The 57,671-nt window shown below is 38.1% G+C and carries 40 protein-coding genes, 28 tRNA genes, 6 rRNA genes and 1 pseudogene (1 of these 75 running past the window's edge); 2 read left to right on the top strand and 73 right to left on the bottom strand.

What is annotated here, in order from left to right; genetic code table 11:
• The 15 genes and pseudogenes from rplB to purB form a co-directional block, all read right to left on the bottom strand.
• Positions 1-814: the 5' portion of a 50S ribosomal protein L2 gene (gene rplB, locus DQM45_RS00365; RefSeq protein WP_003085919.1), read on the bottom strand. Its footprint begins 20 nt before the window's first position; the window shows 814 of its 834 coding nt (coding positions 1-814); its start codon is at positions 812-814; its stop codon lies off the left edge, out of view.
• A gap of 17 nt (positions 815-831) precedes the next feature.
• Entirely contained in the window at positions 832-1,128 is a 297-nt protein-coding gene (locus DQM45_RS00360; protein ID WP_003083435.1) for a 50S ribosomal protein L23, read from the bottom strand.
• On the bottom strand, positions 1,128-1,751 hold the full coding sequence (rplD, locus tag DQM45_RS00355) for a 50S ribosomal protein L4 (protein WP_003085489.1): 624 nt from the start codon (positions 1,749-1,751) through the stop codon (positions 1,128-1,130). Before rplD ends, DQM45_RS00360 begins: the two co-directional genes overlap by 1 nt.
• 23 nt (positions 1,752-1,774) lie before the next feature.
• A complete protein-coding gene (rplC, locus tag DQM45_RS00350; protein ID WP_003084890.1) occupies positions 1,775-2,401 on the bottom strand; it encodes a 50S ribosomal protein L3 in 627 nt (208 codons plus the stop codon).
• Between the two features lie 104 nt (positions 2,402-2,505).
• Positions 2,506-2,814, bottom strand: a complete 309-nt coding sequence (rpsJ, locus tag DQM45_RS00345; RefSeq protein WP_003046044.1) for a 30S ribosomal protein S10 — start codon at positions 2,812-2,814, stop codon at positions 2,506-2,508.
• A 194-nt stretch (positions 2,815-3,008) separates the two neighbouring features.
• A complete protein-coding gene (locus DQM45_RS00340) occupies positions 3,009-4,301 on the bottom strand; it encodes an MATE family efflux transporter (protein WP_039984723.1) in 1,293 nt (430 codons plus the stop codon).
• Between the two features lie 27 nt (positions 4,302-4,328).
• A complete protein-coding gene (gene thrC, locus DQM45_RS00335; RefSeq protein WP_003083944.1) occupies positions 4,329-5,813 on the bottom strand; it encodes a threonine synthase in 1,485 nt (494 codons plus the stop codon).
• Between the two features lie 354 nt (positions 5,814-6,167).
• The gene (gene adhE, locus DQM45_RS00330) at positions 6,168-8,816 is read right to left on the bottom strand and encodes a bifunctional acetaldehyde-CoA/alcohol dehydrogenase (protein ID WP_003084402.1); all 2,649 of its coding nucleotides are present in this window, start codon (positions 8,814-8,816) and stop codon (positions 6,168-6,170) included.
• 156 nt (positions 8,817-8,972) lie between these two features.
• Entirely contained in the window at positions 8,973-10,751 is a 1,779-nt protein-coding gene (locus tag DQM45_RS00325; protein WP_003083437.1) for an acyltransferase family protein, read from the bottom strand.
• Positions 10,748-11,149: an MORN repeat-containing protein gene (locus tag DQM45_RS00320; protein WP_003083154.1), complete on the bottom strand. Its 402-nt coding sequence runs from the start codon at positions 11,147-11,149 to the stop codon at positions 10,748-10,750. The genes DQM45_RS00325 and DQM45_RS00320 overlap by 4 nt, the downstream gene beginning before the upstream one ends.
• A gap of 8 nt (positions 11,150-11,157) precedes the next feature.
• A pseudogene (locus DQM45_RS00315) lies at positions 11,158-11,600 on the bottom strand (low molecular weight protein-tyrosine-phosphatase).
• A gap of 275 nt (positions 11,601-11,875) precedes the next feature.
• Positions 11,876-12,874: a Holliday junction branch migration DNA helicase RuvB gene (gene ruvB / locus DQM45_RS00310; RefSeq protein ID WP_003085189.1), complete on the bottom strand. Its 999-nt coding sequence runs from the start codon at positions 12,872-12,874 to the stop codon at positions 11,876-11,878.
• Positions 12,875-12,905: 31 nt separating this feature from the next.
• Positions 12,906-13,004, bottom strand: a complete 99-nt coding sequence (locus DQM45_RS10205) for a quorum-sensing system DWW-type pheromone (RefSeq protein ID WP_198920371.1) — start codon at positions 13,002-13,004, stop codon at positions 12,906-12,908.
• Between the two features lie 72 nt (positions 13,005-13,076).
• Entirely contained in the window at positions 13,077-13,982 is a 906-nt protein-coding gene (locus DQM45_RS00305) for a helix-turn-helix transcriptional regulator (RefSeq protein ID WP_003083020.1), read from the bottom strand.
• A 103-nt stretch (positions 13,983-14,085) separates the two neighbouring features.
• The gene (gene purB / locus DQM45_RS00300; protein WP_003084697.1) at positions 14,086-15,378 is read right to left on the bottom strand and encodes an adenylosuccinate lyase; all 1,293 of its coding nucleotides are present in this window, start codon (positions 15,376-15,378) and stop codon (positions 14,086-14,088) included.
• A gap of 1,404 nt (positions 15,379-16,782) precedes the next feature.
• Here purB and DQM45_RS00295 point away from each other — a divergent pair.
• Positions 16,783-17,400: a hypothetical protein gene (locus DQM45_RS00295; RefSeq protein WP_003085316.1), complete on the top strand. Its 618-nt coding sequence runs from the start codon at positions 16,783-16,785 to the stop codon at positions 17,398-17,400.
• Between the two features lie 120 nt (positions 17,401-17,520).
• Positions 17,521-18,606, top strand: a complete 1,086-nt coding sequence (locus tag DQM45_RS00290; RefSeq protein WP_003083717.1) for a CHAP domain-containing protein — start codon at positions 17,521-17,523, stop codon at positions 18,604-18,606.
• A 675-nt stretch (positions 18,607-19,281) separates the two neighbouring features.
• On the opposite strand, the gene DQM45_RS00285 is transcribed toward DQM45_RS00290, so the two are convergent.
• The 58 genes from DQM45_RS00285 to dnaA all read right to left on the bottom strand — a co-directional run bounded on the left by DQM45_RS00285 (position 19,282) and on the right by dnaA (position 57,671).
• Positions 19,282-19,527, bottom strand: coding sequence for a phosphopantetheine-binding protein (locus tag DQM45_RS00285; protein WP_003085388.1), 246 nt, complete (start codon positions 19,525-19,527; stop codon positions 19,282-19,284).
• Positions 19,520-20,527, bottom strand: coding sequence for a phosphate acyltransferase PlsX (gene plsX / locus DQM45_RS00280; RefSeq protein ID WP_003085006.1), 1,008 nt, complete (start codon positions 20,525-20,527; stop codon positions 19,520-19,522). The genes DQM45_RS00285 and plsX overlap by 8 nt, the downstream gene beginning before the upstream one ends.
• Positions 20,528-20,685: 158 nt before the next feature.
• Positions 20,686-21,459 (bottom strand): DNA repair protein RecO, encoded by a 774-nt coding sequence (gene recO / locus DQM45_RS00275; RefSeq protein ID WP_003084584.1) that lies wholly within the window; start codon positions 21,457-21,459, stop codon positions 20,686-20,688.
• Entirely contained in the window at positions 21,449-22,627 is a 1,179-nt protein-coding gene (locus tag DQM45_RS00270) for a pyridoxal phosphate-dependent aminotransferase (RefSeq protein WP_003084309.1), read from the bottom strand. Before DQM45_RS00270 ends, recO begins: the two co-directional genes overlap by 11 nt.
• Positions 22,628-22,741: 114 nt before the next feature.
• A complete protein-coding gene (locus DQM45_RS00265; protein ID WP_003085926.1) occupies positions 22,742-23,701 on the bottom strand; it encodes a ribose-phosphate diphosphokinase in 960 nt (319 codons plus the stop codon).
• Positions 23,702-23,812: 111 nt separating this feature from the next.
• The gene (pcsB, locus tag DQM45_RS00260; RefSeq protein WP_003083936.1) at positions 23,813-25,054 is read right to left on the bottom strand and encodes a peptidoglycan hydrolase PcsB; all 1,242 of its coding nucleotides are present in this window, start codon (positions 25,052-25,054) and stop codon (positions 23,813-23,815) included.
• A 93-nt stretch (positions 25,055-25,147) separates the two neighbouring features.
• Complete coding sequence (gene mreD, locus DQM45_RS00255) at positions 25,148-25,654, bottom strand: rod shape-determining protein MreD (protein ID WP_003083366.1); 507 nt, start codon at positions 25,652-25,654, stop codon at positions 25,148-25,150.
• A gap of 1 nt (position 25,655) precedes the next feature.
• Positions 25,656-26,474: a rod shape-determining protein MreC gene (mreC, locus tag DQM45_RS00250; RefSeq protein ID WP_003084951.1), complete on the bottom strand. Its 819-nt coding sequence runs from the start codon at positions 26,472-26,474 to the stop codon at positions 25,656-25,658.
• 62 nt (positions 26,475-26,536) lie between these two features.
• A tRNA-Ser gene (locus tag DQM45_RS00245) sits at positions 26,537-26,624 on the bottom strand.
• Positions 26,625-26,634: 10 nt separating this feature from the next.
• Positions 26,635-26,708, bottom strand: a tRNA-Ile gene (locus DQM45_RS00240).
• 39 nt (positions 26,709-26,747) lie between these two features.
• Positions 26,748-26,818: transfer RNA gene (locus DQM45_RS00235), tRNA-Gly, on the bottom strand.
• 12 nt (positions 26,819-26,830) lie between these two features.
• Positions 26,831-26,903: transfer RNA gene (locus tag DQM45_RS00230), tRNA-Phe, on the bottom strand.
• Between the two features lie 23 nt (positions 26,904-26,926).
• A tRNA-Met gene (locus DQM45_RS00225) sits at positions 26,927-27,000 on the bottom strand.
• An 11-nt stretch (positions 27,001-27,011) separates the two neighbouring features.
• Positions 27,012-27,101: transfer RNA gene (locus tag DQM45_RS00220), tRNA-Ser, on the bottom strand.
• 7 nt (positions 27,102-27,108) lie between these two features.
• Positions 27,109-27,182 (bottom strand) — tRNA-Ile (locus tag DQM45_RS00215).
• A 26-nt stretch (positions 27,183-27,208) separates the two neighbouring features.
• Positions 27,209-27,282, bottom strand: a tRNA-Met gene (locus tag DQM45_RS00210).
• Positions 27,283-27,288: 6 nt separating this feature from the next.
• Positions 27,289-27,362: transfer RNA gene (locus DQM45_RS00205), tRNA-Pro, on the bottom strand.
• Between the two features lie 6 nt (positions 27,363-27,368).
• Positions 27,369-27,442 (bottom strand) — tRNA-Arg (locus tag DQM45_RS00200).
• 15 nt (positions 27,443-27,457) lie between these two features.
• Positions 27,458-27,542, bottom strand: a tRNA-Leu gene (locus tag DQM45_RS00195).
• Positions 27,543-27,550: 8 nt separating this feature from the next.
• Positions 27,551-27,622 (bottom strand) — tRNA-Gly (locus DQM45_RS00190).
• Positions 27,623-27,634: 12 nt separating this feature from the next.
• Positions 27,635-27,707: transfer RNA gene (locus tag DQM45_RS00185), tRNA-Thr, on the bottom strand.
• A gap of 9 nt (positions 27,708-27,716) precedes the next feature.
• A tRNA-Leu gene (locus DQM45_RS00180) sits at positions 27,717-27,798 on the bottom strand.
• Between the two features lie 4 nt (positions 27,799-27,802).
• Positions 27,803-27,875 (bottom strand) — tRNA-Lys (locus DQM45_RS00175).
• Between the two features lie 87 nt (positions 27,876-27,962).
• Positions 27,963-28,035, bottom strand: a tRNA-Asp gene (locus tag DQM45_RS00170).
• A gap of 20 nt (positions 28,036-28,055) precedes the next feature.
• Positions 28,056-28,128, bottom strand: a tRNA-Val gene (locus DQM45_RS00165).
• 14 nt (positions 28,129-28,142) lie between these two features.
• Positions 28,143-28,258: ribosomal RNA gene (gene rrf / locus DQM45_RS00160) — 5S ribosomal RNA — on the bottom strand.
• A gap of 104 nt (positions 28,259-28,362) precedes the next feature.
• Positions 28,363-31,267: ribosomal RNA gene (locus DQM45_RS00155) — 23S ribosomal RNA — on the bottom strand.
• Between the two features lie 299 nt (positions 31,268-31,566).
• A tRNA-Ala gene (locus tag DQM45_RS00150) sits at positions 31,567-31,639 on the bottom strand.
• 170 nt (positions 31,640-31,809) lie between these two features.
• Positions 31,810-33,358 (bottom strand): 16S ribosomal RNA (locus tag DQM45_RS00145).
• 148 nt (positions 33,359-33,506) lie between these two features.
• Positions 33,507-33,580: transfer RNA gene (locus DQM45_RS00140), tRNA-Pro, on the bottom strand.
• 6 nt (positions 33,581-33,586) lie between these two features.
• Positions 33,587-33,660, bottom strand: a tRNA-Arg gene (locus DQM45_RS00135).
• Between the two features lie 15 nt (positions 33,661-33,675).
• Positions 33,676-33,760, bottom strand: a tRNA-Leu gene (locus tag DQM45_RS00130).
• Positions 33,761-33,768: 8 nt separating this feature from the next.
• A tRNA-Gly gene (locus DQM45_RS00125) sits at positions 33,769-33,840 on the bottom strand.
• Positions 33,841-33,852: 12 nt separating this feature from the next.
• A tRNA-Thr gene (locus tag DQM45_RS00120) sits at positions 33,853-33,925 on the bottom strand.
• A 9-nt stretch (positions 33,926-33,934) separates the two neighbouring features.
• Positions 33,935-34,016: transfer RNA gene (locus DQM45_RS00115), tRNA-Leu, on the bottom strand.
• A gap of 4 nt (positions 34,017-34,020) precedes the next feature.
• Positions 34,021-34,093: transfer RNA gene (locus DQM45_RS00110), tRNA-Lys, on the bottom strand.
• 87 nt (positions 34,094-34,180) lie between these two features.
• Positions 34,181-34,253 (bottom strand) — tRNA-Asp (locus tag DQM45_RS00105).
• A gap of 20 nt (positions 34,254-34,273) precedes the next feature.
• Positions 34,274-34,346: transfer RNA gene (locus DQM45_RS00100), tRNA-Val, on the bottom strand.
• Between the two features lie 14 nt (positions 34,347-34,360).
• Positions 34,361-34,476: ribosomal RNA gene (rrf, locus tag DQM45_RS00095) — 5S ribosomal RNA — on the bottom strand.
• Between the two features lie 104 nt (positions 34,477-34,580).
• A 23S ribosomal RNA gene (locus DQM45_RS00090) occupies positions 34,581-37,485 on the bottom strand.
• A gap of 299 nt (positions 37,486-37,784) precedes the next feature.
• Positions 37,785-37,857 (bottom strand) — tRNA-Ala (locus DQM45_RS00085).
• Between the two features lie 170 nt (positions 37,858-38,027).
• Positions 38,028-39,576, bottom strand: a 16S ribosomal RNA gene (locus DQM45_RS00080).
• The 16S, 23S and 5S rRNA genes sit together here with 28 tRNA genes alongside, the layout of an rRNA operon.
• Before the next feature lie 434 nt (positions 39,577-40,010).
• Entirely contained in the window at positions 40,011-41,405 is a 1,395-nt protein-coding gene (locus tag DQM45_RS00075) for an APC family permease (RefSeq protein ID WP_003084755.1), read from the bottom strand.
• A gap of 103 nt (positions 41,406-41,508) precedes the next feature.
• Positions 41,509-43,485 (bottom strand): ATP-dependent zinc metalloprotease FtsH, encoded by a 1,977-nt coding sequence (ftsH, locus tag DQM45_RS00070; RefSeq protein ID WP_003082706.1) that lies wholly within the window; start codon positions 43,483-43,485, stop codon positions 41,509-41,511.
• A 21-nt stretch (positions 43,486-43,506) separates the two neighbouring features.
• A complete protein-coding gene (gene hpt / locus DQM45_RS00065; protein ID WP_003083591.1) occupies positions 43,507-44,049 on the bottom strand; it encodes a hypoxanthine phosphoribosyltransferase in 543 nt (180 codons plus the stop codon).
• A gap of 4 nt (positions 44,050-44,053) precedes the next feature.
• Entirely contained in the window at positions 44,054-45,337 is a 1,284-nt protein-coding gene (tilS, locus tag DQM45_RS00060) for a tRNA lysidine(34) synthetase TilS (RefSeq protein WP_003085881.1), read from the bottom strand.
• Positions 45,334-46,620: a serine hydrolase gene (locus DQM45_RS00055; RefSeq protein ID WP_003085433.1), complete on the bottom strand. Its 1,287-nt coding sequence runs from the start codon at positions 46,618-46,620 to the stop codon at positions 45,334-45,336. Before DQM45_RS00055 ends, tilS begins: the two co-directional genes overlap by 4 nt.
• Positions 46,621-46,637: 17 nt before the next feature.
• Positions 46,638-46,751 (bottom strand): SP_0009 family protein, encoded by a 114-nt coding sequence (locus DQM45_RS10215; protein WP_003083768.1) that lies wholly within the window; start codon positions 46,749-46,751, stop codon positions 46,638-46,640.
• Positions 46,752-46,757: 6 nt separating this feature from the next.
• Positions 46,758-47,129 carry an FtsB family cell division protein gene (locus tag DQM45_RS00050; protein ID WP_003082679.1) on the bottom strand — a complete coding sequence of 124 codons (372 nt, stop codon included), beginning with the start codon at positions 47,127-47,129 and terminating at the stop codon, positions 46,758-46,760.
• Positions 47,116-47,388 (bottom strand): RNA-binding S4 domain-containing protein, encoded by a 273-nt coding sequence (locus DQM45_RS00045; protein ID WP_003084284.1) that lies wholly within the window; start codon positions 47,386-47,388, stop codon positions 47,116-47,118. Before DQM45_RS00045 ends, DQM45_RS00050 begins: the two co-directional genes overlap by 14 nt.
• A 28-nt stretch (positions 47,389-47,416) precedes the next feature.
• Complete coding sequence (locus DQM45_RS00040) at positions 47,417-48,928, bottom strand: oligosaccharide flippase family protein (protein ID WP_003085162.1); 1,512 nt, start codon at positions 48,926-48,928, stop codon at positions 47,417-47,419.
• Positions 48,891-52,391, bottom strand: coding sequence for a transcription-repair coupling factor (mfd, locus tag DQM45_RS00035; protein ID WP_003083207.1), 3,501 nt, complete (start codon positions 52,389-52,391; stop codon positions 48,891-48,893). Before mfd ends, DQM45_RS00040 begins: the two co-directional genes overlap by 38 nt.
• Before the next feature lie 2 nt (positions 52,392-52,393).
• Entirely contained in the window at positions 52,394-52,963 is a 570-nt protein-coding gene (gene pth, locus DQM45_RS00030) for an aminoacyl-tRNA hydrolase (RefSeq protein WP_003084704.1), read from the bottom strand.
• Positions 52,964-53,035: 72 nt separating this feature from the next.
• Positions 53,036-54,151 (bottom strand): redox-regulated ATPase YchF, encoded by a 1,116-nt coding sequence (gene ychF, locus DQM45_RS00025; protein ID WP_003085502.1) that lies wholly within the window; start codon positions 54,149-54,151, stop codon positions 53,036-53,038.
• A 79-nt stretch (positions 54,152-54,230) separates the two neighbouring features.
• Positions 54,231-54,647, bottom strand: a complete 417-nt coding sequence (locus tag DQM45_RS00020; protein ID WP_003082570.1) for a helix-turn-helix domain-containing protein — start codon at positions 54,645-54,647, stop codon at positions 54,231-54,233.
• A 110-nt stretch (positions 54,648-54,757) separates the two neighbouring features.
• A complete protein-coding gene (locus tag DQM45_RS00015) occupies positions 54,758-54,958 on the bottom strand; it encodes a DUF951 domain-containing protein (RefSeq protein WP_003085187.1) in 201 nt (66 codons plus the stop codon).
• Positions 54,959-55,027: 69 nt separating this feature from the next.
• The gene (gene dnaN, locus DQM45_RS00010; protein ID WP_003082634.1) at positions 55,028-56,161 is read right to left on the bottom strand and encodes a DNA polymerase III subunit beta; all 1,134 of its coding nucleotides are present in this window, start codon (positions 56,159-56,161) and stop codon (positions 55,028-55,030) included.
• 154 nt (positions 56,162-56,315) lie between these two features.
• Positions 56,316-57,671 carry a chromosomal replication initiator protein DnaA gene (dnaA, locus tag DQM45_RS00005; protein ID WP_003084518.1) on the bottom strand — a complete coding sequence of 452 codons (1,356 nt, stop codon included), beginning with the start codon at positions 57,669-57,671 and terminating at the stop codon, positions 56,316-56,318.

Here is a 57,671-nt window from a genome sequence, read left to right as displayed (position 1 = left end):
GTACGATAAGCTTGCTAGATTTTGCTTTCTTATTACGAGTTTTAAGACCAAGTGCTGGTTTGCCCCATGGTGTCATTGGTGATTTACGTCCAACTGGCGCTTTACCTTCACCACCACCGTGTGGGTGATCGTTAGGGTTCATTACAGAACCACGAACTGTTGGGCGGATTCCTTTCCAACGGTTACGTCCTGCTTTACCAATGTTAACAAGTGATTGTTGCTCATTACCAACTGAACCAATTGTTGCACGACATGTTCCAAGAATCATACGTACTTCGCCTGATTGAAGACGAACAAGCACATATTTACCTTCTTGACCCAATACTTGAGCAGAAGCTCCAGCTGCACGAACAAGTTCTCCACCTTTACCAGGTTTCATTTCGATGTTATGGATAACTGTACCAACTGGGATATTAACAAGTGGCAAAGCATTACCAACTTTAATATCAGCATCTGGACCTGAAACGATACGTTGACCTACTTCAAGACCTTTTGGTGCAATGATGTAAGCTTTAACACCATCAGTGTAGTTAACCAATGCAATATTCGCAGTGCGGTTTGGATCATACTCGATAGTTTTAACAATTGCTTCAACGCCATCTTTGTTACGTTTGAAGTCAATCACACGATAATGACGTTTGTGACCGCCACCTTGGTGACGAACAGTGATACGACCATTGTTGTTACGACCAGCTTTGTTTTTAAGAGAAACAAGCAATGATTTCTCAGGCGTGCTTGTTGTAATTTCAGCAAAATCCAAAGAAGTCATGTTACGACGGCCATTTGTCGTTGGTTTATAAACTTTAATACCCACGTTATTTCCTCCTTAGATTATTCAGCTTCTGCTGCGAACAACTCGATTGCTTTAGAATCAGCTGTAAGAGTGACGATAGCTTTTTTTGTTTTTGAAGTGAAGCCTGTGTAACGACCAACGCGTTTTGCTTTTGGTTTAACGTTGACAGTATTCACGTTAGCTACTTTAACTCCTTCAAATGCAGCTTCAATAGCTTGTTTGATAAGGAGTTTGTGCGCACGAGTATCAACTTCAAAAGTGTATTTACCTTCTTCAAGAGCATACATTGATTTTTCAGTGATAACTGGTTTTTTAATTACGTCATACAAATTCATTATGCAAGAACCTCCTCAATTGTAGAGATTGCTTCTTTAGTAACAAGAAGTTTATCGCTATTTACAATATCAAGAACACTTGCAGTTGTTGCAGTTGCAACTTTAACGTTTGGAAGGTTACGAGCAGATAATGCTGCAAATTCATTTCCTTCTTCAACGATAACAAGTACTTTTGTATCGATACTTAGCGCTGAAAGAACTTTTGCAAATTCAGCAGTTTTTGGTGCTGCAAATGAAAGGCCTTCTACAGCTACAAATTTATCTTCAGCAACTTTTGCTGAGTAAACTGATTTCAAAGCAAGGCGACGAACTTTTTGGGGAAGTTTGTATCCGTATGAGCGTGGAGTTGGTCCGAAGACAATTCCACCACCACGCCATTGTGGTGAACGGATAGAACCTTGACGAGCACGTCCAGTTCCTTTTTGACGCCATGGTTTACGACCACCACCAGATACTGCTGAACGGTTTTTAACCGCATGAGTACCTTGGCGAAGGCTAGCCCGTTGGCTGATTACAACATCAAAGACAACTGATTCGTTTGGTTCGATACCGAAGATAGCATCGTTTAATTCAACTGAACTAACTTCTTTACCAGTTTGGTCAAATAGTTTTACGTTTGCCATTTTAACTGTTTTCTCCTTTCTGATTATTTAGCAGCTTTAACTGCTGATTTGATAGTGATAAGAGATTTCTTAGCACCTGGTACATTACCCTTGATGAGGATAACGTTTTTCTCTGGAATTACTTGTACAATTTCAAGATTTTGAATTGTAACACGGTTTCCACCCATACGTCCTGCTAAGTGTTTATTTTTGAAAACACGGTTAGGCGCAACAGGTCCCATTGAACCTGGACGACGATGGTAACGAGAACCATGAGCCATAGGTCCGCGTGATTGACCGTGACGTTTGATAACACCTTGGAAACCTTTACCTTTTGAAGTACCCGTTACATCAACGACATCTCCAGCTTCAAATGTATCAACAGTGATTTCTGCACCAACTTCTAAGCCTTCAATGTTTTTGAATTCACGAATGAAGCGCTTAGGAGCTGTGTTAGCTTTTGCTACATGGCCTTTGGCAGGTTTGTTGCTCAATACTTCGCGTTTGTCATCAAAACCAACTTGTACTGCTTCATAACCATCTGTTTCAACGGTTTTAACTTGAAGCACAACGTTTGGAGTTGCTTCGATGACAGTAACAGGGATAAATTCACCTGATTCAGTGAAGATTTGAGTCATTCCCACTTTTTTCCCTAAGATTCCTTTTGTCATGAGAAAATATTTCCTTTTCTTATTTTATTTCAAAAAGTTTTTAATGAGCGTTTTTTGTGCTCAAAAAAGTTTTTTACGAGCGTTTTTTGTGCTCAGAAATCAATTTATAATTTGATTTCTACGTTAACACCACTTGGTAAGTCCAGCTTCATAAGAGCGTCCACAGTTTTTTGAGTTGGATTCACAATGTCGATAAGACGTTTGTGAGTACGCATTTCAAATTGTTCGCGAGAGTCCTTATATTTGTGAGTCGCACGAATAATTGTGTAAAGACTGCGTTCTGTTGGAAGTGGAACAGGTCCAGCTACTGTTGCACCTGTACGTGTTGCAGTTTCAACGATTTTTTCTGCCGCTGTATCAAGAGTACGGTGTTCGTACGCTTTCAAACGGATACGGATTTTTTTATTTGCCATCTTTTCTCCTCTCGTCTATTTACGATAATAGGCTAGCTCCCCGAGAAAACCAACACGTGTTGCGTGGCAATGCAACCGAGCGTGTCGCAACCTCTCGTATCATAGCTAAAGCTGTAATTTTTACAGCACCATAGTATAATAACAGATTTACCTTTGCTTTGCAAGTACTTATATAGAAAGAATAAGAAAAAGTTTCAATTTACATTGAAACTTTTTCTTTTATCATATACTCTTTTTAGAATTAACCATCTTGTCAAATTATCCAAGGCTGTTGCTAACCATACTCCTTCTAAACCAAACTTAAACTGAATTCCAAGTAAGTAGCCAACTATAATTCTAATAAGCCACATCCCAATACTTGTCGCATAAAAAGGTAACTTAGCATTTCCCAGTCCTTGCCATAAAGCTGTGTAAACCAACGTCCCTGAAGTAGCCGGTGCACTCAGTAGCGAAAAAAGAAGTACAACTTCAGCAGCCTTATAAGCCTGATGATTAACTGTAAATAAGGGGACTAATAAAGGAGTAGATAGAAAAATAAGAAAACTAAAGAGAACCATTACCAAAGTAGATAACATAAATGCATCTCTAATAAATAAGTGAATCTGATCTTCTTTTTGACTTCCTACAAGATTAGCCACCAGAATCACCGAAGCTGTCGCTACTGCCATCCCCGGCATATAGTTAAACTGACTAATGGTTTCACCTATTGCATTTCCAGCTAAGACTTCCGTTCCAAAATGAACAATAATCGTTAAAATCAGCAAATCTCCAAGACGCATCATCAAACGCTCACCAGCCGCTGGTAGTGCTAGTGAGAACATCTCCCAATCAATTTTTAGGGTCATTGACTTTATTATCTTTTTAATAGGAAGAAAACTTGCTAAAACAATAATACCAATCAGTCTAGAAAAAACCGTAGACCAAGCTACACCCATAATACCAAAGTGAAAAAGATAAATTGATAAAGAAGATAATATAGCATTTAAAATATTAGTCAAAAAACTAACGTGCATAGGTAGTTTACTCATCCCATGCACTCTTACAATGGTACCTAGACTAGTCAATAAGCCTAAACTAAGAATCATTCCCCCAACAACAGAAAGATATTTGTAACCAATTTTGACAAGGTCACCATTAGCACCAAGCAACCTAAGAGTAAAAGATCCCAGAAAAAGATTAAATAGACCTAACAAAAGGGACAGTAACAGGGTTACCATGATAGCCTTGGCCATATATTCTATTTCTTTAGTCTCGTCATTTTGACCAATACTGCGTGCCAAAAGACTAGATATAGCTGAGCTAAGAGCAATGAAAAGTGCCTGGTAAACCGTAATCACATTATTAGCCATAGCCACGCCAGAGACTGCTATTAACGAGATTTGTGCGACCAAAAAGTTATCAACAAAGCCCATCAACATTTGCAAAAGATTTTCCACCATCGCTGGCAAGGCTATCCTTAGAATCTTCTTTCTATTTAACACATTCATATAAACCAACAAGAAGCCATCTGCTTCTTAGACTCCTAAATAATTCTCAACCGCACTTTGCATATCCTTGGTTTCAACCAGTGTCTTATGTAAAATAGGTGCTTGATTAAGAGCTTTCACCGCATCTGGAATAGCAACTTTAGATATCACTTCTAATTGTTTTACAGCTTCAAAATCGTCCGATAAAGTTTGACCATTAATAGATTCGACTACCACTCTTGGAAACTTGTACGGACTGGCTGTAGACGCCAGAACTGTCGGATTAATATCTCCAGTCTCTTGATAGTAGCGTCGATAAACTGATGAAGCAACCGCTGTGTGAGGATCAATAACGTAGCCATTAGCTTCAAAAATAGTCTTAATCTCAGTTTCGGTTTCAGCTTCTGTTGCAAATCCTGCTTCAAAAATAGTTAAGATTTCCTGCTCAACAGCTTCTAAGCGATATTGACCATTAGTTACTAAGTCGTCCATCAAAGCCTTCGTTTTCTCAGCATCATTACCTAGCAGATGAAAAATCAAACGTTCCAAATTAGATGATACCAAAATATCCATTGACGGACTACTTGTTACCTTAAACTCCCGTTTCTTATCATAAACTTGGCTCTCAAAAAAATCTGTCAAGACATTATTTTCATTTGAGGCACAAATCAATTTAGCTATCGGTACCCCTATTTCTTTAGCATAATAAGCTGCTAAGATATTACCAAAGTTACCAGTTGGAACCACAATATTAATCAAATCACCATCTACAATGCTGTGCTTTTTTACCAGTTGCGCATAAGCATACACATAGTAAACCACTTGAGGAATTAAGCGCCCGATATTCATGGAGTTCGCTGAAGAGAGTTGCATCCCTTTTGCCAATAATTTCTTAGCCAAAAGAGAATCATTAAACATACGCTTAACATCTGTCTGGGCATCATCAAAATTACCATCAATAGCCACCACATGGACATTACCCCCTTTTTGGGTTGTCATCTGTAATTCTTGAATCTTGCTGACACCATTTTTAGGATAGAAAACAATAATCTCCGTTCCAGGGACATCCGCAAAACCAGCCATCGCTGCCTTACCTGTATCTCCAGAAGTTGCAGTTAAAATCACAACTTTATTTGAGACCCCCTGCTTTTTGGCCGCTATTGTTAATAAGTGTGGCAAAATTGACAAGGCCATATCTTTAAAAGCAATGGTTGAACCATGAAACAATTCCAAATTGTGATAGTCTTTAAGAGTCACAAGAGGGGCTATTTCAGTAGTGTCAAACTTTTGATTATAAGCTGCAACGATGCAATGATCTAGCTCTTCTTCTGTAAAATCATCAAAAAAGGCTGACATAACTAACTTTGCTACTTCTTGATAAGTTGCATCCTTTAGTTTGTCAAAATTCAAGTCAAGCTTCGGCATTTCTAATGGTGTAAACAAGCCTCCATCACTGGCAAGCCCGTTAAGAATAGCCTGACTAGCGCTTACACGATTATTAGCGTCACGTGTTGATTGATAAATTAATCCCATAAGTTTTCCTCATCTTTGCATGTCTTTTTGCTATTGTACCATAAATTAAAGGAATTGGGAGGGAAGCCTAATAAAAAGGAGGTTCTGTCTAGCCAACAGAGACCTCCTTTTTCAGACTAATTTACCCAGCGAGAGTCTGTACCCGCTATACCGATCCAGACAAGTGCTAAAAGGTTATAAAACCGTTCAGCCATAATCCTTACCTCCTACAATTAACTTGAAATGTCAGCTATATTATAACGCTAAGTACCTAGAACGTAAATAGAATAATAATACTTTTACAAATAAAACATGGGAAAATACCCAGAAAATAAGGAAACTGGGTATTTTGTATTACAGAAAACAAATTAAAATTTATTTGAGACGACCTGGTCTTTCACCATAACCATAATAAGCATCAGCCATAATTTCTTTCATATCAGCCACTAATGGTAAGCGTGGATTTGCTGGTGAACATTGATCTTCATAAGCAAGAAGCGCAATTTCATTTAAACTGTCCATCCACTCTTTTTCGTCAATACCTTGATCTTTAAAGTTCATCTTGATACCAACACGTTCACCCAAGTCATAAATAGCCTGAGCATAAGAAGCTACTGCTTCTTCCGGAGTTGAACATGGTAAACCTAACATACGAGCAATATCTTGATATTTTTCATCTGCTTTCCAGTAGTTATATTTTGGCCAAGTTGACGTTTTAGCTGGACGAGTACCATTGTAACGAACAACGTATGGAAGAAGGATGGCATTGGTACGACCGTGAATAGTGTGATGTACTCCTCCAATTTTATGCGCCATTGAGTGGCTCATCCCTAGGAATGCATTTGCAAAAGCCATACCAGCCATCGTTGAAGCATTATGCATTTTTTCACGAGACTCAAAGTCAGCCTCTTTAACAGAGCGTTCTAGATTTTCAAAGACAATTTTAATTGCTTGAAGTGCAAGACCATCTGTAAAGTCATTAGCTAATTGTGATACATAAGCTTCTGTTGCATGCGTCAAGACATCCATACCAGTATCTGCAGCAATAAATCCAGGAACTGTTAGTACTAATGCTGGGTCAACAATAGCAATAGTTGGTGTTAATGAGTAATCAGCAATAGGGTATTTACGGTTATTTTGCTTATCAGAGATAACGGCAAATGGTGTTACTTCTGAACCAGTACCTGAAGTTGTTGGAATAGCAATGAATTTTGTTTTCTTACCAAGTTCAGGGAATTTAAAGGCGCGTTTACGGATATCCATGAATTTTTGAACCAGATCACGGAAATCAACTTCTGGCTGCTCGTAGAATAACCACATTACCTTAGCGGCATCCATTGGTGAGCCACCACCAAGTGCAATAATCGTATCAGGTTTAAAGGTACGCATTAATTCAGTACCTTTTTGAACAGTTGAGATATCTGGATCAGGTTCAACATCTGCAAAAATTTGGTAAACAACCTTATTCCGACGAAGATCAAGTTGTTCAATAATTTTATTTAAGAAACCAAGCTCAACCATTGCATGGTCCGTTACAATCATAACACGTTCAACATCGCGTGCTTTTTGTAAATATTGAATAGAATCACGTTCGAAGTATGTTTTTGAAGGAACTTTAAACCATTGCATATTATTTCTACGTCTTCCTACTTTTTTGATATTTAAGAGGTTGATAGCACTAACATTATCACCTACTGAGTTACGTCCATATGAGCCACATCCTAAGGTTAATGATGGGATAAATGCATTATAAACGTCACCAATACCACCAAATGTTGAAGGTGAATTCCAAATGATACGCATTGCTTTCATTTCTGTTCCAAAACGCTTAGCAAGTTCTTCATCTTTAGTATGAATTGCAGCTGAGTGACCAAGCCCGTTGAATTCAACCATTTGACGAGCTTTTTTGAGACCATCTTCAGTTGAATCAGACTTAAGCACAGCAATAACTGGAGAAAGCTTTTCACGAGTTAAAGGCTCTTTAACACCAACTTCTGCACATTCAGCTGCTAAAATATTTGTTCCCTCTGGAACTTTAAAACCTGCTTGTTCAGCAATCCAAGCTGCTGGTTTCCCTACGATATCAGCATTCAATTTGGCACCAGCACAATCTTTGCTATTTGATTTAACGCCAAAACAGAATTCTTCAAGAAGGGCTTTCTCTTTTTTATTAACAAAATAAGTTTTGTATGATTTAAATTCTTCAACAAAGTTATCGTAAATTTCTTTATCGATGATAACAGCTTGTTCAGAAGCACAAACCATACCATTATCAAATGATTTAGACATAACAATATCATGTGCAGCCTGACGAATATTTGCTGATTTTTCCACATAAGCAGGAACGTTACCGGCTCCTACACCAAGTGCAGGTTTTCCGCATGAGTACGCTGCACGAACCATGGCATTACCACCAGTTGCAAGTATTGTTGCAATACCATCGTGATTCATCAAAGCTCCAGTAGCTTCCATAGATGGTTTTGTAATCCACTGGATACAGTTTTCAGGAGCACCCGCTGCAATAGCTGCATCACGGACGATTTGTGCTGCGTGAGCTGAAGACTCTTGAGCTGATGGGTGGAATCCAAAGACAATTGGATTACGAGTTTTCAAAGCAATCAGTGATTTAAAGATTGCTGTCGAAGTCGGATTTGTTGTTGGAGTAACCCCACAGATAACCCCTACCGGTTCAGCAATTAAGGTTAAACCAGTAGTATCATCTTCTTCAATAATTCCAACTGTTTTGGTATGACGCATATTATTAACAACATGCTCACAAGCAAACAAGTTTTTAGTTGCTTTATCTTCAAAAACACCTCGGCCAGTTTCTTCAAAAGCGTGCATTGCAAGAATTCCGTGAGCGTCAAGGGCTGCAACAGAAGCTTTAGCTACGATATAGTCCACCTGCTCTTGATTGAGTTTTCTAAATTCATTTAAAGCGACAAGCCCTTTTTGAACCAACTCATCAACATGCTTTTGTGCCTCTTCAAGCTTTTGTTCAGGTGTTAATTTTGTTTCAACCATCATATTCTCCTCTTAATGATACAACTTGTTAAAAGTTTCACAATTTATTTACAAGAATTATTATACCACAAAAAATAAGTTTGTAAATAGTTTCACAATAAATTTGTGAATTTTTTTTCAAACTTTTCCTGTAAAAAAATAAGACCTTAATAGGCCTTATTTTGCATGCAATTTAGCTGCTTTTTCTACTGTGTTTTTTATTGTAGTAACGTATAATTCAGCACCTTTTGTGTCGGTATTACTATAATGAACACCATCTGTTCCCACCCAAATATCTGGATTAGCAACAGCTTCTTTATACCAATCAGCAACGGTAACATAAGAATACTTCTTAGCTAAAGTAAGCTCGTAATTACGAACTTCAGCAACTTGCGTTAAATTATTAGCATTATATGGTGAGACAATTACTAAACGACTTCCTTTAGGGAGATCCTTAATAAAAGCTTGTAAATCAGATTTGTAATTATCTAAAGAGTTTACTCCAACAGCTAAAACAGTTGTTTTGGACAAAGAGCGACTCTTAATACGATTATCAAGAATTTCATACGCCTGCGAGAAATTACGACTAACGGCAGCATCTAACTGCGCTGCTGGCATAATTTTAGTGAAAGCCGATTGCGACCTTAGAGCAACAGAGTCCCCAATGATACTAATATCACTTAAAGCATTTGCATCCCCTGCTGCCAAAGTATGCGTTCGGTTCATACTACTTTGACTCTGCTGTAGACCACCAACTAATAAATCCGTTTCAAATTTACCGACTGTAGGTGCCATCATACTTCGACCTAAAGTAACTAATAACAAAGCTAACGCTCCTAGCGCAAACCATTTTACATAAGGCTTCAAATCTAGTTTTAAGCCAAAAAGATTTGGCGTTTTTCCAGCAATTAATGGTTCTACTACATAATATGATAAAGAGGCAAATAAGAAAGAAAAGAAAGTGGTCAAGCTAACAGCTAGCCAATTAGACATCAATTGCGTAAAAATGATATAGAAAGGCCAATGAAAAAGGTAGACGCCATAGCTAACATCAGCAATATAGGTAACGACTTTAGGTTCCTCAACATCAGGAGTTTGATCATTTAAGACCCTTGCAGCATAAATCATAACTGCCGTAAAAAGACTAGCCAGTATGAAACCAAAAAGATAAGTGATAATGTGGTTAAAGTTCAAAGATAAGGTTAAAAGAAAGAGCAGAACAAAAGCACCTGCCATAACACCAATCACATATTTCCTAGGCCATAGCCGAACATTTTTTTGGAAACGAATTGTTGTATCCTTAATTCCTGAAATCGTCGCAAACATGGAACCAATAAAGAATGGGAAAATATGAGCTATACTTGAAAAATAAATTAAAGAAAAGTTATTGACGAAGAATGCTCTGGCAAACATCGTTACAAAACTAATTAAAAAGAAGGCAGCGGAAACTGCAAAAAGCAAACCACGAAACTGCTTATCCTGATTTTTTTGCTTTCCTAAGTACCACACCAACAAGCCCCACAAAAGATAGAAATGAACTTCAATTGCTAGGCTCCAAGTATGAACAAAAAGATGAGGTATAAATTGACTCTCGTAACTACTTCCCGTCCAAATTTCATAAAGATTAGTTGTGAATCCAAGCGTAGCGGCTATTTGATGACCAATACTTGCCACAAAATCTGATTTAACTAAAAAAGTAAATGGCATTACCAAAAGAACCATAAGTACTAAAGGAGGCACGATTCGATAAAAACGCCGGCGGTAAAAACCTATTAAATCAATTTTATTATTCTTAGAATATTCATCAATTAAAAGTGCCGTAATCAGAAAACCAGAAAAGGTAAAGAAGATATCAACACCGATAAAGCCCCCAGGAAAACTATTCTTAAAGAAGTGGTAGAGTAAAACAAGAAGTAGTCCTGTTACCCTAATAAAAGAAAACCATTTTATTCTCATTTTTGATAAATCCCCTGTTTAAAGGTCCCTTTATAAACCTTACTATTTTTTGCTTTTAAAATACCTTTACCATCAGCTTGACCATTTTTAAAATGACCACTATATGACCAGCCGCTACTTGCTTTGTAAGTGCCCAGTCCACCAAACTGACCATCACGAAATTCCCCACTATAAATATCTCCGTTACCATAAGTCAATTGTCCTTTACCATTCATCCGATGGTTAAGGACATATCCTGTATACTTAATTCTTCCATGATCATAAGTCAGGGCCACTTTAGCGCGATGGTGTAAGGCGAAGACTGACAGTCCACAAACCACTAAAATAATAACCGTAATAATCTCTAATTTTGCTCTCGTAATAGTTAACTCTTGAACGAACGTCTTTATTTTTTCCATGACTAATCTCAACTCATATCTTTGTTATATTTTATTGTGTCAAGCCATTCTTGACACCCCTTTAGCACTAAACGATAAGTTTCTTCAAAATCGCCCGTATACCAGGGATCTGGCACTCCTTCGTGATTAAAAAGAAAAATTTTATCATCCCATTGCCCTTCAGACAGTTTTCGCAAATCGGCAACATTATTCTGGTCCATTCCTATAATGTAATCAAAGGTTGCCAGATCTTCTTTTGTTACCTGCTGAGACTTTTTTTAGAATTATAAGGGATAGCATAGCTTTTCAGAATGTTCTGCGTTCCAGGATGAATAGGATTTCCATGCTCCCAATTAGAAGTACCTCGACTTTCAATAATCAACCCATCTTCCTCAACCAGAGATTTCATTACAAATTCTGCCATTGTGCTTCTGCAAATATTTCCTAAGCAAACAAAACATACCTTTTCCATGTGAAAACACCTCCATTTTATTATAACAAAATATCATCAAAGCACAGAAAAAACCAATTATTATTTTCAATTTTTTCAAAAAAATCTCCTTTCTTACTATTCTATTATTATCATACTTTTTAAAACTTTTATAAGATTACTGATGATTTAATCCTGTAAAACTCACTAAATTATAACCTATCACTCCAACCTTTAAGTTTTCTTATTCTAAAAATAAGTTTAATTTGACGCTCACTATAGCACAAAAAAACCTTAACCCAGGGTTAAGGAATCTCCTATTTTTCGTTGTAAGGATAATGGAGATGTTGATAGGCTTTTTGTGTTGCTACTCGCCCCGTACGTGTCCGCACAATGAAACCTTTTTGAATGAGATAGGGCTCGTACATATCCTCTACTGTATCCCGTTCTTCAGCAATATTAACAGACAAAGTTCCCAATCCAACTGGCCCACCATTATACATCTCAATCATGGTACGTAGAATTTTTTGATCAACATAATCTAATCCTTCGTGATCAACATCCAACATTTCTAGAGCTTTATCAGTAATATCTTTAGTAATGATTCCATTTCCCATAATTTGTGCATAATCTCGAACACGTTTCAAAAGTCTATTAGCAATACGGGGGGTACCTCGACTACGTCGAGCAAGCTCATGAGCAGCTTCTTGAACAATTTCCATATCAAAAATATCCGAGGTCCGTTCTATAATTTCAGTCAAATCATCAACTTGATAATATTCCATATGGCCAGTAATACCAAAGCGTGCTCTTAATGGATTTGACAACATTCCGGCACGTGTAGTTGCCCCAATCAAAGTAAACGGCGGTAATTCTAGATGGACACTTCGACTGGTATCTCCAGCACCAATCATAATATCAATATAAAAATCTTCCATGGCACTATAAAGTACCTCTTCAACAGCCATCGGAATTCGATGTATCTCATCAATAAACAGAACATCCCCCGGTTCTAAATCATTCAAAATAGCTACCAAATCACCAGATTTTTCAATAGCTGGCCCCGAAGTTTGCTTAAGGTTAACACCGAGCTCATTTGCAATAACAAATGCCATAGTCGTTTTTCCTAAGCCTGGAGGACCAAAAAGTAGAACATGATCTAAAGACTCATCCCGCATCTTTGCAGCTTCAATAAAAATATTAAGCTGATCCTTTACCTTATCTTGTCCAATATATTCTCTTAAAAATTGTGGGCGCAAAGTACGTTCAACAAGCTCCTCATCACCCATCACATCATTATCCAAAATTCTAGTCATACTAGTATTATATCACAAAGACTTGCACCATTCATCCGATATGCCACCAATCTTTATCCGTCATAGTTAATGCTGCACTAGCCAAAAAGAGACCTACTAACAGTAATGTATATTTGTGTTTTTTAAGCATAAAATTCCTCCTTCTTAGTTTTTTGCTATTATACTTCGATTAAGCAGAAAAAAACATGACATCCATGTCATGTTACGATTGATTATCTAATTCCCAACTTGTTTTTAAACGATTAACAAGGTAATTATCGGTTAGTGTTCGTGCAAATATTAGAGATTGACGGTAATAATAATAAGCCTTTTGAGAGTCTTTCATATAAAATAAAGTGTATTTCCATTCGTACATGTAATAAATAGGCATACGCTGAAAGTCTTGGGTAATTGTCATAATCCGCCGACAGACATTCAGAAGTATTCTTGTTTTCTGATATTCTTTAATACTAATTCCCACAGCGATGGAGGTGAGAAGAACATTATTGAGTAAAAAGAGATCTTTTAATTCTAACTTATCTTCCAAAAGAACTAATTTATTGGTGAAACAATCAAAATTTCCCTTATCGAACAATTCTTCCTTAAAGTTTGAAACCATACCACAAGTCAGGTAAAGATCTATCAAAAAAATATCATTTAAAGCATAACTCTTTTTCTTACGAATTTGGCTAATATACTCACGGAGTAATTCTTTACCATAATTAGTGTCACCACTTTGGTAGACATCAAACCGAGACTGTAATAAATCAATGATTAGCTGCTCTTCTTCAGGCAATGTCGCATAATAATCTTCAAATATTTCATCAAATTGAGCTTCGCGATCCACCAAATTTTGACCATTCATGTAGGTTGGCCGCCTAAGAATCAGATATTTAAGCTCCTTATAACGTTTTGGTAAAACCAAGCACTCTGGATTGATAAGTTCAACGACAGGTAATTCTAATTTTTTTGCAATAAATAAGACTTTGGCTAAACTAGGAATAGATTGACCTTTTTCGATACGAGCCAGCTGTCGAATCGATAATTCTGACTCATCTCCACAAATAGTTTCACGAGTCAGACTCTTATCCAACCTCAATTTTTGAATCTTTTTCCCAAGTTTTTTCATCCTTTTTCTTGCTCCTTAACGCTCTTTTAATCAATTATAACACTTTTGACATTTTTTGTTAATCTTAAAAAGAAATAAAAAAACAAGGTCCAAACCTTATTTTTTATAATCCCAGTCTATTGAAGATATCATCAACTCGTTTAGTATAGTAAACAGGATTGAAAAGCTCATCAATTTCTTCTTGCGTTAAACGAGAAGTTACTTCTTCATCTGCTTCTAAGAGAGGTTTAAAGTCCACTTGGTTGTCCCACGAATAGGCTGTTTTAGGCTGTACCAAATCATAAGCCCCTTCGCGAGTCATACCTTTTTCAATCAGTTTCAACATCACTCTTTGACTAAAGATAAGACCAAAGGTGGAACCCATATTACGGATCATATTTTCAGGAAAAACTGTTAAATTTTTAACAATATTGCCGAAGCGATTAAGCATGTAGTTGATTAAAATTGTTGTGTCAGGTGTAATAATCCGTTCTGCAGATGAGTGTGAAATGTCGCGTTCATGCCATAAAGCAACATTTTCATAAGCTGTTACCATATGACCGCGGATAACACGGGCTAAACCAGTCATATTTTCAGAACCGATAGGGTTACGTTTATGTGGCATAGCTGAGCTTCCTTTTTGCCCTTTAGCAAAGTATTCTTCCACTTCACGTTGTTCAGATTTTTGCAAACCTCGGATTTCAGTTGCCATGCGTTCAATAGAGGTTGCGATGCTTGCTAGAACCGCAAAGTATTCGGCATGTAAATCACGAGGTAGGACCTGTGTAGAAATTTTTTGGGGGCGGATGCCAAGTTTACCGCAAACATATTCTTCCACAAATGGTGGGATATTGGCAAAATTGCCTACCGCGCCAGAGATTTTACCAGCCTCAACCCCAGCAGCAGCACGTTCGAAACGCTCTTGATTACGTTTCATCTCGCTGTACCAAGTTGCCAACTTAAGACCAAAAGTCGTCGGTTCCGCATGAACACCGTGAGTACGACCCATCATGATCGTCATCTTGTGCTCACGCGCCTTATCAGCCACGATTTGCGTAAAGTTCTCAAGGTCGCGACGAATAATATCATTAGCCTGTTTGTAGAGGTAACCATAAGCCGTATCAACAACGTCTGTTGAAGTCAAGCCATAGTGAACCCACTTACGCTCATCACCAAGCGTTTCTGAAACCGCACGGGTAAAAGCTACCACATCATGACGTGTTTCTTTCTCAATTTCAAGGATACGATTCACATCAAAATCAGCATTAGCACGAATCTTAGCCACATCCTCTTTAGGAATTTCGCCAAGCTCAGCCCAGGCCTCGTCTGCTAAAATCTCTACCTCTAACCAAGCTCTATATTTATTTTCTTCACTCCAAATAGTCGCCATCTCAGGGCGTGAATAACGTTCTAACATAAATTATGATACAGAGGGCGTCAAAAACGAAAGAAAAATAGGAAACTAACGCAGTGTGCTTGCACACAAGATAGTTTATCTTTTTTCTGAAGCTTTTAGAACGAGTTCAAATACTCGGAACCCCCTCACTCCTTTCATTTTCTCTGATCGAAGGAAAAACAAGCTCGTATTCAATTAAGTAAATACGCTTTTCCTGGCTTTCATCCAATTTTTACTTTCATTAAAAAACTTCCTTATTAGCAACTTTCAAAGGAAGCATATTAATTCCAAAAATTTCTTAGTTTCTTCTAGAGTAGCCCTAAAAGTTGCCACACGACCCATTTGTCAACATGTTTATCTCTAGTTTACCATAAAAATAGAGATAAGTGCTAGGCTTATTTTGAATCTAGATTAAGACTATACCTCGAACTTTCTTAATGAAGAAATAAAATATCTTCTACTTATTATTTCATTATAATATTATTTAATACCCTAACTACTATAGATTACTAATTGAATGGTTGCACCAACCTTTTTTCATATTTTTATTCTCCTTGGTCACCTGAGTTTTTTTGTATACGGATAAAAGGGTAAGACCGAAAAAATTATTAAAAAGTTAAAAGTGGGAATGATTGCATCTTGATAAGAATGGCAAGTTATGAAAACCTTTTGTAATATAATTACATATAGACATAACTGAAAAATCTTCATTATACTTCCTTTTGTCAGGTTGAAAAAAGAAAAGCATTAAAAGAACCTGAATAGGCTAATCAATTGATAAAGATTCTGATAATTAAAACCATAGATAGTGATCCCACACATAATAAAAGTCATGAAACAAGCATATACTGTAATTTCTTTTACCGTGGAAACCTACTATTTTTCCCTCACTTTCTTTCCTATAACCGTATTATAATAAGCTCTAAATACTTACTCAACTTCCTAAGTATTTGAATGCCGTCCCTTTTCTAAATTTCTCCTTGATTACGAATAATTAAAAGAAGAATAAATCATTCAGACATTTTTGCTATTTCAGCTTGTACAAATTTTTGGTATGATGACTTTAAAGTACCTATAGAAAAGAGGAATGAACACCTAATGAGTTCACAATCTCCTAAATCATTATTTTATCTCTGTCTCTTCTTCACTTTTCTGTTTTGGATGCTAAGCTATTACCAATTAGAGAATTGGCTTGTTTTTGCAGCCCTAACCTTCTTGGCCTCCTTAACAATCTTATTAAGTAAAAAAAGAAAATAATACTATTTATAAAAACAGCTGTTTTCAAGGCAGTTGTTTTTGCTTTTTACGGATAGAAAAGTAAGGAAATCAAAAATGGTGAAGTTATTATATAGAAAGGAGAATTAAAATATAAAAAAGGTTTAGCTAACTTCATCCGATCCTTAAAAAAACAAAGAAAGGAAAAAAATGTCTAAAATTATTAAAACTACTGCATTTACATTACTTGCCTCTGTGATGCTCAATGCATCACTTCCTAGTGTATTAGCAGATCAGGTCCCCGATTCTAAGATTGAGTTAGATACTACAAGACCGAAAAAAATCATACCTATTTCAGATCTCAGTGGAAACCTAACACTTCCTAGGCCTGATAAGAAAATGCTTGAAAAAGCCAAAATTCTGGAAGGTTACTTCTATGTGAAAAGAAGAGGTGCTGTTGGACTAAAAGGTGATCCAAAAGAATTAGCAACCTTGCTTGGTATTTCAGAAACAGATGTTCAACTTTACTTTGAAGTAGTCCGGGAATTACCAAATGTTTATATGAAAGGTCCTGTTGGTATTCGATTTAACCTTGGTCCCAAAGTAAGGAGTATGTCTGGTTGGGCCGCAGGCACATTTGCTGCAGCATATGCTGGTTGGCACCTAAAACAATTTGCTGTTAATCCTGCAACTGCTGGATTTGCAGCTATTATTTCTGGATCTATCGGATGGGCCGTCAAAACTGCTGTTGAAAGTCATAAAAAAACTACTCTAGCTGTTGTTTATATTCCAGGGGTCAATTTAGTTTATACTGTAAATGTACCTTAAACCGAAGTCCTCCCCAAAATAGGATTAAGCAATATTATTTTAGTTTCCAAAAAGAAAACTCTGCCTAAAATAGCAGAGTTTTCTTTTTGTTTTCGAATAGCTAAGGTAAGGAGGTTTGTCATGAAATATTTTACAAACAAGGGGATTTCATTTCTCCTATTCGTCAGTTTAGGTTTGGCTACTCTATTTCCATCTTGTTGTCAACCTGTGACGGCTGCGGTCATCGGAGATGACTACCCTATCAATTGGAAATCAGGTTTGGGTTCAGATACTTGGGGAATGTACCTGAGACAATGTACTTCTTTTGTAGCCTATAGGCTTCATATTGTCAATGGTTTCTCTCTCCCGTCAGGGTATGGTAACGCTGATTCTTGGGGTCATGTTGCTCGCCGAAATGGCTATCAAGTTGATATAAACCCACAGGTTGGCTCCGTTGCTTGGTTTGATAAAGGTGTTAGCCTTTCGCACCGAGAGTATGGGCACGTAGCTTGGGTTGCTGAGGTTAAGGGCGATTTGGTGACACTAGAAGAATACAATTACAATGCCGGGCAAGGACCGGAGAAATATCATCGTAGACAGATTCTACGTCAGGAAGCCTCAGGTTACATCCACTTTAAAAATTTGATAAATAATAGCTCAAACATCTCTATTAGTCAGCTTAGTCGACACTCATACCTAGCACCAAAAGGAAGTTATACTTTTAATCAAAGAAAAGCTGTAAAGGCTCAGCCTTCCCTAAACAGTTCTGATTTAGTCTATTACGAAAAGGGTAATACGGTTCATTATGATAAGATTTTGGATGCTGATGGTTATCGTTGGCTCTCCTATATTGGAGGATCTGGTAATAGGCGTTATATTGCTATAGAAAAGTTAGAACACCAAGTGGAAACTAATGATTTTAAAGTCGAGCAAATAGTTCACTTCAAAGGGCCTTTCCAGGTCAGTCACAATCATGGATGGATGATTTTAAGTAATATCCTTGCGGGCGGAGCTGCTACTCAACTCAATTGGCTTGACCCTGGTCCCCTCATCGAAACTGATAAGATTGGGCAAAAAGCTGGAGATCAAGTCCTCTATCCCGGGGAATACTTCAGCATTCCGGGAGAATTTAAGATTCTACAGGTCGACCAAGAATCTAAAGGAATTAAAATTAAAATTGGGCAAAAACAGACTTGGATAAGTATGGATCAAGTCCACAAAAAATAAATGACTAAAATAAAGCTGAAATGCTAAATAGTAAATTCAGTCTTTATTTTCAAAACTTCACCTTATAAATTTAACTATTAACTTTTAATTTAAACATCTAATCAAAAATGATATCCCGCTATCTTTTATCTCACTTAATGTTCGGGTTAATACTTTATTAAATTAAACTATATCATACAGCCATAAGATTGAAAACATCTTATTCAAAAATTTAGAAACTTCATTTTAAAAACTCTCTTATATACTTATTCTTGTGTTTTAAATCACTGAAGTTACATAAATCACTTAAAACCAGTGATTTAGTTTGCGATTAATAACAACTTTTAATTGATTGATATTAATAAATAGTAAAAAGCTAGCCAAAAAAATGGCTAGCTTTTTGGGGATTATAGGAGGTTTATGAAAAAGAAAATTAGGGGTTCCTATTACTAGGATAAGTAAAGTATAGAGCAAACAACTTAAGAAAAACTTAAAGATTCCTTTCAAAAACCTTAAATTTTCTACAGAAAATAGCAGGTTTCTTAATACTTAAATTGAAGAGCAGATTTCCTTTATTCCACAATATTTTCTAAATAAGCAGTATAAAAATTATCTCCCATGAATTTTCAAAAAAAGAAACCCTTGAAGGTTTCACCAAAAATTACGTTTCAACAGTTAATTAAACGTAGTAGATCTTTATTTTTCTAAACGTTCCAAGAGATAGTCAATAAGATCGCCTATACGAGTTAAGCCCTCAACGTCTTCATCTGGAATACTTAGATTAAAAGAATCTTCCACGTTTATAATAAATTCTGTTAATTCAATTGAATCAACTCCTAAATCATCTTTTAAACTTGTTTGTTCATTCAGAATGACATTTTTAAGGGCATCCTTCTCCCTTATAATTTCTTGTAATTTCTCTAAAATAATTTTTCTAGTCATTATTGCTAATCTCCTTAGAAAATTCTTCTATTAACTGTCCAACAACATCTGTTTCCAGCATTGACCGAATTTGCTTTATAGTATAAAAAATAGAGGTTTCACCGCTTGAACCATGTGATTTAACCACTGGAGCCTTAAGTCCAAAAAGTACCGCACCACCAGCATCTGAGTAATCTAGGGAATGCTTCATCTCTTTCAAGCTGTTCTTCATTAGAAGAGCTCCCACTTTGGCTTTAATCCCACCGCCCTTAATAGACGTTTTTAGCTGCTTCATAATACTAAGAGCAGTGCCTTCAATAGACTTCAAAACAGCGTTTCCCGTGAAACCATCAGTCACAACAACATCAGCAATGCCGTTCATCAGATCACGCGCTTCAATATTACCAACAAAATTTAGGCTTGAATCGGCGTCAAGTAAGGCATATGTCTCTTTACGGATAGGATCGCCTTTCGTATTTTCAGTTCCATTGTTGAGCAAACCTACCCGAGGGTTAGCAACACCACGAATATTTTTTGCATAAAAAGAACCTAATATAGCATATTGGTGTAGATGTGCTGCTGTATTTTCAGCGTTAGCTCCTAAATCAAGCATATCAAACCCAACTTTATCATTTGTTGGTAAAGTTGAGAGTAGACCAGGACGATCTACACCTTTAATGCGTCCGACAACAAAAAGGCCTGCTGCCAAAAGAGCGCCTGTATTTCCTGCTGATAGAACCGCATCGGCTTCTCCCTCTTTTACTGCTTTAGCTGCTAAAACCATAGAGGCATTTTTTTTACGACGTATAGCCTTGGCTGGCTCATCATCTGAATTAATTTTTTCATCAGTATGAATAATGGTAACACGCTCTGAGGGCGTCAGATAAGTTTCTATTTTTTCTTGATCCCCGTAAAGCTGGATTTCAATATCAGAAAAAGCTTGAATGGCTTTATTAACACCTTCTACAATAGCTTTGGGGGCGTTGTCTCCGCCCATAGCGTCAATAGCAATTTTTTTCATATTAATATAATTCCTTTTGCTTTCCTTAACTATCAAATAATGACCCTATTATAGCACAAAGTCAAATCATTTCACAGCAGACAATAATAATCGATTCTATCTATTCATCTTAGTCATGTTTATAGCTAGACTCACCTACCGGCTGCTGATTTCTTAACTCAACGAAGTTCTTGTTCCGACTCCATAATATGACCCCATTTATCCAAATCATTAATAAACTTCTTACTTTTGAGATGAATACCCACATAATCTTCATAAAGGTCATCAATGAATTGACGAAGCTTCTTTTTCATATCTTTTTTAAGAGAGATATTCTTTAATTCAGAAAATTGAACATTTTGAAATTGATCTAATAAATAAAGTACATTGGGGTCGAGATGACTGCGATGAGTGTCTTCTTGTAAATGATTAGGACACAAAGGTCCTGAATATTTATGAGAAAAATCAAAGGGTAAGCCTACACGATGACAAAAAACACATTCGTGGAAATTCAACCTAACGCCGAAACGTTCTAAAATTTGAATTTCAAAAATATTAGTCAAAATTTCGTAATCCAAACCTTCTTCCATTAAATCTAAGGTTTTTCTGGTAAAAGCAAAAAGCTGACTATCAGATTCATTATCTGGTATTGCTGCATCTACTAGAGACATAACATAAGTAGCATAAGCCAAGCGATATAAATCCTGATTTATTCTAGGATAAGTTTGTACATCATTGTAATCATCTATATAAGAAAGACCTTTTTCATTGATCTTTAAGATGAAATCAGCAATTGTTAAGGGTTGGATAACAGATGCTAGTTTTGATTTGCTGGCGTGCTTAATAAAAAACATTCGCTTCCCAGCTGTCTCTGTGAACAACTTGACGAGCTTATCATCTTCTCGATAATTTTTATTGTAAAGAACCAGTGCGTAACTTTCTTTAGTTTTCATAGTTTTCCATAAAAATGGCTAAACGAGCCATTGCTTCAATGATAACAGTCATACTTGCAGCATAAGATAGGCGAATATAGCCTTCTCCAAATTGTCCAAAAGCAATTCCTGGAATGACCGCAACTTTTTGCTCTCGAGCAAAGTCTTGACAGAATTTAAAGGAATCTTCCTCACCAAATCCTTTTGGAATTTTAGCAAATATATAAAAGGCTCCATCAGGTCTGATAATAGAAAAACCAAGCTTTGTCATTGCTTCAATGATATAATCTCTGCGAAGCAAATAGTCACGCTTCATAGGAAGAGTATCGTTCATTCCCTTCGTTAATGCTTCAATTCCAGCAAATTGCGCCATAGTAGTAGCTGCTGTAACAAGATATTGATGACTCTTGAGCAATTGGTGTGCTAAGGGTTCTTTCGCAAAAATAAAACCTATGCGCCATCCTGTCATAGCGTGAGATTTAGATAATCCATTAATTAATATAGCTTGTTCCGGTAGAAATTGAGCAATAGATACATGAGCTTGATCTGTATAATTTAACTCTGAGTAAACCTCGTCAGAAATAACAAAAACAGGAAATTTTTTGAGAACCTCGGCAAAAGAAATGATTTCTGCACGGGAATAAGTAACTCCTGTAGGATTAGCTGGATAATTTAGGAGCACAGCCTTTACTCTTTGCCCTTCGGCAAGCAAAGCCTTTTCCAAAATATCTGCAGTTAAAACAAAATTATTAGGAGTTGTATCAATTTCTACAATTTCTGCCCCTGCTAAGGTCACTATAGGCTCATATCCTGGATAAGCAGGAGCTGGTAGAAGTACTTTATCCCCTGGCTCTAAAACAGCTAAGAGAGCTGCAGAGAGAGCTTCTGTCGCACCAATTGTTACCATAGCTTCATTATCTGGATTAAAATCTAAGTGATATTTTTGTTTTACAAACTGACAAGCGGCTTTCCTTAGTCCTACTAGTCCACTCATCCCCGTGTAATAGGAGTGGTTGTCATCAATCGCTTTTTTAGCTGCTTCCTTAATATGATCTGGCGTTGTAAAATCTGGTTCACCAAGTGTTAATCTAATCATACCTGGAATGTCAGAGATTGATTGATCAAATTGCCTAATCAACGAAATTTCAATTTTGTTAAGCTGTTTATTAAACCTGTGACTTAAATCCACAAAAGTCCTCCTAAATAATTGAATACTACTATTATACCTGAAATTCTCAAAATGAACATTAAAAGCGAGGAATACAAAAGTATCAAAAAAAGTAGTCAAAGACTACTTCAAGATTTAGTCCACTTCAAACAGTGGAGATAATGGACGTTTTTCATGAATTCTAATAATAGCCTCACCAATTAAGTTAGCGATAGAAATTTGTTCAATTTTATCAATTAAACGCTCTTCTGGAAGATAAATAGTATCTAAAACAACTAATTTTTTAATAGCAGATTTTTCAATATTCTCCAAGGCCGGACCTGATAAAACGGGGTGAGTACATGAAGCATACACTTCTGTTGCACCAGCTTCAGCAAGAGCATCCGCGGCATGACAAATGGTACCAGCAGTATCAATCATATCATCAATAAGAATACATTTTTTACCGTCAACATTCCCAATAATGTTCATAACTTCACTAGTGTTCATTTTATTAACGCTACGACGTTTATCTATAATTGCAATTGGAGTACGGAGGAATTGTGCTAATTTACGCGCCCGAGTCACACCACCATGGTCAGGGCTAACGACAACAACATCATCACCAACCAAGCCTTTACGTTTAAAATAATCAGCAATTAAAGGCGCACCCATCAGATGATCAACAGGGATATCAAAGAATCCTTGAATCTGTGCCGCATGAAGGTCAACAGTCAATAAACGATCAACACCAGCAACTTCAAGCATATTTGCAACCAATTTTGATGTAATTGGTTCACGAGAACGAGCTTTTCGGTCTTGCCTTGCATAGCCATAATAAGGCATAACAACACTTACAGTTTCTGCACTTGCTCGCTTCAATGCATCAACCATAATCATAATCTCCATTAAATTATCATTTACAGGTGAACTGGTAGATTGTAAAATGAAAACATGATGACCACGAATTGATTCTTCAATATTAACTTGTATTTCGCCATCCGAAAACTGACGAACGGTAGATTTTCCAAGCTCAATCCCCATAGAATTTGCTACTTTCTCCGCTAGTTCCTTGTTTGACGAAAGGGCAAACAATTTCAAATCAGAATAAGACATTTTTTCCTCCAAAGTTTTAATCCTCTACCATTTTAACCCTTTTTAAATATTTTTTCAATTCTTTTCCAACCTTGAGAATATTAAAAAGACCAGCTAAGCTGGTCACTCTTTTTAGTTTGGATAAATATAAACAGCTGATCCAAGAGAAGTTGCAGTTGGGTTAAACCAACCACGGTGATTAGCAATAGATTGAATGCCATTGTAATTACTTTCCATTACTTGAATCCTAGTTGAACTTTCAACAGAAGTAACGTAAGCAACGTGTCCGTATCCTCCGCCAGTCCATACAGCTACAGAACCTACAACTGGTGTACTACTTACAGTGTAACCTGCTGCTGCGGCACTTGCTGCCCATTGTCCACCGTTACCCCAATAGTTACCTACCCATGGTGCAAGTGATTTAACACCCCAAGTACATTGACCAATTGGATAAGTGTTAGCTGCACTATAAGTCTGTCTAGGCGTGAATGAAGCAGGTGCAGCACTTGCTACCGGTGAAGATGATGCTACCGGCGCGGCACTTGCTACTGATGACGTTAACCCTGCTGGCGCTGGTGCGGCACTTGTAGAAGTTTGTGGAGCTACCGCAGCTTGTGCTTGAGCAACTGATTCTGCTTGAGCTCTTGCTTCTGCTGCTGCTTTTTCTTTAGCTGCTGCCTCTGCTGCTGCTTTCTCCGCAGCTATACGTTCAGCTTCAGCTTTTTGACTTTGAAGGCTAGTTTTTTCAGACTCAGCAGTAGCCATCTTTTCAGAAAGATTAAGTTTTGCTACTTCTAAGTTGGCTTTTTGTGTTTCTAATGACACCTTATTAGCAGCAATTGTTCCCATGTTTGCTGCTACAGTATTAATAGCTTGTTGGTTTTCAGTTTGTTTTTCTTCAAGCGCTTTTTTATCTGCTATTTGTTGATTTAACATTTTAGCATTTGCACTAACAACTTCACGAATTGCAGCGATACGATTTACTGCATCTGAAATTGATTTAGAATTCAAAAGCGTATTAATGTAGCTTGAAGTTGTATTACCTTTTTGTGCGCTACGAGCTTGTTTTTTCAAAGCCTCATTACGAGCTACAATTTTACTAGAAAGAGCTTGAATTTCTTCTCCCAACTTAATAGATTTAGCTTGTAGTTCTTCATTTTCTTGTGTTAAATTATCTTGCTCAGTTTGTAATGAGCCAATTTGACTTTGTAGTGTTGTTACTTTTTCTTGCGCTTCTGATTGTTCTGCTGTTAATTTTGATATAATTGTGTCTTGTGCAGCAATTTTAGAATCAAAATTATCTGCATTAACAGTCGCAGCAGCTCCAAGGGTCACACCACTTACAAGAACGGCTGATAAAATTCTCTTTTTCATTAAAAAAACTACTCCTTTTCGATAAGACATCATATATTGTATCAAAAAAAACAAGAAGTAATGTTACGCCCATATTACAGTTCTGTGTAATAATCAATAAAAAAATCTGTTCAATTGTTTATAGATTATTACAAAAAATGACACATTGAAAAGCAAAGAGGGTAAAAAATGATAAGTTATGTAAAAACTCCAATAATTATTCATTAAATGATGTCTTTGCAAAAGCATAAAGGTAAGTGTATAAAAGACACAAAGATTAACTGAAAATATCAAGATATTTTGAAAAAGTGTTGTTGAGATTTTAAATATCTTTTTTTCCGAAAAAATCAACAATATATAGACAGGAAAAGCAATTACCATAATACCAAATTGATCAAAATAATAGTAATCATAAACAAGGCCACATCCCGTAGCAAGTAGAGGCACAGCATAATCTACACCATTACGAGCAACCGAAATAAAAAATAAAAAAATCAGAAAAATAGCTGAATTTACCTTTACATTTTCAACAAAAATCATACTAAACAAGTGTGTTATATGAGCATCTAATAATAGTAAAGGAATAGCTAATAAACTCCATAAAAATAGCCTTTTATTCATTTTAAAATTTCCCAACAATTGAAAGATAATTCATCTCAGAAAAATTCCCAGATAAAGAAATGTAAACCTTACGTTGTAATTTATCATCTGCATCCTCAACTTTTTTTACTTTTCCAATGAGAATATCTGAAACTGAAGCTCCATCTAAACCGCTAGTATAAACTAAAGAGCCAACTGTAAGTCTATCGTTTGAATTAAGTTCACTTGCTATCATTGTTTGCGTTGACGCAGAGTAGGACATCAAATTACCAAACACGACCGATCTATGACCCTTAATTTTGATTGGCAAATTCAATAGTTTTCCACATGTTAATAAATCAACATGTGATACACCTTTATCAACAGTAGAAACTCTCCCCACTAAAGCTGATCCTGAAACTACAAGCATACCAGTTTGAATATTTTTATGTTTATCAAATTTTATGACGATAGATTGAGTCCAGGTTTCAGGTGTTCTAGTAATAATTTGAGCAGCTACCCTGCTAGTCTCTGGCAAGTGAACGTTGTATTGAGTCCTTAATTCCTCATTTTCCTTTCTCAGATACTTCACTTCGCTAGAAATTAATTCTAACTTAGAAATTTTATTTTTAAGTTTTTTATTTTCCTCAAAAGTTCTCAACAATGCTTTGCTGTCAGATACAGCATCTTCCAAAACCTTAAAGGGTTTTCCAATTATAGTGTCAATTTGACCAATTACACCAGTAGTAGCCCGCGAAATATGAGGTGAAATAGATGAATTGTAGAAGAACGAAAGCAAAAATATTAAAACAATTACAGATGTAAATATAAAAATCAATCTGGAAAATTTTTTATTAAACATGTATCTCTCCCTAGAATAAAAAAAAACGAAATATCTAAATTAGATATTTTCGTTTATCAATACGGAGAATAAGGGATTCGAACCCTTGCGCCAGTTTCCCGACCTAACGATTTAGCAAACCGTCCTCTTCAGCCTCTTGAGTAATTCTCCATTATATTAATGGGCACGAGTGGACTCGAACCACCGACCTCACGCTTATCAGGCGTGCGCTCTAACCACCTGAGCTACGCGCCCAAGCTACAGTATAAATGTATAGCTTGGTAAAAACTATAAAGCGGGTGACGAGAATCGAACTCGCGACAACAGCTTGGAAGGCTGTAGTTTTACCACTAAACTACACCCGCAGTCTAAATAAATGGCGCGAGACGGAATCGAACCGCCGACACATGGAGCTTCAATCCATTGCTCTACCAACTGAGCTACCGAGCCATGATACATACAAATAATATCTATTGCGGGAGCAGGATTTGAACCTACGACCTTCGGGTTATGAGCCCGACGAGCTACCTAGCTGCTCCATCCCGCGATAATCTTTAAAGGAGGATGTGGGATTCGAACCCACGCACGCTTTTACACGCCTGACGGTTTTCAAGACCGTTCCCTTCAGCCGGACTTGGGTAATCCTCCATATAAATGGACCTTGTAGGACTCGAACCTACGACCGCTCGGTTATGAGCCGAGTGCTCTAACCAGTTGAGCTAAAGGTCCAAAGTCATCCATATATAAATATAAAATAGCGGCGAAGGGGATCGAACCCCCGACCTTCCGGGTATGAACCGGACGCTCTAGCCATCTGAGCTACACCGCCATCACATCGGGAAGACAGGATTCGAACCTGCGACACCTTGGTCCCAAACCAAGTACTCTACCAAGCTGAGCTACTTCCCGAACTCATGCACCCTAGAGGGGTCGAACCTCTAACCGCCTGATTCGTAGTCAGGTACTCTATCCAGTTGAGCTAAGGGTGCTTTTTATTAAATTAATGCCGAGGACCGGAATCGAACCGGTACGATGTAAACCATCGCAGGATTTTAAGTCCTGTGCGTCTGCCAGTTCCGCCACCCCGGCCACTCAAAAGCGAACGACGGGATTCGAACCCGCGACCCCCACCTTGGCAAGGTGGTGTTCTACCACTGAACTACGTTCGCAATTGTTGTAAATGCCGGCTACATGATTTGAACACGCGACCCTCTGATTACAAATCAGATGCTCTACCAACTGAGCTAAGCCGGCCTAAGGTTATGCGGGTTAAGGGACTTGAACCCCCACGCCGTTAAGCGCCAGATCCTAAATCTGGTGCGTCTGCCAATTCCGCCAAACCCGCTTGATGACCCGTACTGGGCTCGAACCAGTGACCCATTGATTAAAAGTCAATTGCTCTACCAACTGAGCTAACGAGTCTCATCTTCATTTCTTCATTTGATTAACGAATGTCCTAAGCTTCGCTTATTCTATCCGCTACTTTTAAAAGTCCACAGACTTTTAAAACGGTCCCGACGGGAATCGAACCCGCGATCTTCGCCGTGACAGGGCGACGTGATAACCGCTACACTACGGGACCTCGTATCTTTATTAATACTATGGGAGTTAACGGGTTCGAACCGCTGACCCTCTGCTTGTAAGGCAGATGCTCTCCCAGCTGAGCTAAACTCCCATCGAGTGGTCTAAGCTAAGCGACTTCCGTATCTAACAGGGGGCAACCCCCAACTACTTCAGGCGTTCTAGGGCTTAACTGCTGTGTTCGGCATGGGTACAGGTGTATCTCCTAGGCTATCGTCACTTAACTTATGATTGAACTCTAATCTTAGTCCACTCAAAATTGAATAACTATATCTTATCAAGAACTCTACCTCTTTGTCAATAAACGTCTGTCTATTATTTCTTATCTTTGGATAAGTCCTCGAGCTATTAGTATTAGTCCGCTACATGTATCACTACACTTCCACTTCTAACCTATCTACCTGATCATCTCTCAGGGCTCTTACTGATATAAAATCATGGGAAATCTCATCTTGAGGGGGGCTTCGCACTTAGATGCTTTCAGCGCTTATCCCTTCCCTACATAGCTACCCAGCGATGCCTTTGGCAAGACAACTGGTACACCAGCGGTAAGTCCACTCTGGTCCTCTCGTACTAGGAGCAGATCCTCTCAAATTTCCTACGCCCGCGACGGATAGGGACCGAACTGTCTCACGACGTTCTGAACCCAGCTCGCGTGCCGCTTTAATGGGCGAACAGCCCAACCCTTGGGACCGACTACAGCCCCAGGATGCGACGAGCCGACATCGAGGTGCCAAACCTCCCCGTCGATGTGAACTCTTGGGGGAGATAAGCCTGTTATCCCCAGGGTAGCTTTTATCCGTTGAGCGATGGCCCTTCCATGCGGAACCACCGGATCACTAAGCCCGACTTTCGTCCCTGCTCGAGTTGTTGCTCTCGCAGTCAAGCTCCCTTATACCTTTACACTCTGCGATTGATTTCCAACCAATCTGAGGGAACCTTTGGGCGCCTCCGTTACCTTTTAGGAGGCGACCGCCCCAGTCAAACTGCCCGTCAGACACTGTCTCCGATAGGGATTGCCTATCTGGGTTAGAGTAGCCATAACACAAGGGTAGTATCCCAACATCGCCTCTAACGAAACTGGCGTCCCGTTCTCAATGGCTCCTACCTATCCTGTACATGTGGTACAGATACTCAATATCAAACTGCAGTAAAGCTCCATGGGGTCTTTCCGTCCTGTCGCGGGTAACCTGCATCTTCACAGGTACTAAAATTTCACCGAGTCTCTCGTTGAGACAGTGCCCAAATCATTACGCCTTTCGTGCGGGTCGGAACTTACCCGACAAGGAATTTCGCTACCTTAGGACCGTTATAGTTACGGCCGCCGTTTACTGGGGCTTCAATTCAGATCTTCGCTTGCGCTAAACCCTCCTCTTAACCTTCCAGCACCGGGCAGGCGTCACCCCCTATACATCATCTTACGATTTAGCAGAGAGCTGTGTTTTTGATAAACAGTTGCTTGGGCCTATTCACTGCGGCTGTCATCGCTGACAGCACCCCTTCTCCCGAAGTTACGGGGTCATTTTGCCGAGTTCCTTAACGAGAGTTCTCTCGATCACCTGAGGCTACTCGCCTCGACTACCTGTGTCGGTTTGCGGTACGGGTAGTATGTATTTAAACGCTAGAAGCTTTTCTTGGCAGTGTGACATCACTAACTTCGCTACTAAACTTCGCTCCCCATCACAGCTCAATGTATTAGGTATAAGCATTTGACTCATACCACACCTCACTGCTTAGACGTGCTCTTCCATTCGCACGCTTTAGTTAGCCTTCTGCGTCCCTCCATCACTATACATACTAGTACAGGAATATCAACCTGTTGCCCATCGAATACACCTTTCGGTCTCTCCTTAGGTCCCGACTAACCCAGGGCGGACGAGCCTTCCCCTGGAAACCTTAGTCTTACGGTGGACAGGATTCTCACCTGTCTTGCGCTACTCATACCGGCATTCTCACTTCTATGCGTTCCAGCACTCCTCACGGTATACCTTCTTCACACATAGAACGCTCTCCTACCATTACTATTACTAGTAATCCACAGCTTCGGTAAATTGTTTTAGCCCCGGTACATTTTCGGCGCAGGGTCACTCGACTAGTGAGCTATTACGCACTCTTTGAATGAATAGCTGCTTCTAAGCTAACATCCTAGTTGTCTGTGCAACCCCACATCCTTTTCCACTTAACAATTATTTTGGGACCTTAGCTGGTGGTCTGGGCTGTTTCCCTTTCGACTACGGATCTTAGCACTCGCAGTCTGACTGCCGATTATATCTACTTGGCATTCGGAGTTTATCTGAGATTGGTAATCCGGGATGGACCCCTCACCCAAACAGTGCTCTACCTCCAAGAGACTTAACATCGACGCTAGCCCTAAAGCTATTTCGGAGAGAACCAGCTATCTCCAAGTTCGTTTGGAATTTCTCCGCTACCCACAAGTCATCCAAGCACTTTTCAACGTGCCCTGGTTCGGTCCTCCAGTGCGTTTTACCGCACCTTCAACCTGCTCATGGGTAGGTCACATGGTTTCGGGTCTACATCATGATACTATTTCGCCCTCTTAAGACTCGGTTTCCCTACGGCTCCGTCTCTTCAACTTAACCTCGCATCATAACGTAACTCGCCGGTTCATTCTACAAAAGGCACGCTCTCACCCATTAACGGGCTCGAACTTGTTGTAGGCACACGGTTTCAGGTTCTATTTCACTCCCCTCCCGGGGTGCTTTTCACCTTTCCCTCACGGTACTGGTTCACTATCGGTCACTAGAGAGTATTTAGGGTTGGGAGATGGTCCTCCCAGATTCCGACGAGATTTCGCGTGTCTCGCCGTACTCAGGATACTGCTAGGGCTCAATTCAATTTTAAATACGAGGCTATTACTCTCTTTGGCTTACCTTCCCAGGTAATTCTTCTATTAAATTAAAGTCCCACGTCGCAGTCCTACAACCCCGAGGAGTAAACTCCTCGGTTTGCCCTCCTGCCGTTTCGCTCGCCGCTACTAAGGCAATCGCGTTTGCTTTCTCTTCCTGCAGCTACTTAGATGTTTCAGTTCACTGCGTCTTCCTTCTCATGACCTTTATAGTCATGGATACTAACCATTAGTTAGTGGGTTCCCCCATTCGGACATCTCTGGATCAGCGCTTACTTACAGCTCCCCAAAGCATTTCGTCGTTAGTCACGTCCTTCTTCGGCTTCTAGTGCCAAGGCATCCACCGTGCGCCCTTATTAACTTAACCTTATTCCAGTCTTTCGACCTTCTTATTTTTTTTAATATGTTCGCGTTTATCTTTTTTTCGGTTTATTTCTTGTTACTTTTCTACAATCATTTTAATGATCGTGGAATTTGATATAGTTATTCAATTTTCAATGGACTATGTTTAGGATACAAAGCAACGCTCGCTTTAGCGAAACTTCTGTAGAAAATTAGGATTCTGACACAGTGTGCTTGCACACAAGGAAGATTATCTATTTTCCTAGGAAGTTAGTTGCGTGTTCAACTTCACTTATTATTAAGTTTAGGTGGACTTATATCCTATGGAGCCTAGCGGGATCGAACCGCTGACCTCCTGCGTGCAAAGCAGGCGCTCTCCCAGCTGAGCTAAGGCCCCGACTAATAAACTGGTTGTTACATTATTAGTGGTGGTACTATTCTATTACGTGAAGCTTAATTGTATTCAAACTAAAATCTTTTTCATACAGATTTCTTAACGTTCTCATAACTTAAATAAGACCTCTCAAAACTAAATAAGACAAGACCAAACGTCTTCCATTTCCTTAGAAAGGAGGTGATCCAGCCGCACCTTCCGATACGGCTACCTTGTTACGACTTCACCCCAATCATCTATCCCACCTTAGGCGGCTGGCTCCTAAATGGTTACCTCACCGACTTCGGGTGTTACAAACTCTCGTGGTGTGACGGGCGGTGTGTACAAGGCCCGGGAACGTATTCACCGCGGCGTGCTGATCCGCGATTACTAGCGATTCCGACTTCATGTAGGCGAGTTGCAGCCTACAATCCGAACTGAGATTGGCTTTAAGAGATTAGCTTGCCGTCACCGGCTTGCGACTCGTTGTACCAACCATTGTAGCACGTGTGTAGCCCAGGTCATAAGGGGCATGATGATTTGACGTCATCCCCACCTTCCTCCGGTTTATTACCGGCAGTCTCGCTAGAGTGCCCAACTTAATGATGGCAACTAACAATAGGGGTTGCGCTCGTTGCGGGACTTAACCCAACATCTCACGACACGAGCTGACGACAACCATGCACCACCTGTCACTTCTGCTCCGAAGAGAAAGCCTATCTCTAGGCCGGTCAGAAGGATGTCAAGACCTGGTAAGGTTCTTCGCGTTGCTTCGAATTAAACCACATGCTCCACCGCTTGTGCGGGCCCCCGTCAATTCCTTTGAGTTTCAACCTTGCGGTCGTACTCCCCAGGCGGAGTGCTTAATGCGTTAGCTCCGGCACTAAGCCCCGGAAAGGGCCTAACACCTAGCACTCATCGTTTACGGCGTGGACTACCAGGGTATCTAATCCTGTTTGCTCCCCACGCTTTCGAGCCTCAGCGTCAGTTACAGACCAGAGAGCCGCTTTCGCCACCGGTGTTCCTCCATATATCTACGCATTTCACCGCTACACATGGAATTCCACTCTCCCCTTCTGCACTCAAGTTTGACAGTTTCCAAAGCGAACTATGGTTAAGCCACAGCCTTTAACTTCAGACTTATCAAACCGCCTGCGCTCGCTTTACGCCCAATAAATCCGGACAACGCTCGGGACCTACGTATTACCGCGGCTGCTGGCACGTAGTTAGCCGTCCCTTTCTGGTTAGTTACCGTCACGTAATGGATTTTCCACTCCCATTACCGTTCTTCTCTAACAACAGAGCTTTACGATCCGAAAACCTTCTTCACTCACGCGGCGTTGCTCGGTCAGGGTTCCCCCCATTGCCGAAGATTCCCTACTGCTGCCTCCCGTAGGAGTCTGGGCCGTGTCTCAGTCCCAGTGTGGCCGATCACCCTCTCAGGTCGGCTATGTATCGTCGCCTTGGTGAGCCTTTACCTCACCAACTAGCTAATACAACGCAGGTCCATCTCATAGTGGAGCAGTTGCCCCTTTTAAGTAGATGACATGGGTCTTCTACTTTCATGCGGTATTAGCTATCGTTTCCAATAGTTATCCCCCGCTATAAGGTAGGTTACCTACGCGTTACTCACCCGTTCGCAACTCATTAGACTGGTGCAAGCACCTGTCCTCTGCGTTCTACTTGCATGTATTAGGCACGCCGCCAGCGTTCGTCCTGAGCCAGGATCAAACTCTCATTTTAGTTTGAACTTTCTCGTTCTTTCTGTCGCTGACAGATTTATTGCTTTTGCTTGACGGGTAATATGTCTTGCATATCACCCTCACGTTTGGTTTTTCTTGTCTTATTCAGTTCTCAAAGGTCTTTGAATTATTTTATAGAATAATTCACATCGGGAAGACAGGATTCGAACCTGCGACACCTTGGTCCCAAACCAAGTACTCTACCAAGCTGAGCTACTTCCCGAACTCATGCACCCTAGAGGGGTCGAACCTCTAACCGCCTGATTCGTAGTCAGGTACTCTATCCAGTTGAGCTAAGGGTGCTTTTTATTAAATTAATGCCGAGGACCGGAATCGAACCGGTACGATGTAAACCATCGCAGGATTTTAAGTCCTGTGCGTCTGCCAGTTCCGCCACCCCGGCCACTCAAAAGCGAACGACGGGATTCGAACCCGCGACCCCCACCTTGGCAAGGTGGTGTTCTACCACTGAACTACGTTCGCAATTGTTGTAAATGCCGGCTACATGATTTGAACACGCGACCCTCTGATTACAAATCAGATGCTCTACCAACTGAGCTAAGCCGGCCTAAGGTTATGCGGGTTAAGGGACTTGAACCCCCACGCCGTTAAGCGCCAGATCCTAAATCTGGTGCGTCTGCCAATTCCGCCAAACCCGCTTGATGACCCGTACTGGGCTCGAACCAGTGACCCATTGATTAAAAGTCAATTGCTCTACCAACTGAGCTAACGAGTCTCATCTTCATTTCTTCATTTGATTAACGAATGTCCTAAGCTTCGCTTATTCTATCCGCTACTTTTAAAAGTCCACAGACTTTTAAAACGGTCCCGACGGGAATCGAACCCGCGATCTTCGCCGTGACAGGGCGACGTGATAACCGCTACACTACGGGACCTCGTATCTTTATTAATACTATGGGAGTTAACGGGTTCGAACCGCTGACCCTCTGCTTGTAAGGCAGATGCTCTCCCAGCTGAGCTAAACTCCCATCGAGTGGTCTAAGCTAAGCGACTTCCGTATCTAACAGGGGGCAACCCCCAACTACTTCAGGCGTTCTAGGGCTTAACTGCTGTGTTCGGCATGGGTACAGGTGTATCTCCTAGGCTATCGTCACTTAACTTATGATTGAACTCTAATCTTAGTCCACTCAAAATTGAATAACTATATCTTATCAAGAACTCTACCTCTTTGTCAATAAACGTCTGTCTATTATTTCTTATCTTTGGATAAGTCCTCGAGCTATTAGTATTAGTCCGCTACATGTATCACTACACTTCCACTTCTAACCTATCTACCTGATCATCTCTCAGGGCTCTTACTGATATAAAATCATGGGAAATCTCATCTTGAGGGGGGCTTCGCACTTAGATGCTTTCAGCGCTTATCCCTTCCCTACATAGCTACCCAGCGATGCCTTTGGCAAGACAACTGGTACACCAGCGGTAAGTCCACTCTGGTCCTCTCGTACTAGGAGCAGATCCTCTCAAATTTCCTACGCCCGCGACGGATAGGGACCGAACTGTCTCACGACGTTCTGAACCCAGCTCGCGTGCCGCTTTAATGGGCGAACAGCCCAACCCTTGGGACCGACTACAGCCCCAGGATGCGACGAGCCGACATCGAGGTGCCAAACCTCCCCGTCGATGTGAACTCTTGGGGGAGATAAGCCTGTTATCCCCAGGGTAGCTTTTATCCGTTGAGCGATGGCCCTTCCATGCGGAACCACCGGATCACTAAGCCCGACTTTCGTCCCTGCTCGAGTTGTTGCTCTCGCAGTCAAGCTCCCTTATACCTTTACACTCTGCGATTGATTTCCAACCAATCTGAGGGAACCTTTGGGCGCCTCCGTTACCTTTTAGGAGGCGACCGCCCCAGTCAAACTGCCCGTCAGACACTGTCTCCGATAGGGATTGCCTATCTGGGTTAGAGTAGCCATAACACAAGGGTAGTATCCCAACATCGCCTCTAACGAAACTGGCGTCCCGTTCTCAATGGCTCCTACCTATCCTGTACATGTGGTACAGATACTCAATATCAAACTGCAGTAAAGCTCCATGGGGTCTTTCCGTCCTGTCGCGGGTAACCTGCATCTTCACAGGTACTAAAATTTCACCGAGTCTCTCGTTGAGACAGTGCCCAAATCATTACGCCTTTCGTGCGGGTCGGAACTTACCCGACAAGGAATTTCGCTACCTTAGGACCGTTATAGTTACGGCCGCCGTTTACTGGGGCTTCAATTCAGATCTTCGCTTGCGCTAAACCCTCCTCTTAACCTTCCAGCACCGGGCAGGCGTCACCCCCTATACATCATCTTACGATTTAGCAGAGAGCTGTGTTTTTGATAAACAGTTGCTTGGGCCTATTCACTGCGGCTGTCATCGCTGACAGCACCCCTTCTCCCGAAGTTACGGGGTCATTTTGCCGAGTTCCTTAACGAGAGTTCTCTCGATCACCTGAGGCTACTCGCCTCGACTACCTGTGTCGGTTTGCGGTACGGGTAGTATGTATTTAAACGCTAGAAGCTTTTCTTGGCAGTGTGACATCACTAACTTCGCTACTAAACTTCGCTCCCCATCACAGCTCAATGTATTAGGTATAAGCATTTGACTCATACCACACCTCACTGCTTAGACGTGCTCTTCCATTCGCACGCTTTAGTTAGCCTTCTGCGTCCCTCCATCACTATACATACTAGTACAGGAATATCAACCTGTTGCCCATCGAATACACCTTTCGGTCTCTCCTTAGGTCCCGACTAACCCAGGGCGGACGAGCCTTCCCCTGGAAACCTTAGTCTTACGGTGGACAGGATTCTCACCTGTCTTGCGCTACTCATACCGGCATTCTCACTTCTATGCGTTCCAGCACTCCTCACGGTATACCTTCTTCACACATAGAACGCTCTCCTACCATTACTATTACTAGTAATCCACAGCTTCGGTAAATTGTTTTAGCCCCGGTACATTTTCGGCGCAGGGTCACTCGACTAGTGAGCTATTACGCACTCTTTGAATGAATAGCTGCTTCTAAGCTAACATCCTAGTTGTCTGTGCAACCCCACATCCTTTTCCACTTAACAATTATTTTGGGACCTTAGCTGGTGGTCTGGGCTGTTTCCCTTTCGACTACGGATCTTAGCACTCGCAGTCTGACTGCCGATTATATCTACTTGGCATTCGGAGTTTATCTGAGATTGGTAATCCGGGATGGACCCCTCACCCAAACAGTGCTCTACCTCCAAGAGACTTAACATCGACGCTAGCCCTAAAGCTATTTCGGAGAGAACCAGCTATCTCCAAGTTCGTTTGGAATTTCTCCGCTACCCACAAGTCATCCAAGCACTTTTCAACGTGCCCTGGTTCGGTCCTCCAGTGCGTTTTACCGCACCTTCAACCTGCTCATGGGTAGGTCACATGGTTTCGGGTCTACATCATGATACTATTTCGCCCTCTTAAGACTCGGTTTCCCTACGGCTCCGTCTCTTCAACTTAACCTCGCATCATAACGTAACTCGCCGGTTCATTCTACAAAAGGCACGCTCTCACCCATTAACGGGCTCGAACTTGTTGTAGGCACACGGTTTCAGGTTCTATTTCACTCCCCTCCCGGGGTGCTTTTCACCTTTCCCTCACGGTACTGGTTCACTATCGGTCACTAGAGAGTATTTAGGGTTGGGAGATGGTCCTCCCAGATTCCGACGAGATTTCGCGTGTCTCGCCGTACTCAGGATACTGCTAGGGCTCAATTCAATTTTAAATACGAGGCTATTACTCTCTTTGGCTTACCTTCCCAGGTAATTCTTCTATTAAATTAAAGTCCCACGTCGCAGTCCTACAACCCCGAGGAGTAAACTCCTCGGTTTGCCCTCCTGCCGTTTCGCTCGCCGCTACTAAGGCAATCGCGTTTGCTTTCTCTTCCTGCAGCTACTTAGATGTTTCAGTTCACTGCGTCTTCCTTCTCATGACCTTTATAGTCATGGATACTAACCATTAGTTAGTGGGTTCCCCCATTCGGACATCTCTGGATCAGCGCTTACTTACAGCTCCCCAAAGCATTTCGTCGTTAGTCACGTCCTTCTTCGGCTTCTAGTGCCAAGGCATCCACCGTGCGCCCTTATTAACTTAACCTTATTCCAGTCTTTCGACCTTCTTATTTTTTTTAATATGTTCGCGTTTATCTTTTTTTCGGTTTATTTCTTGTTACTTTTCTACAATCATTTTAATGATCGTGGAATTTGATATAGTTATTCAATTTTCAATGGACTATGTTTAGGATACAAAGCAACGCTCGCTTTAGCGAAACTTCTGTAGAAAATTAGGATTCTGACACAGTGTGCTTGCACACAAGGAAGATTATCTATTTTCCTAGGAAGTTAGTTGCGTGTTCAACTTCACTTATTATTAAGTTTAGGTGGACTTATATCCTATGGAGCCTAGCGGGATCGAACCGCTGACCTCCTGCGTGCAAAGCAGGCGCTCTCCCAGCTGAGCTAAGGCCCCGACTAATAAACTGGTTGTTACATTATTAGTGGTGGTACTATTCTATTACGTGAAGCTTAATTGTATTCAAACTAAAATCTTTTTCATACAGATTTCTTAACGTTCTCATAACTTAAATAAGACCTCTCAAAACTAAATAAGACAAGACCAAACGTCTTCCATTTCCTTAGAAAGGAGGTGATCCAGCCGCACCTTCCGATACGGCTACCTTGTTACGACTTCACCCCAATCATCTATCCCACCTTAGGCGGCTGGCTCCTAAATGGTTACCTCACCGACTTCGGGTGTTACAAACTCTCGTGGTGTGACGGGCGGTGTGTACAAGGCCCGGGAACGTATTCACCGCGGCGTGCTGATCCGCGATTACTAGCGATTCCGACTTCATGTAGGCGAGTTGCAGCCTACAATCCGAACTGAGATTGGCTTTAAGAGATTAGCTTGCCGTCACCGGCTTGCGACTCGTTGTACCAACCATTGTAGCACGTGTGTAGCCCAGGTCATAAGGGGCATGATGATTTGACGTCATCCCCACCTTCCTCCGGTTTATTACCGGCAGTCTCGCTAGAGTGCCCAACTTAATGATGGCAACTAACAATAGGGGTTGCGCTCGTTGCGGGACTTAACCCAACATCTCACGACACGAGCTGACGACAACCATGCACCACCTGTCACTTCTGCTCCGAAGAGAAAGCCTATCTCTAGGCCGGTCAGAAGGATGTCAAGACCTGGTAAGGTTCTTCGCGTTGCTTCGAATTAAACCACATGCTCCACCGCTTGTGCGGGCCCCCGTCAATTCCTTTGAGTTTCAACCTTGCGGTCGTACTCCCCAGGCGGAGTGCTTAATGCGTTAGCTCCGGCACTAAGCCCCGGAAAGGGCCTAACACCTAGCACTCATCGTTTACGGCGTGGACTACCAGGGTATCTAATCCTGTTTGCTCCCCACGCTTTCGAGCCTCAGCGTCAGTTACAGACCAGAGAGCCGCTTTCGCCACCGGTGTTCCTCCATATATCTACGCATTTCACCGCTACACATGGAATTCCACTCTCCCCTTCTGCACTCAAGTTTGACAGTTTCCAAAGCGAACTATGGTTAAGCCACAGCCTTTAACTTCAGACTTATCAAACCGCCTGCGCTCGCTTTACGCCCAATAAATCCGGACAACGCTCGGGACCTACGTATTACCGCGGCTGCTGGCACGTAGTTAGCCGTCCCTTTCTGGTTAGTTACCGTCACGTAATGGATTTTCCACTCCCATTACCGTTCTTCTCTAACAACAGAGCTTTACGATCCGAAAACCTTCTTCACTCACGCGGCGTTGCTCGGTCAGGGTTCCCCCCATTGCCGAAGATTCCCTACTGCTGCCTCCCGTAGGAGTCTGGGCCGTGTCTCAGTCCCAGTGTGGCCGATCACCCTCTCAGGTCGGCTATGTATCGTCGCCTTGGTGAGCCTTTACCTCACCAACTAGCTAATACAACGCAGGTCCATCTCATAGTGGAGCAGTTGCCCCTTTTAAGTAGATGACATGGGTCTTCTACTTTCATGCGGTATTAGCTATCGTTTCCAATAGTTATCCCCCGCTATAAGGTAGGTTACCTACGCGTTACTCACCCGTTCGCAACTCATTAGACTGGTGCAAGCACCTGTCCTCTGCGTTCTACTTGCATGTATTAGGCACGCCGCCAGCGTTCGTCCTGAGCCAGGATCAAACTCTCATTTTAGTTTGAACTTTCTCGTTCTTTCTGTCGCTGACAGATTTATTGCTTTTGCTTGACGGGTAATATGTCTTGCATATCACCCTCACGTTTGGTTTTTCTTGTCTTATTCAGTTCTCAAAGGTCTTGCATCTCTTACGAGACAACTATTTTATTCTATCAGCTATCTCCTGCTTTGTCAATAACTTTTTTCAGTTTATTTGACTCTGATGATAACTGTGCTGCTCTTTTAGCAACTTTATTAGTATACCTACCTTTTGTCTCTTTGTCAAGATAATTATTTCTAATTTGAAAAGTTTTTTTCTATAATATTACGAATGCTACAAAATAGATTAAGCTAATGATTATGTGCTATCTACACTTTTACTTTTGAATTAATAAAAAAGATTGAAGAAGACGCCCTACTAGACATTTTCTTCAATCCGAACTTAAAATTTAGTTTAAGTTTTATTTTCCTCTGAGCGATGATACCCATAAACAAAATAGATTATTGTTCCAATTAATGTGGAAATTCCAAATGCTATCCAGGTTATAACCATATATTGTGACATGAACGAAGCACAAATAGTAATGGCAATGATCGGTAATAATGGAACTAGTGGCGTTGTAAATTCACCTGTTTTGGGTTTACCATTATTTTTTCGTAAAATAATGATAGAAAAAGACATAATGATGAGGTAAGCAAGAGTACAAATATTAACAAATTCTGCTAAACTAGCGAGAGGGACTAATCCTGCACAAATCATTGATATAAGACCAACAGTAATCGTTGCATTTTGGGGAACGAAACTATTTTTTGAGACTTTCTGTAATGATTTTGGTAAAAGACCATCCCTACTAATTGTATAAACAATTCTTGCTAGCGCAAATGTCATCGATATACAAACCGTTATTAAAGTCATTACTGCAACGATAGAGATATAATTAGCTGCCCAATCCATCTTAACAAGTCTTAAGGCATAGGATACAGCATCAGGAACATTTAATTTCTTATAATAAACAATTCCTGTAAGGATAGTAGTCACAACTATATATAAAATAGTTACAATTAATAGTGATAGGGTTATTCCTCTAGGTATATTCTTTTGAGGTTCTTGTACTTCATCTACTGTCATAGAAATTGACTCAAATCCTAAAAAAGCAAAAAACATAACAGAGGCACCAGCAAAAATCCCAGATTTTCCTCCGTAAAACTGACCTAATCCATAAGGAGCAAATGGTATCCAGTTATTTGCCTTAATAAAAAATAATCCAACAACTATAAATAATGCCAAGGCAGAAAATTTTAAAATAACAAGTATAGAATTAAATTTTAAAGCTGTTTTTGAGTTCATTAAAACAATAGCTGTAACTATTAACATGACCAAAACTGGTAAAATATCAATATAAGTTCCTTCTTTAGGATTAAATGTTCCATTCAATGCTGTTGGAATATGCATACCAAAATTACTAAGTAACCCTTTAAGGTAACTCCCCCAGCCTACTGCAACGCTGGAAATAGCTGTCAAGAATTCCATAATGATGTACCAACCGACAATCCATGCGGGAAATTCACCTAAGGTAGCATAGACATAGCTATAAGCTCCACCATTAGCCGGAATTCTAGAAGAAAACTCTGCGTAAAATAATGCTAAGATAGCAACTGCTGCGGCTGATAGAATAATAGATATAGTAAGCGCTGGACCTGCATACTTAGCAGCACCAATTCCTGTTATTGTAAATACTCCTGTACCTACCATGGAACCAAGGCCAAGGAATATGAGATCTTGAACCTTTAAATGTCTCCTCATTTCTGTTTTTTTGACACTGTTATTTTTTTTGCGAAATAGATTCATATTGACCTTTCTTCTCTAATAAATATCCTTTAGTGTAACACAGTTATAAAAACCTGTAAATATAATAAAAAATCCAAAGATCTTTGATCTCTGGATTTTTTTATTATTGTTCGTCTTCTTCTACCATTTTATCCTTAATTTCTTCATATGACAATGCATGAACATCTTCATTCTCAGAATCTGGCGTTTCTGGCATTTTACCTGTCTCAAAAATAGATTTAATTTGAGCAGCATCCAATGTTTCATATTTCAATAGAGCTTCAGCAATTAATTTGTGAGTTTCTCTATTTTCATTGATAATATCAGCTGCTTTATTACGTGCTTGATTTAAGAGAGCTCTGACTTCATCATCAATCATTTGAGCAGTTTGTGCAGAGTAAGATTTTTCTGGTGAAATCTGCCCCGGCATCATGGCATGATTTCCCTCATACTGAACTGGACCAAGTTTTTCACTCATGCCATATTCTGTAATCATAGCTCTAGCCATTTGAGTAGCTTGCTCAAAGTCATTTGAAGCTCCTGTTGTTTGGGCATTAAAAATAATTTCCTCAGCAACACGTCCACCCATAAGACCAGCAAGTTGCTCTTTTAAGTCATCTTTTGATAGCAACATTTGATCCTCTTTAGGAAGAGCAATCATATAGCCACCTGCACGACCACGTGGAACAATAGTAACTTTATGAACCACACGAGCATTTGATAAAATTAAACCAACGATTGTATGTCCCGCTTCGTGGTAAGCAACCATTTCCCGTTCTCTTTGAGATATTGTTCTATCTTTCTTAGAAGGTCCAGCAATAACACGATCTTCCGCTTCATCAATATCACTAGCATCAATTTTTTCTTTGTTACGACGGGCTGCAACTAATGCTGCTTCATTCAAAACATTTTCTAAATCAGCTCCAACAAAACCAGGTGTTTGTTGAGCAACAACTTTCAAATTAACATCTTCTGCTAATGGTTTATTCTTAGCATGAACTCTCAATATAGCTTCACGACCTTTAACATCAGGACGACCAACTAGAACTTTACGATCAAAACGGCCCGGTCTTAACAAAGCTGGATCTAGGACATCACTACGGTTTGTTGCTGCAATAACAATAATACTTTCATTTCCTTCAAAACCATCCATTTCAATTAAAAGTTGGTTCAAGGTTTGTTCACGTTCATCATTACCGCCGCCCATTCCAGCACCACGGCGTCTACCAACAGCATCAATCTCGTCAATAAAAATAATAGCACGTTCAGCTTTTTTAGCATCTTCAAACAAAGAGCGAACACGACTAGCACCAACACCGACGAACATTTCAACAAAGTCAGAACCTGAGATACTGAAGAAAGGCACTCCCGCTTCGCCTGCTACTGCTTTTGCTAATAAGGTTTTACCTGTCCCGGGAGGACCTTCAAGCAAAACCCCAGAAGGAATTCTGGCACCTAAAGCTTTATATTTTTTAGGGTTTTTAAGAAAATCAACTACCTCTACAAGCTCTTGTTTCTCTTCCTCAGCTCCAGCAACATCTGTAAAACGTACCTTTACATCGTCTTTACTTTGAGATTTTGCTTTATTCTTACCAAAACTCATGGCGCCTCGAGCACCACCTCCACCTTGATTCATCATCATCATCATGAAACCTGCGAAAATAATGATAGGCAAGAAACTTACTAAGAATGATATCCAAGCGCCACTTGAACTTTCTTGTTTTACTGAAACTGTAGTACCACTTTTATCAGCAGCTGTCATCAGTTCTTTAACCACAGAATCACTAGGTAAGACTAAGGCAGTAAACTCTGAAACTTTTGTTGATGAGCCTGTTCCAAAAAACGACAAACCTTGATCAATAGCATTTTTTTGTGGCTTCTCATATTTTCCTTTAACCTCTATGATACTTCCACTTGGCTGATAAGTAATTGATTTAACATCGCCAGCTTTGATTTGTTTGATTAGTTTGGTATAACTAATCTGTTGGCTTTGTGTACTTGTTCCTCTCAAATAGTATTGGAAACCTGTAATAACAAGCACAATAACTATAATATAGACAAATGAATTTTTAACAAAACCATTATTTTTATTATTTTTCATAAAGTAACAATTAACCTTTTCCTATTTTGAATAGATTTCTTCTTTTAAAACTCCTACATAGGGAAGATTACGGTAGTTTTCTTCGTAATCTAAACCAAAACCAACAATAAATTCGTTTGGTACATCATAACAAACATAGTCAGCTTCAATCTCAACCACTCGGCCTTCTGGCTTATCAAATAAGGTTGCAATTTTGACAGAATTGGCTTTTCGATATTTGAACATATCCCTTAAATATTTTAAGGTCCGACCAGTATCAATAATATCTTCAACAAAAAGAATATCACGACCTTCAATATTAGTGTCAACGTCTTTTAATATTTTGACCTCACCACTACTAGTTGTACCACCATGATAACTTGAAACGACCATAAAATCAATCTCGACATGGGTATCAATATGTTTCATCAATTCAGACATAAATGGAACAGAACCTTTTAAAACTCCAACCAATAAAGGATTTTTCCCATGGTAATCCTTTGTTAACTGTTGGCCAAGTTCTTTAGTCTTCAAAATGATATCTTCTTCTGAATAAAGAATTTTTTTAATATCTTGCTCAAGCATGGTGTCACCTTTTTCTTAATTTTTCAATATAGAGTCTAGCCTTCATTATATCACGTTCTGATGCTTTTCTCAAATATGTTTTACCAGCTATCATAACAAAGATAATTTCATTTTCTTGAACCCCAATAATAGCTTCTTTCCTCTCTTGTTGGGAAAATTTCTCATCAATAAAGAGTCGTCTAAGCTTTTTAGAAAATGTTCCAAAATCAATTTTATCACCAGGCTGGCGCCTACGAAGTATTATGGGCGTTAAGTGATAGATTGGAATAGTGAATTCACCCGCTATATTAGCTCCTTTGGACCCGAAAGTAAACTTATAAGATTGGTAAGAAAGGTCTGAGTCATATTTTAACAGAAGCTCCATCTCCTTGGGCTCCGTCTCAAGCCTGATTTTTCGAATGTGAAATTGATTAGATGTAATAACAAGCTCGTAGTTATTTTTTAAGAAAAATTCTCCCTGTCCTTTTGCTCTTAAAATATGTAATACTTCTTTAACCTGCTTGCGAGATAAAAATAGGTCATCAAATTTTGCTAAATAATTTTGTAATAAGTAGAATTGAACAGAGTCTGTTTGTTCTAGAAATATTTTTCTATCTGTAACATCAATGTGATTTGTTAAGTCCGCTAGTGCTATAAAAAGAGTCTCAGATTCCTCAGCGAGAGCTAATATTGACTCACTTAACTTAGGATTCTCTCTTTCTAATTCTTTCAAATAAAAGTTGCGGACGCGATTTCGAAAATAATCAAGACCTAAATTACTACTGTCTTCAAAATGATAAGGATTAGGTAAATCATTTTTATGAAAGTGTAAAAATGGTCTAATCAATTGGCCACCGGAAAATGGCTGAACTTCTTTGATTCCAGCAAGATATCGGAGTAAGCTCCCTCTAATCAGACGCATAAAAACAGTTTCCACTTGATCATCTGCATGATGTGCTGTCACAAGGGCTGTGTAATCTCCTTGAACCATTATCCTTTTGAAAAATTGGTAGCGAAAATCACGCGCCCTCTGCTCTGAAAAATTACCTTTGAAATAGTCAATAAAAATTGGGATATCATGTTGTTCAGCCCATTTTTTTAAATAGTCTTCCTCTAATTCAGACTCTTTTCTTTGTTTGTGATTGACATGAGCAATAGCAATACTTATATCTAATTGACGTTTAAAGGTATGTAAAAAGTGCAGTAAATTCATTGAATCTACTCCACCTGAAACAGCTATTAAAACCTTTTTATGATTTTTAAAAAAAGCTTTTTGAAGACAATAAGTATAAATTTTTGAATATATCATTTTAAAATGGCATAGACATCATCTGCTATATCTGTAATATCGTCATAAGAGGATTTATCTGTAAAAATAGATAAAATAAAGGGTGAATTCCCGTAGACAATTGCAACATCGTGTTTATAGTCATAGGCGTCACCAATCTTATGAGCAACTGGTACCTGAATATTTTTTGAAATCCGTTTATTATCAAAATCAGTTTGAGAAAGATAGGAAATAATTTCTCCTTTTTGGTAATAGATAGACTCCATAATATTTGCAGCAGCGTGTGATGATATCATTCTACTTTCCATATTCCAGTCAATACCTGAAATAGCATTAATCTGTGAATAAAATTTGTGATCATATTTATTAGCAACATAATAACCTAAAATATTTGTAGCTACATTATCAGAATGTTGGGCAATAGCTTTTAATAAAGTATCAACAAGATATTCTTTATTATCAGCTTCTTTATCAATATGCCCGCTACCGGATGGGCCATAGGCACCATCAAAATGATTAACTTGATTGACATACTTTAAAGGCTTGTCTAATTTTATTTGACCTGTATTTAATTGATTCTGCACATAATATAACGTTGCTAGTTTAGCAATACTTGCCGAATACATCATTTTATCAGCATTAATACCAGCACTGGCCTGGCTATCCAACTGCTTAACATAGATAGAATACTTATCTTTATTATATTTTTGACTTAAAACCTCTTGTACTTTAACCATACGGTTATCGGCTCTTGAGAGATCTTTCTCGGAAATCCATCCTTTATTGTCAATATAATAATAGTTTCCTTCTTGCGTTTGTGCCATCTGACTGGCATGAACATTAGTAAAAGCTGTTAAATCAGTCTTGATAGTGGAAATACCCTTCACAAAAGGTTGTTTATAGACAGTAAAGTTTCCTTGTAACCAAAAAGTAAGATTTACCTCTACCTGATTAATAGCCATATCATCATAAATATATCGACGATTTGCTTCAATATAGGTGCCATCTGATAATGCAAACACAGGTGTACCACTTCCATTTAGGAGTAAATCTGTAATTTGAAAATCATCATTAGGTTTCAAAACTTTTGCGAAAATATTTAAATTAGCATCTGAATAGGTATTTGTTTCATAATAAAGATTAGGATTTTGAGGAATATTGCTAAAATAAGTTGCCCTAGAGGCAATGCTTTGTGTCAGAGGATGAAGATGCGTATTAGAAAAATTAATTTCTTTTTCGGTACTAATAACAGGTACAGGAGACACAAAAAAGACCATTATCATTAATGCTAATAGTTTTTTCATGCTGTCTCCTTTCTTAATTATCTTTCATCGAATAGTTCTTCTTTTAAAGTTTGATTTTCTTTTTTGAGTTCTTCTAACTTTTCTTCTGAAAAAGATAGAAAAGTTTCTATTTTTTTGACAATATCTTCCATAATTTATTATTTTGGTAGCAATCCTGGGATTGGGTAAACAATTTCACCTTCTTGAGTTAAATAATATTTAGCACGAGCGTATTTCTTAACAAAATTTGTATCTTTAAGTTGGTTTGCTAACTGCTTTTCAGCTTGGGTACTAGCATCTAGTTCTTTGTATTCTTTTTTTAACTTAATAACTTGCTGATTTTGTTTTTGTAAAGATACATAGCTTTTAACCAAATTATAAGTTGGTAAGATAAAAAGAAACATCATAATAACTAGAATCCAGCCCATAAAACGGTTACGTTTTTTTAACTCTTCTTCTTCAAAGCGTTTTTTCTGATTTTCATCCTTGATGAATTTATTATTTAATTGGACGATGCTAGGCTTCTTCATTGCTTTCAATCCTTGTTTCTTTAATAATTTCATACATTTTTAGAGCATCTTCTTTTTTGGTACTATCCTTCATCTCTACTACTTTAACTGTTAGCAATTTATTGCCGAAACGAATTTCAATCTCATCATTTAATTTTAAATCAGTAGAGCTTTTAGCTAAAATACCATTAACTTTTATTCTACCCTTATCTGCAACCTCTTTTGCTACTGGTCTCCTTTTTATAATCCGAGAAACCTTTAAAAATTTATCTAATCTCATCTTTTACCTCACAATCCATTTTATTCTATCATTTTTCTTTTGCAAATGGTAGGTAAGTCCATAATTTCTTATCAAAAGCATTCAGATGCTTTGCTACGAAAATAAAAATCATTAAGCCGATTAAACTAGTAAGAATAATCTCTGTAAAATTTTCAGTTCGTGTTTTATTTGGCAATATAGTCTGTACAATAAAAACCACAATGAGCATAGAGAGTATGCTAATGATAAATCTCCAATTTTTAAAACATTTTATTTCCATATTAGCATATCTGCTATATAAGATAAGAACAATAATTAAAGGTAAGATGGTTGATAAAGAGCTTCCAACAATACCATATAATCTTGTCAGTAGGGGTGTCATGATTACTTTCAATAATAGTCCTAAGCATAGGAATAAGAATGACAATTTTTGACGATTTTCAATAAAGAATTTTTGATGAAAAAATTGGATAAGACTTGATATAAAAATAATACTGATAAAAATTTCTAGACTTAACCAACCCTTATTATCCTCAAATAAAGTTCTATTCATAGCAGCTAAAATCATAGAAAAACCGAGATAAATAGTCATATTTAAGTAACAGATAAAGTCAAAAAAATACTGACTTTCACTTTGATAAATTTGCTGATTTTTATAATAGTCCTTAGTCAGTTTTGGTAGAAAAGTTGTAAAGAAAGCAGTTGAGAAAATAAGGCCAAATTGAATAAGTGGTTGACCACGATCATAGATGCCTTTACTAACTTCAGCCATTACATGAGGATAACCAGCTCCTATCAAACTATTTTTAACAAATAAAGCATCAATAAATTGAAATAGCAGTAAATAGACAGTATAGAAGATGAAAATTAAGCTAGAAATACCTATAGAAGATTTTTCAGTATTACTCTTTTTTTGCTTAATGGCTAAAAAATGTAAAGCTTTAGGATCTTGATAAATAAAATAAATAAGGATAGAGAGGCTAGCAACTAAATTTCCGGTTGCTGCCATATTTGCCGTTCTATAAATTGACCAAGAAAATAGCTTATAAAATAAAGCTGCTAGAAGAATAATACTTACCCTGATGACCTGTTCCATTACCTGACTGACAGCTGTTGGAATCATATTCACTCTTGCTTGGGCTAAACCACGGTAAAAAGAATTAAAAGGGACAGTCAGTAAAACTAAAGCAGTTATGAAAATACTAAAAATTAACTTTTCACTTCCAATAATGATAGCTAACGGTCTGCAAAAGAGAATTAATAATAAAGCAAAAATAAGACTTATCAACATTTGAAATCTAAATAGAAATTGCAAATCGTCATGTTTGTTTTTTTGGAAGATACTTGCAACAACATTGGGAAGTGCTGTTAAGCTTAAAGCGCTGATAATTGCAAGTAACGGATAAACTTGTTGATAGGCATAAAAGCCCCTATCTCCTACTATGTTTTGATAAGGAATACGATAAAGAGCTGCCAATATTTTCGAAATAAGGCCGCTTAATGTTATTACTAAACTTGATTTACTAACTTGATTTTCGAGTTTTTCTGTCTTTAATTTCACCCAAGCATTCTCCAAATAACATCAATTCTTCTAAAATGTCATAATCTTTTTTATACTTAATATCAAAAATAATATCAATTTTCCCATTCGTTTCACTAATTCTTGCTTTTAGAGTTGTCTTTGCTAAAGCTTCAAAATAATCTTGAGTAAGATAATAAGTTAGAGATACTTTTTCAAATCGTACAATTACTTGATTTCCTTTTCGCTCTACTAACTCTGCAAAAGCTTTATCCATATAATATTTGAGTAAACCGATTTCTAAGAGATAGGCTACCTGATCAGGATATTCTCCAAAACGATCAATAATCTCCTCTTGTAAGAGCAGATAATCATCTTTACTTTCAATTTCTCGAATACGCTTATAAAGCTCAATTTTTTGTCGCTCATCCGTGATGTATTCCTGAGGAAGATATGCATCTATTTGTAAATTAATTTCAGCATTACCTTTATGTCTTAACTTAACTCTTCCTTGTTTATTAGCAATAGCTTCTTCTAATAATTGAGAGTACATTTCAAAACCAACAGAATCAATAAAGCCACTCTGTGAAGCTCCTAAAATGTTACCTGCTCCACGAATTGCTAAATCACGCATAGCAATTTTGAAACCTGATCCTAATTCTGTGAACCCTTTAATGGCTTCTAAACGTTTTTCTGATATTTCAGACAAAATTTTATCTGGACGATACATCAAATACGCATAAGCGATTCGATTGGAACGTCCTACACGCCCCCGTAGTTGATAAAGGGTAGACAATCCCATATGATCAGCATTTTCGACAAATAAGGTATTAACATTTGAAATATCAACTCCTGTCTCTATAATTGTAGTCGCTACTAGAACATCATAGTCACCATTTATAAAGTCAATCAGAGTATTTTCAAGTTGAATTTCACTCATTTGTCCATGAACAAAACCGATTGCCGCTTCTGGCACTAGCTCTTGTAGCTGTGACACTTTTTTATCAATGGTGTCAACTTTATTGTATACATAAAAAACTTGACCTCCACGATCCATTTCTCGCAGGATAGCCTCTCTAACTAAGCTAGGATTTGTCTCTAAGACATAAGTTTGAACAGGATAACGATTCGTCGGAGGAGTTTCAATAACTGATAAGTCTCTGATACCAAGCATTGACATGTGAAGTGTTCTGGGAATCGGCGTTGCTGTTAGGGTTAAAACATCAACTTTACTCTTTAATTCTTTTAACTTTTCTTTGTGTTTAACACCAAAACGCTGTTCCTCATCAATAACAATTAGGCCTAAGTCAGAAAATTGAACATCTTTTGACAGGAGACGATGAGTACCTATAATAATATCAACTTGACCTTTAGCAAGTTTTTCTAGACTTGTATTTTGTTCTTTTTTACTTCGAAAACGGCTTAGAACATCAACTTCAACTGGATAATTTTCAAATCGCTCTCTAAAATTATCATAATGTTGCTGAGCTAAGACAGTTGTTGGAACTAAAATAGCAACTTGTTTATGATCTTTTACAGCTTTAAATGCTGCTCTCATAGCCACTTCTGTTTTACCAAATCCAACATCACCTACTAAAAGACGATCCATTGGGAGTTGACTTTCCATATCTTTTTTAATTTCTTGAATTGAGCGCAATTGATCTTCAGTTTCAACAAAAGGAAAATCATTATCAAATGATTCTTGCAATTCGTCATCAGGTGAAAATTGAAATCCTTTTAACTGACTTCTTTCAGCATATAACCTTAATAAATCATCGGCGATATCTTCCACTTGTTTGCTGACTTTTTGTTTTGTCTTTTGGAAACGACCGTCATTTAATTTATTTATCTTAGGCTCTTTACCATCAGCAGAAACATATTTTGATAAACTTTCAATCTGTTCAACAGGAAGAGAAATCCTATCTGAATTTTGATATTGGATAGTTACATAATCACGATGAATACCTTGAAGTTTAATCGTTTCAATGCCTAAAAAACGACCTATTCCATGAACATTGTGAACAACATAATCACCCTTTACTAATTCATTGTAATTTTTTAATCGTTCAGCATTACTAATATTTGACTTCCGAACACGACGCTTAATTTTTTTATGATAAATTTCATGCTCAGTAATATAGGCAACTTTTTCATCTGCAAAATAAAATCCATTTGCTAATTGACCAATTATTATCTGGACTTGATGAGCTTGAATATTATTATGGTCTATCAAAGGAATATTGAAATGATAGTCTTCTAAATTTTTTAATAATCGTTCATAAGCATGTTCTGACTCAACTTGAATGAGGACTGTCGCATTTGATTTTTTATAGCGGTTAATTTCATCAATTAGTAATGGAAATTGATTAAAAAACTCTTGCATAGCATACTGAGTAAACTGATACAACTTGTCAAATTTAATATTTCCTAAACCTTTATGAAAATTAGAGAAAAAAGTTGCTGGCTTGTAAGTTCTAATATTCCTATAAGTATCTGCAAAGTAATGCAAAGAAGGGAGAGCTTTACCCTGATGTAAATCTTCTGTTAACAAATTAGCAACTTCTAAATCAAAGCTAGCATTTTTATCTAGTATTTTTTGGAAATCATCAAAAAATACTGGTACCCCTTTAGGGATATAATCGAGCAATGTCCACTCTTTTTCATAAAAGAGAGAAAGAAATTTGCCGATATCTTTATGTCGATAACCATCTTTTGAGACTGCTAGGATGTCTTCTAAATAGGATTTTGATTCAGCGTTTACCAAATGAAGAGCTGATTCCAGATTACTAATTCCACGTGAAAAATCTGCTTTTTCTAAAATCATTTCACTAGCAGGGCTAATCATAATTTCTCTTAAATTTTCAATAGATTTTTGACTATCACTATCAAAATAACGAATTCCGTCTATTTCATCCCCAAAAAACTCAATTCGATATGGGTTAGCTTGCCTAACCTCATAAATATCTAAAATATCTCCGCGTCTACTAAATTCCCCAGGATTAATCACTTGACTAACTTTTTGGTAACCAATTTGAGTCAAATTTTTGACCAAATCATCAAGATTATAATCATTTCCAACACAAAATCGGAAACTGTATTTTTGAAAGATCCGAGGGTTAGGTAAAAGGATTTTTAAACCTACAATGGTAGTTAATAAAATTCCTTTAGCGTTATGATTTATTAGAAATTGCAGAGCTTCTATCCTTGACAATGACTTATCTAAAGAAGAAAAAATAAACTCAGCAGGAGCAACATCATCTGCAAAAAACTGATAAACTTCATCTTCTCCTATCAAAGCAGACAAGTCTGATGCTAATTTTTCTAGTTCATTTTGACTAGAAGTAATAATAATTAACTTACCATTCTGATAACGGTAATTGGCTGCAACCGCTAATGCTTTACTTGATCCAGATAAACCCATTATTAATTGTCTATCCAGATTTACCGAATTTGACATCCACTCTTGTAAGAGTTTATTTTGACTAAATAATTCTATAATATTCATAATTACCCATTGAATTTTTGCATAGTTAATTCAAAGTTATCTTCTTGTAAATAGAAATTTACAGCCGTGACAACTTTTTCTAGTGTTAATGCAATTCTTATTCCATCTTCTTTTTCAAATTTTCCTAATACGTGATTGATGACCGTCATTCCAGGGCGTGGTCGACCGATACCAATTTTGACACGATCAAATTCTTGACTGCCTATATTTGCAATAATAGACTTTATGCCATTGTGTCCACCAGCAGAACCTTTTTGGCGAAAACGAAGTTTACCTACTTCCATATCTAAATCATCATAAATGACAATTAAGTCTGAAATAGAGATATTATAATAAGTCAATAATGCTCTAACAGTAATACCACTATTGTTCATAAATGTTGTTGGTTTAATAAAATAAACTTTCTCTTGATTAATAAATGTACAACCAACAAGTGCTTTAAAATTCTTATCTTCTGAAAAAGTAACATCAAAATTTTTAGCAAGTTGATCTATAGCCATAAAACCAACATTATGTTTCGTATTGTCGTATTTAGAACCAGGATTTCCCAGCCCTACAATCATTTTTACCATTCTTCCTCTTTTCTATTAAATGCCAAAAGGGTTGGAATTAACTTCCAACCTTCTTAGCTATTTTTTCTCTTTTTAAACGTTAAATCGAAACTCCATAATATCGCCATCTTGCACAATATACTCTTTACCTTCTTCACGAAGACGACCAGCTTCTTTAACAGCCTTTTCACTGCCATACTTAATTAAATCATCATAACTCATTGTTACTGCTCTGATAAATCCTCTTTCAAAATCAGAATGAATAATTCCAGCAGCTTGTGGTGCTTTAATTCCTCGTTTAAATGTCCAAGCCCGCACCTCTTTTTCACCAGCAGTGAAATATGTTCCTAAACCAAGTAAATGGTAAGCTGCGCGTGTCAATTTATCAACACCTGACTCCGTTAGACCAATAGCTTCTAAAAATTCTGCTTTATCGTCATCGTCTAATTCTGAAATTTCTTCTTCTGCACGCGCGGAGATAACAACAACTTCAGCATTTTCTGTTTCTGCAAAAGCACGAATTTGTTTAACATAATCAATGTCATCTGGATCAGCAACACGATCTTCATCAACATTAGCAACATATAAAACTGGCTTTGTTGTTAGTAAGAATAGTCCCTTTACTACTTTTTCTTCTTCATCTGTAAAATCAATAGTTCGAGCTGATTTACCATCTTCTAGGACTGGTTTAATTTTTTGAAGAACATTAAATTCAGCCACAGAATCTTTATCTTTTTGTGTCCGAGCCATTTTTTCAACACGTGCATAACGTTTATTGATTGAATCTAAGTCGGCAAGGATTAATTCCAAATTAATAGTATCAATATCAGCCATTGGATCTACAAAGGCATCGTCACGACCTTGTTCGCGCATTACATTTTCATCGTCAAAAGCACGAACTACGTGAACAATAGCATCAACCTCACGAATATTAGCAAGAAATTTATTTCCTAAACCTTCACCTTTTGAAGCTCCTTTAACAATCCCTGCAATATCGGTAAATTCAAAAGTAGTTGGAACAGTTTTTTTAGGCGTAATTAATTCCGTTAATTTATTAAGACGTTCATCAGGTACTTCAACCATACCAACATTTGGATCAATTGTCGCAAAAGGATAATTAGCAGCTTCTGCCCCTGCTTTAGTAATTGCATTAAAAAGGGTTGATTTACCTACATTAGGCAAGCCAACAATACCAGCTGTTAAAGCCATAAGTTCTTTTTCTCCGTTCAAAATTTCAATCAATAATATTATAGCATAAACCAAAAGAAAAAAGCCTATCAGTGATAGACTAAAATAAATTTATAAGTGATTTGATAAAACTAATAATAATTGGCACAAAAAAGATTAGCCACCAATATTCTGATACAAGGTCAATAAAAATTGTGATCCCATCACGTTTTTCATATTTTCCTGTCTCTGGATTAATAACATACTCTCTACCTTCAAGAAGGTTAAGATTATCATCTTCTTCTGAATCATTTTCATTATTATGTGATGAAGCTAATTCTTTTCCTCTCACCAATTGATCAAGTGTAACATCAAAAATTTCTGCCAGTTTAACAAGATTTTCCAAATCAGGAGTGCTGTCCCCATTTTCCCATTTAGAAATCGCTTGTCGTGAAATGAAAAGTCGGTCAGCTAAAGCATCTTGAGAATAGTTTTTTTTAAGTCGATAGTTTTTTAATTGTTCTGCAAATTTATTCAAAATATAATACTACCTTTCTTTGTTTACATCTACTTTACACTATTCCATACCAAAAATACCAGCACTTTTTAAGAGCAACTATTAGTTGCTAACCTTTAAAAACAAGTTTTCTAAGGTTGCGAAATAATTTTCTTTAATTTTCTTTCAAAATTATGACGACTCATCATTACAATATGATCACAATTTTGACATTGAATTTTGATATCTGCCCCAATTCTTACGATTTTCCAAGAATTAGCTTTTTTTCCATTTTCTTTGACAATACATGCATGAGGCTTTTTCATCTCTACTACAGTTCCAAGCTGATACATGAGGACCTACTCCTTACCAAGTTTGTTTATCATATCAAAAGATAAGCCCTGAGAGCTTATCTTTTTGAATTAGTTAGTTCTTACTGGTGTAATTAATTGAATGAACCCTTCTTCATCATCAGAAGTTAAAGTGAAAGGTCTAACTGGTGATACAAAACGGATTCTTACAGTTTCATTTTTAAAAGCTTTCAATGCTTCAATTAAGTATGTAGGGTTAAAAGAAATTGTCAAGTCACTTCCAGTTTTTTCTACTGTTTCCAATTCTTCATTTACTTTTCCTACTTCAGGTGAATTAACATGAGCAGTAACTGAAGACTCAGTGACTTCAAGTTTAACAGTTCCATTTTGAGTCGCATTAGAAATCAGGTAAGCACGTTCCATAGCATGTCTTAAGGCTTGGGTATTAAAAACGGCTTCAGTTTCAAATTGATTCATCAGTAAACGATCAGTATCGGGATAATTTCCTTCTAAAAGTCTAGTATAAAAAGAAATGTAATCACTTCTAAATAAAATTTGACTTGGTGAGAAAAAGATTTCCACCGTTTCAATATCATCTGTAAAAACAGAAGTAAATTCTCTTAATGATTTACTTGGAATAACAACATCAAAGTCAGTTGCTGATTTTTCTAAAGTTAAAAGCCGCTGGCTCATACGGTGTGAATCTGTAGCTACCGCTTTAAACTCTTTATGATTTTTCAACGTTAAATGCACACCTGTTAGAATTGGCCGACTTTCTTGAGTACTAGCAGCAAATGCCGTTTCAGAAATAATAGATTTTAATAATTTTGTTTCTAAAACAAGTGGATTATCAGTTGAAACTTCTTGTAAACGAGGATATTGTTCGACATCTTTACCTTTCAAGGTAATTTCTGATTTTCCACTCGTCAGAACAACTTGATGATGTTCAATTTCTTTAAAATCTAAAGTAAAATCCGGAAGACTTGAAATAATATTGATAAAAAAGCTTGCTTCCAATAAGATTGCACCTGTTGAAGAAATTAAGAGACCTGCATTTTCATTTGAAACTGGAATGATAGTTTCAATTGAAATTTGTCCATTAGAGCCTGTTAAAGTAATATCAGATTGACTAACTTCAATTTTTATAGTTGAAAGAACTGGAATAGCATTTTTACTGCTGATAGCTCTTTTGGTTGCATTTAAAGCTTGTATAAAAAGGGAACGATTTATAGAGAATTGAATCATGAGGACTCCTTTATTTTATAAGTATAATATTTAGTAGTAGTAGTAGGTCTTGTGTATATAGTGGAAAATGAGTATCAATGCAGCAGGAATAAGCTTTAAGCTTTGTTCACAACTTGTGGATAAGTTTGATTTAAAATAGTACTTTATCCACAGCTTATTTAATCTTATTTTTGATAGTTTCAATTTCAATACGAAGGCTTTCGTCTTCGACAATCATATTTTTAATTTTATTGTAAGCATGAAGAACAGTTGAGTGATCACGACCGCCAAATTCTTTACCAATTTTTGGCAAGGAGTTATCAGTCATCTCACGAGCTAGAAACATGGCTACTTGACGAGCTAAAACAATATCTTGTGTTCGTTTTGTTGCCTTTATTTCTTTTACTGTCACGCCATAGAATTTTCCAACTTGCGTTTGAATTTCTTCAATTGGTATAATTGTCATTTTTGGGGTGTCTTGCTTTCGGGCACGGATGGCCTCTGCAGCGATATCCACAGTGATTTTATCAATCTGTTTGAAGTTAGCAACAAGGCTAATATCTTTTAAAGCACCCTCTAAATCTCTCACATTTGAATCAAATTGTCCTGCTAAGTACTCAATAGTATCTTGAGGAAAAGTAAAACTATATTCTTGTATTTTATTAGTTAAAATAGCAACTCGCGTTTCAAAATCAGGAGGCGTGATATTGACGGTTAATCCCCATTTAAAGCGTGTAACAAGTCTTTGTTCTAAATCATTCAAATGGTCAGGTGTTCGATCACTCGTTAGAACAATCTGTTTATTATTATTATGAAGAGCATTGAAAGTGTTAAAAAATTCTTCCTGAGTACCTAACAATGTTTTCTTAGCGAGTGATTGAATGTCATCAATTAAAAGCAAATCAAGATTTCGGAATTTTTCTTTCAGTTCGTCCATAGTATCAAGACGGATATGGATGACAAATTCATTAATAAAGTTCTCAGCAGTAATATACTTAACACGCGCATTGGGATTATCCAATAAAACTGAATTTCCAATGGCATTTAATAAGTGTGTTTTACCAAGGCCAGGCCCACCCCAAATAAATAAAGGATTATAGGTAGTCCCTGGTGTATTTGCCACTGCTATAGAAGCTGCTACAGCCCAGCGATTTTCATCACCTTGAATAAAATTTTCGAAGGAATACTTTGGATTTAAATCAGATTTCACAAGTGGTAAAGGATTGCTATTTTGGGTCGAAAAGGTTTGTGAAGTTTCTTGTGCCCCAGACATTATTTCTAAGTCGTCTTCAAATTGATAATCAACAGCAATTTGAGCATTAAAAATTTCGAAGCCGGCTGTCAGAATGACATCTTTTAAGTTTTTCTCCCAAAATAGCTCTTTCATAGGATCTAGATAAATGGTTGCGACATTATCTGCAACCTTTATCAACCTAGCATCAAGTACAAAAAATTCATAAGTTGTTTGTTTTAATTGACTTTGTGCTAGTTCTAAGACCCTATTCCAAAAAATAGTTTCGTTTTCAGTCAT

The sequence above is a fragment of the Streptococcus porcinus genome, from assembly GCF_900475415.1.
GTDB lineage: Bacteria > Bacillota > Bacilli > Lactobacillales > Streptococcaceae > Streptococcus > Streptococcus porcinus.
Note: the sequence above shows the minus strand (reverse complement) of the source record. Positions and strands in the feature narration are given on the sequence as shown.

What these genes read in the sequence shown, in the direction of transcription:
- DQM45_RS00360 (WP_003083435.1), bottom strand. Translation starts at nt 1,128, where the DNA reads ATGAATTTGTATGACGTAATTAAAAAACCAGTTATCACTGAAAAATCA.
- rplD (WP_003085489.1), bottom strand. Translation starts at nt 1,751, where the DNA reads ATGGCAAACGTAAAACTATTTGACCAAACTGGTAAAGAAGTTAGTTCA.
- rplC (WP_003084890.1), bottom strand. Translation starts at nt 2,401, where the DNA reads ATGACAAAAGGAATCTTAGGGAAAAAAGTGGGAATGACTCAAATCTTC.
- rpsJ (WP_003046044.1), bottom strand. Translation starts at nt 2,814, where the DNA reads ATGGCAAATAAAAAAATCCGTATCCGTTTGAAAGCGTACGAACACCGT.
- DQM45_RS00340 (WP_039984723.1), bottom strand. Translation starts at nt 4,301, where the DNA reads ATGAATGTGTTAAATAGAAAGAAGATTCTAAGGATAGCCTTGCCAGCG.
- thrC (WP_003083944.1), bottom strand. Translation starts at nt 5,813, where the DNA reads ATGGGATTAATTTATCAATCAACACGTGACGCTAATAATCGTGTAAGC.
- adhE (WP_003084402.1), bottom strand. Translation starts at nt 8,816, where the DNA reads ATGGTTGAAACAAAATTAACACCTGAACAAAAGCTTGAAGAGGCACAA.
- DQM45_RS00325 (WP_003083437.1), bottom strand. Translation starts at nt 10,751, where the DNA reads ATGAGAATAAAATGGTTTTCTTTTATTAGGGTAACAGGACTACTTCTT.
- DQM45_RS00320 (WP_003083154.1), bottom strand. Translation starts at nt 11,149, where the DNA reads ATGGAAAAAATAAAGACGTTCGTTCAAGAGTTAACTATTACGAGAGCA.
- ruvB (WP_003085189.1), bottom strand. Translation starts at nt 12,874, where the DNA reads ATGACTAGAATTTTGGATAATGATGTGATGGGTGATGAGGAGCTTGTT.
- DQM45_RS10205 (WP_198920371.1), bottom strand. Translation starts at nt 13,004, where the DNA reads ATGCTTAAAAAACACAAATATACATTACTGTTAGTAGGTCTCTTTTTG.
- DQM45_RS00305 (WP_003083020.1), bottom strand. Translation starts at nt 13,982, where the DNA reads ATGAAAAAACTTGGGAAAAAGATTCAAAAATTGAGGTTGGATAAGAGT.
- purB (WP_003084697.1), bottom strand. Translation starts at nt 15,378, where the DNA reads ATGTTAGAACGTTATTCACGCCCTGAGATGGCGACTATTTGGAGTGAA.
- DQM45_RS00295 (WP_003085316.1), top strand. Translation starts at nt 16,783, where the DNA reads ATGTCTAAAATTATTAAAACTACTGCATTTACATTACTTGCCTCTGTG.
- DQM45_RS00290 (WP_003083717.1), top strand. Translation starts at nt 17,521, where the DNA reads ATGAAATATTTTACAAACAAGGGGATTTCATTTCTCCTATTCGTCAGT.
- DQM45_RS00285 (WP_003085388.1), bottom strand. Translation starts at nt 19,527, where the DNA reads ATGACTAGAAAAATTATTTTAGAGAAATTACAAGAAATTATAAGGGAG.
- plsX (WP_003085006.1), bottom strand. Translation starts at nt 20,527, where the DNA reads ATGAAAAAAATTGCTATTGACGCTATGGGCGGAGACAACGCCCCCAAA.
- recO (WP_003084584.1), bottom strand. Translation starts at nt 21,459, where the DNA reads ATGAAAACTAAAGAAAGTTACGCACTGGTTCTTTACAATAAAAATTAT.
- DQM45_RS00265 (WP_003085926.1), bottom strand. Translation starts at nt 23,701, where the DNA reads ATGTCTTATTCTGATTTGAAATTGTTTGCCCTTTCGTCAAACAAGGAA.
- pcsB (WP_003083936.1), bottom strand. Translation starts at nt 25,054, where the DNA reads ATGAAAAAGAGAATTTTATCAGCCGTTCTTGTAAGTGGTGTGACCCTT.
- mreD (WP_003083366.1), bottom strand. Translation starts at nt 25,654, where the DNA reads ATGAATAAAAGGCTATTTTTATGGAGTTTATTAGCTATTCCTTTACTA.
- mreC (WP_003084951.1), bottom strand. Translation starts at nt 26,474, where the DNA reads ATGTTTAATAAAAAATTTTCCAGATTGATTTTTATATTTACATCTGTA.
- DQM45_RS00075 (WP_003084755.1), bottom strand. Translation starts at nt 41,405, where the DNA reads ATGAATCTATTTCGCAAAAAAAATAACAGTGTCAAAAAAACAGAAATG.
- ftsH (WP_003082706.1), bottom strand. Translation starts at nt 43,485, where the DNA reads ATGAAAAATAATAAAAATAATGGTTTTGTTAAAAATTCATTTGTCTAT.
- hpt (WP_003083591.1), bottom strand. Translation starts at nt 44,049, where the DNA reads ATGCTTGAGCAAGATATTAAAAAAATTCTTTATTCAGAAGAAGATATC.
- tilS (WP_003085881.1), bottom strand. Translation starts at nt 45,337, where the DNA reads ATGATATATTCAAAAATTTATACTTATTGTCTTCAAAAAGCTTTTTTT.
- DQM45_RS00055 (WP_003085433.1), bottom strand. Translation starts at nt 46,620, where the DNA reads ATGAAAAAACTATTAGCATTAATGATAATGGTCTTTTTTGTGTCTCCT.
- DQM45_RS10215 (WP_003083768.1), bottom strand. Translation starts at nt 46,751, where the DNA reads ATGGAAGATATTGTCAAAAAAATAGAAACTTTTCTATCTTTTTCAGAA.
- DQM45_RS00050 (WP_003082679.1), bottom strand. Translation starts at nt 47,129, where the DNA reads ATGAAGAAGCCTAGCATCGTCCAATTAAATAATAAATTCATCAAGGAT.
- DQM45_RS00045 (WP_003084284.1), bottom strand. Translation starts at nt 47,388, where the DNA reads ATGAGATTAGATAAATTTTTAAAGGTTTCTCGGATTATAAAAAGGAGA.
- mfd (WP_003083207.1), bottom strand. Translation starts at nt 52,391, where the DNA reads ATGAATATTATAGAATTATTTAGTCAAAATAAACTCTTACAAGAGTGG.
- pth (WP_003084704.1), bottom strand. Translation starts at nt 52,963, where the DNA reads ATGGTAAAAATGATTGTAGGGCTGGGAAATCCTGGTTCTAAATACGAC.
- ychF (WP_003085502.1), bottom strand. Translation starts at nt 54,151, where the DNA reads ATGGCTTTAACAGCTGGTATTGTTGGCTTGCCTAATGTAGGTAAATCA.
- DQM45_RS00015 (WP_003085187.1), bottom strand. Translation starts at nt 54,958, where the DNA reads ATGTATCAGCTTGGAACTGTAGTAGAGATGAAAAAGCCTCATGCATGT.
- dnaN (WP_003082634.1), bottom strand. Translation starts at nt 56,161, where the DNA reads ATGATTCAATTCTCTATAAATCGTTCCCTTTTTATACAAGCTTTAAAT.
- dnaA (WP_003084518.1), bottom strand. Translation starts at nt 57,671, where the DNA reads ATGACTGAAAACGAAACTATTTTTTGGAATAGGGTCTTAGAACTAGCA.